Origin of the sequence: Nocardia aurea (assembly GCF_003123685.1) — a bacterium.
Classification (GTDB): Bacteria; Actinomycetota; Actinomycetes; order Mycobacteriales; family Mycobacteriaceae; genus Nocardia; species Nocardia aurea.
The window spans coordinates 115,344-172,259 of record NZ_QCYJ01000115.1; the positions used below are offsets into that span (position 1 = coordinate 115,344).

Genomic DNA, 56,916 nt, shown 5'->3' on the forward strand with positions numbered 1-56,916 from the left:
CGTCGCGCAGGGTCTTCTCGTGCGCTTCCAGGCAGTGCGCGCACCCGTTGATCGAGGAGACCGCGAACGACCACAGCTCGAAATCGGCCTTGTCGACGCCCGGGTTGCCGATGATGTTCATCCGCAGACCGGCACGCAGATCGTCGTACTTTCCGTCGAGGAACGCCTTGCCCCGGTAGAACACATTGTTCATGCCCATGATCGAGGCCGCGCCGAGCGCGCCGTTGTAGGACTCTTCCGACAGGGTGTCGGCGGCTTCCTCGGCGATCTCACGCAGCGTCGTCGCCGACCGGGTCGCGGCCGCCGAGGCGAGCAGGGTGCCCCACAGCTGCTGCTCGTTCAACACGGTGGTGCGTGCGATCGATGACAGATTGAGCTTGAGGTCCTTGGCGTACTCGGGTAGGGAGTTCTTCAGGTTCTCGATGCTCATTCGACATTTCCTCGGATCATCCCCGCGCGTGCGGGCGATTTGTGGCGGATTTCGTTCACTTGCCGGATATTTCGGGAACGCTGATCGCGTGCGACTCAGACGCTCGCGGAGAGCAGCTCGCCCGCGTTGATGGTCGGGTCGCCCTTCTTCCAGTTGCAGGCGCACAGCTCGTCGGACTGCAGGGCGTCGAGCACGCGCAGCACCTCGTCGACGTTGCGGCCCACCGAACCCGCGGTCAGCGAGACGAACTGGATCTCGTTGTTCGGGTCGACGATGAAGGTCGCGCGATCGGCGACACCGTCGGCGTTGAGAACGCCGGTGGCCGAAGCCAGTTCACGCTTGAGGTCGGAAAGGATCGGGAAGGGCAGGGTCTTGAGATCCTCGTGCTGGGCACGCCACTGGAAATGCACGAACTCGTTGTCCACCGAGGCGCCGAGCACCTGCGCGTCACGATCGGCGAATTCCTCGTTCAGCTTGCCGAACGCCGCGATCTCGGTCGGGCACACGAAGGTGAAGTCCTTGGGCCAGAAGAAGACGATCCGCCACTTGCCCGCGTGGTCGTCGCTGGTGATCTGGGTGAAGTAGTCGTCGGGCTGCTGAGCGTCGACCTTGGACAGGTCACCGCCGATGACTGCGGTGAGGTTGTACGCCGGGAATTGGTCGCCGATGGTCAGCAGGGCCATTGCTATCTCCTCGTCCTTGTAAGGGTGGGTGTGCGAAGCATGCGAAGCGTTCGATTGTGATCTTGCCTAAAGACCAGTGAAAGGTAAAGGTGATCAGTCGCACTACACTGATAGGCGTGGCTGATCATATTTATCAACCGACACTGTCACAGCTGCGTGCGTTCGTGGCGATCGCGGAGTACCGGCATTTCGGCACCGCCGCGGCCAGGCTCAACGTGAGCCAGCCCACGTTATCGCAGGCATTGGTCGCCCTCGAAAACGGCCTCGGCTTGCAACTCATCGAGCGCAGCACGCGCCGGGTGCTGGTGACCGCGGCCGGAATGCGGTTGCTGCCCAAGGCGATGGCGACCCTGGAGGCGGCCGACCGTTTCGTCGCCTCGGCGGCCGGTGACGGTCTCGGCGGCACCCTGCGGATGGGCATCATCCCCACCGTGGCCCCGTATGTCCTGCCCTCGTTGCTGCCCGAACTTCGCAAGCGACTACCCGAGCTGCATCCGCAGGTGATCGAGGACCAGACCGCGCGGCTGCTGGACGGTCTGCGCACCGGGGTACTCGACGTCGCGCTGCTCGCGCTGCCGACACAGGCTCCCGGCCTGGTCGAACTTCCGCTCTACGACGAGGAGTTCGTCCTGGTCACCCCGCCGGGGCACGAGCTGGCCGGGCGCACCGACATCGGTCCGGCGGTACTCGACACCCTGCCGCTGCTGCTCCTGGACGAAGGCCACTGTCTGCGCGACCAGGCGCTCGATCTGTGCCGGTCGGTGGACGCGCGCCCCGGCGGCGTCGGAGACACCAGGGCCGCGTCGTTGTCCACGGTCGTGCAATGCGTCGCGGGCGGATTGGGCGTCACGCTGATCCCGAGTATGGCCGTCGCCGCCGAAACCGCGCGTGCCGAACTCGATACCGCCCATTTCGCGGCACCGGCGCCCGGCCGGACCATCGGACTCGTCTACCGCGCCTCCACCGCGCGCGCCGAGGACTACGAATACCTGGCCGCGATCGTCCGGGCCAATCGTCCGCACTGACCGATCCAACGGTGGGTCCGGCGTCTGTCCGCCGAGATCGCCGCGGTCCGGCGATTCGGAACCGTCGCGCGAGGACGGACGACGAGAACGGGGACCGGTGCTCGGGACGCCTCTCAGTGGGTCGATGCTCCTTCGTGGAAGGGAAGCCATGATCCGAACCTCGTTCGAGATGGTGACCCCGATGCCGTACGTCGCGTTGCAGCAGATGATGGACGAGGCCAACGCCTTCGGGGCCAGCAGCTACGAAAAGAACACGCGCATAGTGGAATTCACCGACCGAGTGATCGAGGCCTGCGCCGCGTACGTCCCGCGCAAGAGGTCGCCGATGTCCTCGGCGCTGGTCTACCGCCTCGACGGGGCATACACCGAGGTCGCCGACGACGCCACCGCCTACGGCGGCCCCCGGGTGTCGCACTACCGGTTGTTCATGGTCTGCGGCAGTCCCGACCCGACCGGGATTGACGCGGAAAGGGAATGGGTACGCGACTTCTGGGCGGCACCAGGGCCGCACACCGGACTCGCGGGAGGATATGTCAACGGGCTCACCGAATTCGACGACGCGAAGTTGCGATCGGTCGGGCGAACCGAACCCGACCTTCTCACCGCGACACAAGCCGCCTACGATCCCGACAACGTTTCCACCACAACGCGAATATCGTTCCGGCCGACCGAGGACGAGCGTTGCCCGAAAGTTCCGGGCAAGTGTCCAGTTAACCGTTCGTCCATTGACCTCGCATCGATCGCCCGAGTGGAGGACACTGGTTATGGGCGTCCGGGGGCCGTGTCACCGGACCGACAGCTGAGCGGTGGCACGGAGGCACAGAACATGTTTGCGCGCATCATCCTGATCCTGTTGTTCCCGATCGCCTGGCCCGTCTACTTCGTCATCTGGTGCCACAAGCACCCGGAGGAAGTACGACATTCCATCACCTCGGTGCGAGATCTGATCCGCCGTCACCCCAAACGCACCGCCTGGCTCGGGGTCGTCTTCGGCGGAATCGGCGTGATCGGGCACGTGGTCGACGGCGAATTCCTGGCGATGACGGTCGGTGTAGCGGTCGTCGGATGGTGCGGCTGGCTGCTGCTCAAGTGGAACAGGCAGGAAGCGGGGGCCGCGGGACGTGCCGCCGAGCAAGCGAAACGCGTGAGTGACGCGGCTGCGGCCGAAGATGACGGTGAGGCGGATGCGGGCGGGGATACGGCAGTGTCCGACCGCGATGTCACGGGGCAGGTCCTACCGCCGATCGGCGAGGCGGCCGCACCGGGTGATCGGACGGTGCGGGGTGGAGGTGCTGCGGCGGAACGGAGTTCTCGGGCGTCGAGCGGGGCCGGTGATCGGTCGACCGGGCAGGGAGAGACGGGGGCGGGCGAAGCGCGGCACGGCGGAGCGGCGACGGCGAGGGTGGGTGTGCTGCCAGCCCGTGCGTCCCGGGCCGAGGGCGACCTGTTCGTGTACGGCACCCTGCAATTCCCCGAGGTCCTGGTCGAACTGATCGGGCGCAGTCCCGCCGCCGAACCGGCCGAGATCCCCGGCTGGCGGGTGGCCGCGTTGCCGGGGCGGGTGTATCCGGGGCTCGTCCCCGATCCGGAGGCGGTGGCACGCGGGGTGATCCTGTCCGGGCTCGACGCGGGGGAGTGGGAAGTCCTCGACGCCTTCGAGGACGACGAATACGAGTTGCGCAGCGTCCGTTCCGGGAGCGGGCAGACACTGGCCTACGTCTGGACCGCCGACGTGACCGCCCAGGACTGGCAGGCAACCGAATTCGCCGCCACCCACCTCGCGGCCTTCGTCACCCGGTGCGGCCAGTGGCGTACCGCTTCGTAAACCGTCGAAGCGAGGGTTGCCATTAGTAGACGACCGGTCGTATATTCATCGCATGGCCAGACCGCGGCGCAGTGACGACACCCGGCAGATGCTGGTGGAGGAGGGGTCGGCCGGATTCCTGGCGAACGGCTATCACGGCACCGGGATCAAACAGGTGCTGGACGCGGTCGGAGTGCCGAAGGGGTCGTTCTACAACTATTTCGACAGCAAGGAGAGTTTCGCGCAGGCGGTCATCGACCACTATTCGCTCTGCATCCAACGCAACCTCGCCGACGCGCTCGGCCCGGCAGCCGATCCGATCGAGGGGCTGCGGGTCTTCTTCGACCGCCTCATTGATGATTTCGTGGCCGCCGACTACACCGGCGGCTGCCTGATAGCCAATCTCGGCGGGGAACTCGAGGGTAGTGAGACGCTGCGGGAATCGTTGTCCGGGGCGTTCACGGCCTGGCGCGACGGTGTCGCGGTCGCCCTGCGGGAGGCGCAGGAACAGAAGTTGGTTCGCGACGATATCGACGCCGCCGAACTGGCCGACCTGCTCGTCGAGTCGTGGGAGGGCGCGGTGATCCGGATGAAGATCGAGCGTTCGATCCGCCCGTTGCGCAACTGTCTGCGTCGACTGCTCGACGACTATTTTCTTCCCTGAATCCCGGTCCCGGGGCTCACGTCGTCGACCTGTGCCCATTTCAAGACGACCGGTCGTATCACATCGAATACAAGGAGTCTCATGTCAGCGAAGACGGTCATCGTGACCGGATCATCGAGCGGGATCGGCCGCGATGTCGCGCGCGCGTTCCTCGAACGCGGTGACGCCGTTGTGCTCAACGGACGTGATCCGGACAAACTCGACGCGGTGGTCGCCGAACTCGGCGCGCCGGACCGGGTCGCCTCGGTCGCGGGCGATATCGGTTCGCCCGCAACGGGTTCGGAGTTGGTACGGATCGCCGTGGAGCGGTTCGGCAGGGTCGATGTCCTGGTCAACAATGCCGGGATCTTCGACACGAAACCGTTCGTCGAGGTCACGGCGGCGGATCTGGACCGCTATATCGGCGTCAACCTCGAGGGCACCTACTTCACCACCCAGGAGGTGGTGCGACAGCTGTTGCGACAGGGCGGCGGCGGCAGCATCGTGAATATCGGCACCGTGCTGATCGATCACGCGCTCGCCGGACTGCCCGCTACGGCGCCGCTCGTGTCCAAGGGCGGCGTCCACGCACTGACCACCAGTCTGGCCGCCGAACTCGCGGTCGACGGCATCCGCGTCAACGCCGTCGCCCCCGGCTTCATCCGAACGCCGATCTTCGGCGATGCCGACGTCGACGCCTCCGGGCGGCTCGCGCTGCTCGACCGCGTCGGGGAAGTGGCCGAAACCACGGCCGCGGTGCTCTATCTGGCCGACGCCGAATTCACCACCGGCCACATCCTTCCCGTCGACGGCGGGTTCATCTCCGGAAGGGCAGCGTAATGCCGTACGTCAATATCAAGGTCACCGACGAGGGTGTCACCCGCGAGCAGAAATCCCGGTTGATCCGAGGTGTCACCGACCTGCTGCACGAGGTTCTCGGCAAAGCACCCGACAGCACCTACGTCGTAATCGACGAGGTGGCGCTCACCGACTGGGGGGTGGGTGGGGTGAACGTCGAGGAATGGCGGGCGCGCGAGTCCTGATCGACGGGCGTGATCCGGCGATACGCGAAACGCGTCGGCGCCCACGGCGGAAGGGCCGTGGGCGCCGACGAGTCGGCGTGTGCCGGTTACTGCCGCGCGCGCAGCGCGTAGGGCTCGATCGAACCGCGGACGAGGGCGCGCGCGTCGATCGTCTCGGGCCGGTAGGGCAGGGTGACCAGCCGGTCGGTCATGCCCGGTACCGGATCGCCGACCTTCTCGTTGAGGCCGAACAGGAACGACCACTCGTGCTCGTCGCTGGTGTAGAGCACGACGGTGCCGAACTGCTCGTGGAACCGCTGCCACGACCGCTTCAGGGTCTCGTTGCGCCACATGGTCGCGCATCCGGCCTGTGCGCTCAGCACGCCGCCCGGTGCGAGCAGCTCCCGACATCGTGACAGGAACTCCGACTCGTAGAGGCGGTTGTGCTGCGCGTCCTCGACCCGCTCGTCGGGCAGGTCGATCACGATGACGTCGTAGCGGGTGCCCGACTCCTGCGCGTTCGCCAGGAAATCCCATCCGTCGGCGTAGTGCACCGTGATCGGCCCCTCGCCCTTGACGGCGTCGGCCAGTTCGTTGCTGGTGTAGCCGTAGGGCAGGTGCTCGGCGCACAACTCGACCTCGAGCTGGTCGATGTCGACGTGATCGACACGGATCGCACCCGCCGCGACCGACATCTGACTCGCCACACCCTCACCGGAGCCGATGATCAGCACCCGATCCAGCTTCTCGGCCAGCACGAAGGCGGGAACCATCATCGCCTCGTGGTAGGTCAGCTGGGAGAACTCGGTGGACTGACGGTCGTCGTCGGAGAACAGGCTGATGCCCTGCTCCGTTCGCGCGATCACCATGTGCTGGTACGGGGTGTGCGTGTCGACGATGACCTCGCGCAGATCCCAGGTGCGGGTGAGTCCGTCGCCGACGGGTTCCCGGATCTTCTCCGCTCCGTGTCCGCGCTGCACGACCTGCATGCGAACCTGCTTGGGAGACAACTTGTCTCGCAGTTCGTCGACGGCCTTCGTCGCGCCGGCGCCGATGCTGCCGCAGGTGAAGACGTCGACGAAGATATCGCCGGACTCCGGATAGGTGTGAATCGAGGCGTGGGACTCCGACAACAGCGCGAGGACGGTCACCCCCTGCGGATCGAACTGTTTGTGCACGACATCGCAGATGGTGACGCCCGCCGCGATCAGAGACTCACGCAACGCCGATTCGAGTCGTTCGAGGTCGTTGCACAGGGTCGCGTCGACACCACCGAACTCGGCCAGCACATGCCAGCCTGTGAATTCCGCCGTCATGGCAAACTCACTCTCGCTCAGCGCCCGAGACATGAACGGTCAAGGGCGGAAAACCATTGAAGGACACCGACGAGTAACTCGCGGTATAGGCGCCGGTATGCAGGATCCTGATGGGATCTCCGGCTCGCAACGTGGTCGGTAGCAGGACTCGCGTGCGTTGATACAGTACATCGTCGCCGTCGCAGGTCGGTCCGGCGACCACCGCCTCGTCGACGGGATCGCCGTCGCGGTCGGTGGCGAATCGATAGGCGATGTACTCGTTCTCGGTCTCGGCCATGCCGTTGTAGCGGCCGATGTCGAGATAGACCCAGCGCCGTCCGTCCGGCGCGATACGGATGCCGACGACCTCGGCGTGGATCGTGCCCGCGTTCCCGACCAGGGCGCGGCCCGGCTCGACCACGAGTTCGGTTGCGGTGGGCAGGAATTCGTTCGCCGCGGTGTCGATCACCGAGGCGATCGCCGTGAGGTCGGGGGCGGCGTCGGCGTAGGAGATCGGCAGGCCGCCACCGATATTCACCGAGCGCACGACGATCCCCTTGGCCGTGAGCGCGTCGGTGATCTCGGCGGCCTGTCCGATGCCGATCCGCCAGGCGTCGGGGTCGAGTTGCTGGGAGCCGACGTGGAAATACGGTCCGGCGACGATCAGTCCCAGATCACGGGCGCGCACCAGCAGCCGGAAGGCCTCGGCCGGGGCGCAGCCGAATTTGGCGCCGAAAGGGGTCCGCGATTCGGGCGCGGAGGACAGGAAACGGCATTCGACCTCCGAACCCGGCGCGTGTTCGGCGATGCGCAGCAGGTCGTCCTCGGTGTCGAAGGCGTAGCGGCGCACGCCGAGGGCGTGGGCGCGGGCGATATCGGCGGCCTTCTTGATGGGATTGCCGTAGCAGAGGGTGGCGGGCTCGACGCCCAGATCCAGGCACTGGACGATTTCGCCGATACTGGCGACATCGAATTCGGCGCCCTCGGCGGCGAGCAGGGTGATGAGCTCGTCCACCGGACTTGCTTTGACTGCGTAACGGATGCGTGCCGCGGGCATGGCGGCGGCGAGTGCGCGGTAATTCTCGCGAACTCTTCCAGGGTCGATGACAAGATATGGCGATTCGGGCATAGTTGATCTTTCGCGTCGGCAGCGGGGGAGAGAGTATCAGCGGCCGTTACCCGGAAACGAATCCGACGAAACCACGATTCGCGACAGGGCCGCCCGCGGCGTCGTCCCCCGTGGGCGGACGCCGCTGACCAGGCACTACGGCGGGGAGTCGGGAGGTTGCGGGAGGTTCAGCCCGCGGTGACGGTGATCTCGTCGAAGACGACCTCACCGGCCGCGTCGGATTCGGCGAGATCGACGGTGGCGTCGACCGACCACCCGTGATCGCCTGCCGGATCGTCGAGCACCTGGCGTACCTGCCAGAAACCGGGTCTTCGTTCGATCTGGAACAGCTGCGGTCCGCGTGCGTCCGGGCCGATGCCGATACGCTCGTACTCGGCGAAATAGGGCGCGAGCGCCGTCTCCCAGTCCGGGCCGGTGCCGAGTTCGTCGAGGGTGTGCCAGTGCCGCAGCGACGCGAGTTCGACGCGGCGGAACATGGCATTGCGCACCATCACGCGGAAGGCGCGCTCGTTGGCGGTGATCGGGCGGACGGATTCCGCGCCGAAGGCCACCTGGTCGGTGTCGGTCTCCGCGCCGGGGTTGGTGAGCTGTTCCCATTCGTCGAGCAGACTGGAATCGACCTGTCGGATGAGTTCACCGAGCCATTCGGTGATGTCCTCGAGTTCCTCGGTCCGCGCGGATTCGGGAACGGTGCGCCGCAGCGCGCGGTAGGCGTCGGCCAGGTAGCGCAGCACCACACCCTCCGAACGCGCCAATTCGTAGAACGAGATCAACTCGGCGAAGGTCATCGAGCGTTCGATCATGTCGCGCACGACCGATTTGGGGGAAGGCGCGAATTCCGACACCCACGGATGCCCGCCCCGGTAGGTCTCGAAGGCGGGTTCGATCAGCTCGGCCAGCGGTTTGGGCCAGGTGACGTCCTCGAGCAGTTCCATGCGCTCGTCGTATTCGATGCCGTCGGCCTTCATCTCCTGGATCGCCACACCGCGCGCCTTGTGCTGCTGGGCCATCAGCAGCTGACGCGGATCCTCCAGGGTGGATTCGATGAGCGACACCACATCGAGGGTATAGCTCGTCGCCTCTTTGTCGAGGAGGTCGAACGCGGCCAACGCGAAGGGCGACAGCGGCTGATCGAGGGCGAAATCGCGTTGCAGGTCCACCGTCAGCCGCGCGCGCCTGCCGAGAGCGTCCGGCTCCGGGAGTTGTTGCACCACACCGGCGTCGCGCAACGCCCGGTACAGACGCAGCGCGCGCAGGATATGTTTGCGCTGGGCCGGTCGCGGTTCGTGATTGTCCTCGAGCAGATGGCGCATCGCGTCGAAACAGTTTCCGGGCCGGGCGATCACGTTGAGCAGCATGGCGTTGGTGACCGAGAAACGCGACACCATCGGCTCCGGCTGGGCGTGCACGAGCCGGTCGAAGGTCTCCTCACTCCAGGAGACGAAACCCTCGGGTGGTTTGCGCCGCTGTACCTTGCGCTGTTTCTTGGGATCGTCGCCCGCCTTGGCGATCAGGCGGGTGTTCTCCACCTCGTGGTCGGGCGCCTGCACCACCACCGTGCCCATGGTGTCGAATCCCGCGCGACCCGCGCGCCCGGCGATCTGGTGGAATTCGCGGGCCTTGAGTCTGCGGGTGCGCACCCCGTCGTATTTGGTGAGTCCGGTGAGCAGCACCGTCCGGATCGGCACGTTGATGCCGACGCCGAGGGTGTCGGTGCCGCAGACCACTTTCAGCAGCCCCTCCTGGGCCAGCCGCTCCACCAGTCGCCGGTATTTGGGGAGCATGCCCGCGTGGTGCACGCCGATGCCGTGCCTGATCAGCCTGGACAGGGTCTTGCCGAAACCGGCCGCGAAACGGAATTCGCCGATGGCCGTGGCGATGGCGTCCTTCTCCGCGCGGCTCGCGAAGTTGACGCTGGTCAGCGCCTGGGCCCGTTCCAGCGCGGCGGCCTGGGTGAAATGCACGACGTAGACGGGCGCCTGGTGGGTGGTGACCAGTTCTTCGAGCGTTTCGGTGATGGGCGTGCGCGCGTAGGAGAAGGTCAGCGGCACAGGACGTTCGGTGCCCGAGACGATCGCGGTGGGATTGCCGGTGCGCCGTTCGATATCGGAGGCGAAGAAGTCGACCTCGCCCAGAGTCGCCGACATCAACAGGAATTGGGCGCGCGGGAGCTCCAGCAGCGGGACCTGCCACGCCCAGCCGCGATCGGGATCGGCGTAGAAGTGGAATTCGTCCATCACGACCTGGCCGACATCGGCGGCCGAACCCTCGCGCAGCGCCATGTTCGCCAGGATCTCGGCGGTGGCGCAGATGATCGGGGCATCGGCGTTGACCGCGGCGTCACCGGTGACCATCCCCACCTTGTCGGCGCCGAATACCTCGCACAGGGCGAAGAACTTCTCGCTGACAAGGGCTTTGATCGGGGCGGTGTAGTAGCTGCGCTGACCGCGGGTCAGCGCGAACAGATGCGCGCCGACGGCGACCAAGGATTTCCCCGACCCCGTCGGGGTCGCCAGGATGACGTTGGATCCGGACGCCAGCTCGAGCAGCGCCTCGTCCTGCGCGGGATAGAGCGAGGTGCCACGCTCCGCGGCCCAGGCACCGAAGGATTCGTACAGTGCGTCGGCGTCGGTCCCCGGTATCTCGAGCAGTTCGGTCAGATCCACTCCGACCACCCTACGTGCTCGCGGACGGTGATCCGAGCTGGGCGTTCCCCCGGTCGGGGCGGGATCAGACCTGCGGGCTCGCGTCGCCGTCCCAGCCGCCCTGTTCGGCGAGGAAACGTTCGAATTCGGCGCCGAGCTCGTCGCCGCTGGGGAGTTCGCCGTCACTGGCGAGCAGACTCGACTGCTGCTCCTGGGCCGTGACGAAGCTGTCGTACTGGCGTTCCAGCGCGTTCACCACGGTCTCGACCTCGGAGTTGCCCGCGATGTGCTCGTTGACCTGCTCGCGCACCCGAGCGGCCGATTCACCCAACGCGGCGAGCGGAATCTCCAAACCGGCGTTGTCGGCGACATTTTCGAGCAATGTCTGCGCGGCCTCCGGGTAGGCGGTCTGTGCCAGGTAGTGCGGCACGTGCACCGAGAAACCGACGGATTCGTGTCCGTGCTGGGCCATGCGGTACTCCAGCAGCGACGACGCGCTGCCCGGCACCTGCAATTCGCCCGGCCAGCGCTGGTGGTCGGCGATCAGATCACGGTCCGAGGAATGCGCGGTGACACCGAGCGGACGGGTATGCGGGATGGCCATCGGAATGGCGCTGAGCCCGATGCTGCGGCGCACGCCGAGTTGTTCGGCCAGCAGCCGTACCGCCGTGGTGAATTTCTCCCACCGTAGGTCCGGCTCGATACCCGCCAGCAGCAGGAACGGGGTGCCGCCGGTGTCGCGTAGCGCCCACAGGTTGAGTTCCGGCTCGGCGTAGTCGGAGAAATGGTCGGTCTTGAACGTCATGAGGGGACGCCGCGAGCGGTAGTCGAGCAGCTCGTCGACGGCGAACGAGGCGACCAGTTCGCTTTCGAGGCTCTCGCGCAGGTGCGTGGTGGCCAACCGCACCGCGTGACCGGCGTCGGTGAACCCTTCCAGTCCGTGCACAAGGACCGGACCCGAGCCGTCGGCGGACGACAGCTGCGGAGCGGGGAACTCCAGTTCGTACATTCGCGACTCGTAGTCCATCGCGTACTCCTTCCTGCGCGGTCCGCACCTGCGAGCCGGATGCGGTCCGGGAACTCCGTGCCCCGGCACCCGATGTGCGCCGCGCGCGGGGGGAACCCTGTCCATTGTCCCCCATGCCGGTGACACGCACCGCGCACGGTGCTACACCGACCCATATGTCCAGGCAACAGCCATCGGGTCGTCAGCATTCCCGCGCTGTGCAATTCGCACCGTGCGAGCCTCGAGGACGGCCGTCGGCGTGGCATCGCGGGCGACCCCGGCGAGTTTGGCACAGTGGGCGCTGTGACCGGGCCGGTTTCGACCAAGGGGGCAGTACTCGCGGTGGTGTCGGCGGTCGCGGTGCTGGCGTCGACGACGACCGGTTGCGGATCGGAAACGCCGGGTCGCCCCGTCGCCGCCCAGCAGAGCACGATCACCGAGTACGTGAGCGCTGTTCTCGCGACGCTGCTGCCCGATCCGTCACAATTTCCCGCCCGCTATCCGGCGGTCGTACTGCCGCAGGAGGCCGCGGCGCAGGCGGTGGGCGATCTGACCGGCGTCCCACGTGGCGCGACGGTCCTGCCACGGGATTGCACCCCGCCGCCGCAGGATTTCGGGCCCGATCGGACCGCGGTCGCCGTCGGCACCGACAACGACTCCCGTGCCACGCTGACGGTGGAGTTGACCCGAACCACGGTGCCGCTGTCGGTATCGCGCGAACAACTGGCGCGCTGTGGGCAGATGCGGGTCAGCGCGACCGGCCCGACGACCAGTGTGCGCACCGAACTCCAGGATCCGCCCCCGAACGACGCCGAGGACGCCCTCGCCCTGCGCCGCACCGTCGTTCCCGACGCGGGCCGCACGGGGTTGACCGAGTCCATGTACACGGTGGTCGGTCAGGTCGGCGATGTGCGAATCACCGTGACATACATGACATTCAGTGATGCCGAGCCCGATACGGCGGCCGTGCGCGAGGTCTTCGCCACCACCGTCGAGAAGGTGCGCGCGGCGTAGCGGTTCGGCCGGTCCATCCACAGCCGAAGAGTTATCCCCAGGTTTTTCGAAAGCCCTGGTCGTCGGTCGGTCCGGCGCAGGTGCGCGGAGCAGGCTCTGACCCATGACCACATCGACAGAGCCCCACGATTCCGCCGCCGATCACGCCGCCGGTTCCCTCGCCTCGCCCGGGCTCGCCCCGATGACATCACCGCGTGCCTGCCGTCACGTCGCTCGGCGGGTGGCCGGGCAACGCGGGGCCGCCCACGCCGCGGCTTCCGAACCCCGGACGGCCGAGGTTCCCGAGGGGCGGGCGCTCGACACGGGTGCGTTCGACATCGAGCCGCGCGCGGGCGCGCTCGACGCGCGCACGATATGCGGTGAGAACGGTCCGCGATATCGCAGGAACGATCCGCCGCGCTCGGCGCACGTCGGCGATCCGGGTGAGTTGATCGCGGCGTTACCCGCCCTGGTGGGGTTCGCGCCGCAGCGATCGCTGGTGGTCGCGGTGCTGCGCGCCGGTGTGACCCACGGAGAGCGGCCCGTGATCGAGGCCTTGGCGCGCTTCGATCTCGCTCCGGAGACGAGGCGGCGCGCACGGGTCAGCATGTTCACGGCCTGTATCGCGCAGATCTGCGCGGTGGAGCAGGCAGCCGAGGTGCTCGTGATCGTGGTCGACGACCGACTGTCGGGTCCTTCGGTGGTCGATGCCGATGCTGATGCCGATGCGCTCGTCGCGTCTCTCGACAAGCGGCTGGGGCGGCGCGGTATCGAGATCGGTGGTGGCTGGGCGGTCCGGGGGATCGAGGCGGGTGCGCGCTGGTGGAGTCTGTTCGATCGGGAACAGCGGGGTGAGGTCCCCGATCCGACGGCTTCGCCGGTGACACTCGCCCACGTCCTGGAAGGGCGACCGATCCGCCGGTCACGCGCGGAACTGACCGCGCTCGTCGAGGCGGACACGGTGCGACAGGGGGAGGTCGCCGTCCTGCTTCCCGCCGCCCTCGCCATGGCGCGGGACCGTTTCACCCGGGCCGTGACGCACGGCGACCTCGACGGCTACCGGCGCAACGCGCTCGAGTTCGTGCTCTGGCAGATCGCCCACGTCGAATCCGGCGCCGTTCCCACCGTTCCCGAAATCGCCGAACTCGTCGCCGCGCTGCGGGATCGAGCGGTACGCGACACGATGTTCGCCCTCGCCGTCGGTGACCATGCCGCGGCGGCGGAAAGTCTGTGGCTCACCCTGGTGCGTGCCCTGTCCGGTCCCGACCGCGCCGAGGTCGCCGCGCTGCTCGGCTACAGCGCCTATATCCGCGGCGACGGGCCGTTCGCGGGAATCGCCCTGGACGCGGCGCTGCTGGCCGACCCGTTCCACCCCATGGCGATCCTGCTGGAAACGTCGCTGCGAGCCGGTATGCGGCCCGAAGCGCTGCGCCGACTGGCTCGCAGCGGGTACGACACCGCAGCCTGCCTCGGCATCGAACTCGGCCCGGCGGTCCGATGACGACGAGGCGAGGAGGTGGTGCCCCCACCGCGGGTGCGCCGCAGGGCTACCCGTCTCGGTCCGGTGGTGCGATGACCGCGAGGCGAGGTAGTGGGTGCCTCATCGCGGGTGCGGCGCAGGACTGCCCGTCTCGGTCCGGTGGTGCGATGACCGCGAGGCGAGGAGGTGGGTGCCCCATCGCGGGTGCGGCGCAGGACTACCCGTCTCGGTCCGGCGGTGCGATAACCGCCATGCGAGGTAGTGGTGCCCCATCGCGGATGCGGCGCAGGAGTACCCGTCTCGATCCGGCGGTCCGATGACCACGACGCGCGGCGGTGGCATCCTGTCGGCGGTGCGCCGTCACCGGAACACCCGTGGGTGGTCAGCGTGGACGCAGGGTCACGGGCAGGCCGGATGGCGACAGGACGAAATCGCGGTTGGACGCGCGAACCACGTAGTCCGGATCGGGGGTCGGCCGCCAACGGGCGAGCAGTGCCGCGGAGGCGAGGGCGATCTCGAGCGTGGCGAAATGGTCTCCGAGGCAACGGCGGCGTCCGACACCGAACGAGAGACTGGCCTTCTTGTCGATCTCACCCGCACGTCGCGGCGACCAGCGATCGGGATCGAAGACGTCCGGATTCGCGAAATAACGTCGATCGTGCTGAACCATGTAGGGACTGAACATGACCGCCGAGCCGGGGGGAATGGTGAGCCCGCCGATGGTGACCTCGCCGTCGGCGTTACTCGCGCTGATCCACGGTCCCCAGAAGCGCAGCGTCTCCGCCACCACCTGTTTCAGATACGGCAGGGCGGGCAGATGTGCGGGTCGCACCGGGTCGGATCCGACGACGGCGTCGAGTTCGGCGTAGAGCCGCTCGGCGACGGCGGGGCGAAGCATGATCTCGTGCCACAACCATCCCGCCAGCGACGCCATGGAGCCGACGCCACCGGCGAGCATCAGGATCGCCTCGTCGATGATGTGCTCATCGGACAGGCGTGCGCCGGTCTCGGGGTCGGTGTGCCGGATCAACGCCGAGACCACATCGTTGAAATCCTCGTCGCGACGCCGGTATTCGGCGATGACCTCGCCGATGACACCGCGCAGATGACGTGCCTTCCTGCGCCAGCGCAGATTGGCGATCACCCGAAGTCTGCGCAGCTGCGGCGGCAGAGCCGTGCGCAGGATCACCTGACCGAGCAGCCACGGCACATTGTCGCGGATCGCGCGGCGGGCCTCGGCGCTGAAATCGGCCGTGAACAGCGTCGAGGAGACGGTGTCGAGGATCAGTCCGTGGGCTTCGTCCATCAGATTCACGCGGGTGTCTCCGGGCAGTCCCGCCGACCAGGTTTCGGCGATATCGGCCGCCGCCGCGGTGTATTCGGACAGACGGCTCTGCCGCAGCGCGGGCGCGATCATCCGCCTGCGCAGTTTGTGTTCCGCGCCGCGCAGCACGTTCACCGAACCGCCCGCGACATCCTCGATCGCCTCGCGCAGGTCGTCTCGGTTGAATTCCGCGTCACCGAGACCGATTTCGCGGACGAGATCCGGGGTGGTGAGCAGATAGCCGGTCTTGCGCCCGAAATAGATACGCACGATGGGACCGAGTTCGGACAGCGAGGTGACGAACGCGGGCGCGTCGCGCAACGCACGCAGGCTGTGCCCGACCAGCGGCAGCGCACCGGGCGCGGTCGGCACCTCCGCCAGGGTGCGCGGCACGACGGGCGGATCGGCGGCCGGTGGCGCGGTGGCTTCCCGGTAGACGTCGAGTACCGCGGCGACCTGGCGCGACTGCCGCACCGTGTCACCCCACCCGTCGAGTGCCGCGCGCATCTTCGTCAGCGCGACGGGCTCTGCCACCAGTTCGGCGAGCGTTTCCGATATCGCGACCGCCGACGGACCGTCGGTGAGCCGTCCCGCGCCCTCCGGCACCGATTCGCGCAGGACGGGATCGCAGTGCACGATCGGCAGCCCGACCGCCACCGCCTCCAGCAGCACCATCCCCTGGGTGTCGAAACCGTACGAGGTGAAAAGCAGCGCGTCGGCGGTGGCGGCGGCCGCGAGCCATTCGCGCCGGGTGACGCTGCCGTGCAGGGTGATCCGGTCGGCCAGGCCGTTCTCGGCGATCAGGGCGGCGGCATCGGAACGGAGGTCACCGTCACCGTAGATGTCCAACGTGCACCCCGGCACGCGGCGGACGGCCTCCATGGCCTCGAGCAGCCGCTTCTCCCGGGAGAGCCTGCCGCACCAGACCAGGCGCAGCGGGTCGTGCTCGCCGCGTTCGGAATACGCGGCGGCGCTGTTGCTTTCGACGAGATCGTCGTCGACGCCGTTGGACACCACGTCCAGTGGCTTCGTGAGTCCGTGTGCGAGCAGTTCCGCCGCGAAATGCCGGGTCGGCGCGATCACCCGATCCGCGGCCTGCGCCTGCCCCGCGATGGTCCACCAAGCGTGGCGCGCGGCCCGGCTCTCGGCGCGATGGGGCATGTGCAGGGTGTACGGCACGAAACGGCCGTGCAGCGCGCGCAGGGCGAGTGCCGAGGCGTAGGGCGCGGGGGAGGTGTGCTCGATGAAGGAGTCGTCACGGCTCTGGGCGGTGTGCACGAGCGGGATCCGGTGCCGCCGCGCGGCTTTCATCCCGGCGATGGCGACGCCGTAGGTGGTGTGGGTGTGCACCAGATCGACCGGTCCGCGCGCGGCGAACACCGCGTCGATCAGGGCGTTGTTGCGCGCGGTGGGAACCACCATCGCGAAGCCGTTCACCACGACTCCGGCGAACGGGCGCAGTACCACGAGCTCCCGTGCGGCGAGGTCGTCGGGCGACGTGGCGTCCGCACCGGGCATCGGCGCGACGAACAGGGTGACACGGTGACCCGCGCCCTCGAGTCCACGGCACAGCGAGGCGACGGCGGTCTGGACTCCGCCGAGCGTGTCCGGGTGGTAGTCCATGAACATCGCTATGTGCACACTGTCGAACTGTACTGACACTCGATGTCCGGTGCGGGCGCATTCTTCGACGGATCGACGCTCGGACCTCGGCGCGCGGGCCCGTTCACGTGCGAGAGTGCCAGGGGACACCGAGGAGAACGACAGCACCGAAAGAGGCGCCGTGCGAATTTCGATACCCCTCACCGGAACCAGGGGGGACGTGCAACCGATCGTCGCGCTCGGCCTCGAGCTGCGCAGACGGGGGCACGACGTCCTCGTCGGGGCGCCGCCCAACCTGGTCGACTTCGTCGCGGCGACCGGTCTCGCCGCGCGGGCATGCGGGCCCGACATCCAGCGGCTCTACAGCTCCGACGACGGTCAGCGGGCCTTGGCGGCGGGCAACACCCTGCGGCTGATGCGGATGGTCGGGCATCAGATGGCGGGATACGCCGAGCAGATGAACCGCGAGGTCATCGATGTCTGCGCGGGCGCCGATCTCGTCGTCGCCACCACCGTCACCGAGGACAGAGCGAGTTCGGTCGCCGAGGCGCTGCGGATTCCGCTGGTGAGCCTGCACTACTTCCCGTGTCGAGACAACGCGGCCTACCCGTTTCCGGGTGCGCTTCCGCCGCGATGGAATCCGCCCGCTCCCGTCAACCGGGCCACCTGGCTGATCGCCGAGAACCTGCGTCGTGTGGTGTTCATGCGCTACCTCAACGCCCTGCGCGATACCCTCGGGTTGCCGAAATCGCGGGCGAGCACCGCGGCGGTACTGGCTCGCGCCGGGGTGCCGGAAGTGCAGATCTACGATCCGGCGCTGGTGCCGGGCCTACCCGAACAGTGGGATGCGCGTAGACCGTTCACCGGATTCATGACCCTCGACCGAGCCGCCCGCGAAGCGGTGGGCGAACTGGCGGGTGACCACGAGGCCATCCTCTCCTGGATCGGCGACGGCCCGGCGCCGGTGTTCTTCGGCTTCGGCAGCATGCCGATCCGCGACACCGCGGCGGTACTGGCCATGGTGCGCGACGTGTCGGCGCGGCTGGGGGTACGCGCGCTGGTGAGCGCGGGCTGGAGCGATCTGGACCCGGCCGATACGCGGTGGGAACCGGATCTGGCGGTGGTCGGCCCCTTCGCCCACGACGCGGTGTTCCCCCGGTGCGCCGCGGCGGTCCATCACGGCGGGATCGGGACGCTGTTCGAAAGTCTGCGAGCCGGATTGCCGACGCTGGTGTGTTCGGTGTCGTTCGAACAGCCGATGTGGGGCGGGCAGGTCGAACGACTCGGTGTCGGCGCGCACCTGCCGTTCACACATCTGAACGCGGCCGCGCTCACCGAGGCGGTGGCCGCGCTGCTGACACCCGAACGCCGCGCCGCGGCCGCGGCATTCGCCCCGACCCTGATCACCGAAGGCGCGTGTGCCCACACCGCCGATATCATCGAGGCGCGAGTCGGGTGAGCGCCCATATCGTCGCCGATTCGCTGGTCATGCTGCGTCGCTGCGCCAGACATACCCTGCGCAGTCGCGACACCCTGATCATCTCCCTGCTCATGCCGGTCCTGGTCATGCTGCTGTTCACCTACGTCTTCGGCGGCGCCATCGACGTGGGCGGACCGTATCTCGACTACGTGGTGCCGGGAATCATGCTGCTGTGCACCGGTTTCGGCTCCTCGATCACCGCCACCGCGGTATCCACCGACATGACGCGGGGCAGTATCGACCGGTTCCGGACTTTGCCGATGTACCGCCAGGCGGTGCTGGCCGGGCATGTGGCGGAGGGAGTGCTGCGCAATCTGGCGGCCATCGCCATCGCGGTGGGCGTCGCGGTGGCTCTCGGCTATCGACCGCGGGCGAACCTGTGGGAATGGTCGGCGGCCATCGCGGTGATCACGCTGTTCGTGACCGCGATCTCCTGGATCGCCGTCGCGCTCGGGCTGGTGGCCAAGAATCCGGAAGCGGCGGGTGGACTGACCTACGCGATCATGTTCATCCCGTACATCAGCAGCGCGTTCGTCCAGACCGCCACCATGCCGGGCTGGTTACGCGGCTTCGCCGACTACCAGCCCGCCACCCCCGTCATCGACACCGTGCGCAGTCTGCTCGGCGCCTCGGGATCGGGGGGTGTGGCCGCGCTCGCGGTCGCGTGGTGCCTGGCACTCGGGCTGCTCGGATTCGGCGGTGCGAGCATCGTGTTCGGCAGACTCTCGCACCGCTGAATCATCGGGCGCTGTGCGCGCGGGAACCGAGTGACCGCAGGAAGCTCCACGCGTCGGCGACGATCTCGTCCAGATCGTCGTGGACGGGCTTCCAGCCCAGTTCGGCGACCGCCCGCGCGCTCGACGCGATCAGTACCGCGGGATCGCCGGGGCGGCGAGGCGCGTCCTGGGCGGCGATGGGCAGGCCGGTGACCCGCTCGCAGGCCGAGATGACCTGCCGCACCGAGAACCCGGTACCGCTGCCGAGGTTGTAGACGCGATGGACGCCGGGCTCCGCGGCACCGAGCGCGAGCAGATGCGCCTGCGCCAGATCGCGGATGTGGATGTAGTCACGGACCGCGGTGCCGTCCTCGGTCGGCCAGTCGGTGCCGAAGACCGAGATGGCCTTGCGGTGACCGAGTGCGACCTGGAGCACCAGCGGGATGAGATGGGTTTCCACGACGCGGTTCTCACCGAGACCGCCGTAGGCGCCCGCGACGTTGAAGTAGCGCAGGCTGGTCGCGGCCAGGCCGTGCGCGAGCGCGTAGGAGGTGATGGCGTGATCGATCGCGAGTTTCGACGCGCCGTAGGGGTTGGTCGGGCGCGGCGCCGCGTCCTCGGTGATCGGCACCTGTTCCGGTTCGCCGTAGACGGCCGCGGTGGAGGAGAACACGAGCCGGGGTGTGCCCGCGTGCCGAATCGCCTCCAGGAGTTCGAGCGTTTTCACCACATTGCCGTGCCAGTACTTCTCCGGCTGCTGCACCGATTCGCCGACCAGCGACTGCGCCGCGAAATGAAGGACGCCGTCGAAGGTCTCGGCCCGTAGTAGTGCGGGCGCGGCGTCGGCGATATCGCCCTCGACGAATCGCGCGCCCGAGGGAACGCCCTCGGCGTTACCCGTGCTGAGATCGTCGACGACGACGACCTCGTGACCGTCCTCCAGCAATACCTGCGCGCAGACACCGCCGACGTATCCGGCACCACCCGTGACCAGAAGTTTCACGTCTCAGACCAGCTTCACCTGGATGGCATGCGCCATTTCTTCGGACAATTCGAAATCGTTGTGACCGGGCACGGTGATGATCACCGAACCCGGCTTGTTCTCGACCGTGACGCGCGCGTCGGGCACCACACCCGCCTCACGCAGTCGCCCGATGACCTCGGGATCAGTCTGGATGTGTTCGGCGAGCCTGCGCACCACCACCGCGTGGATCCGGCCCTGTGGCAGTTCCGACAGCCGCATCAGGCCCTCGCTCGCCGCCGACGAGACGGCGATCCCGAGTTCGTCCAGGCCGGGGATCGGGTTGCCGTAGGGGGACGTGGTGGGGTGGTTGAGCACCTCGACGAGACGGCGTTCGACGTCCTCGCTCATCACGTGTTCCCAGCGACAGGCCTCGGCGTGCACGTTCTGCCAATCGAGCCCGATGATGTCGACGAGCAACCGTTCGGCCAGACGATGCTTGCGCATCACCGCGACCGCCATACTTCTGCCCTTGTCGGTGAGCTCCAAGTGACGATCGCCCGCGACCAGCAGAAGTCCGTCGCGCTCCATTCGCGCGACCGTCTGGCTCACCGTCGGACCGCTCTGTTCGAGGCGTTCGGCGATGCGGGCGCGCAGAGGCACCACGCCCTCCTCCTCGAGGTCGTAGATGGTACGGAGGTACATCTCCGTAGTGTCGACCAGATCCTTCACCTGTTACCCCTTCGTTGGCACGAATTCTACCTACGCACCACAGCACTTCCGTTCGGCGCGATCGTCAGCCGTCGCGCGGTCGCCACGCTCGTCGACGACGTCCGCGCTGACGCACCCGCCGTGGGAATTCCGTCGGGGCACAGCAGGCCGGGCGTGTACGTTATAGCTCTATTTCTACTGCATAGGAACGTTCTACGGGGCCGCCAGCTTCCCGCGTACCGTTGCGATCATGGCCACTACACCTCGCGGCGAACATGAGACGCCGCTCCGGGCCGCGCCGACGCCGCGCCCGGAAACATCCGGCCGAGGAAAAGTCGTCTGGACGGACCGTTTCCTGGAGTATGCATGGACCCCGCAGCACCCGATGAAACCGGCGCGGTTGAAGTTCACCATGGCGCTCGCCGAAAGTCTCGGTTTGCTGGAAGGAATCGAGCGGCTGAACCCCGAACCCGCAGGTGTGAGCGATCTGTTACGCGTGCACACGGCCGAATACGTCGAGGCGGTCCGGCATGCCGTCCAGCCGCCCGGTCAACCGCAGGCGCCGCCGTTCGGGCTCGGGTCGGCCGATAATCCGGTCTTCCCGCAGATGCACGCGGCGGCCTCGGTGATCGTGGGCGGGACGCTGGCCGCGGCGCGCGAGATCGCCGAGGGCCGCACCCGGCGCGCGATCAGCATCGGCGGCGGCATGCATCACGCGATGCCGAATTCGGCGGCCGGGTTCTGCGTCTACAACGACGCGGCGGTGGCGATCTCCTGGCTGCTCGATCACGGTTTCGACCGCATCGCCTACCTCGACGTCGATGTCCACCACGGTGACGGGGTGCAGCGGGCGTTCTACGGCGATCCCCGGGTGCTCACCGTGTCCATCCATCAGCATCCGGCCACGCTGTGGCCGAATACCGGCTGGCCGGAGGAAACCGGCGTGGGCGCGGCCGAAGGCACCGCGATCAATCTGGCGGTGCTTCCCGGAACCCGGGATGCGCAGTGGTTGCGTGGATTCCACGCCGTGGTTCCCGGCGCGCTCGAGGCCTTCCGGCCGCAGATCGTGGTGAGCCAGTGCGGGGTCGACACCCACCGCGAGGATCCGCTCGCCGATCTCGAACTGACCGTCGACGGTCAGCGCGCGGCATTCCTGGCCATGCGCGAGCTGGCGGATCGCCACGCCGAGGGGCGCTGGCTCGCGGTCGGTGGTGGCGGATACGGACTGTACCGGGTGGTCCCGCGGGCCTGGACGCACCTGCTCGCCGCCGCGCTCGACCGCGATATCGCCCCCGAGACCCCGGTGCCGCAGGGGTGGATCGATATGATTCGCGCCGAGGCGCCGATGCTGGAACCGCCGCGCACGATGGGCGACGGCGGCGATATCGCCTATCGCCGGTGGGACGGTCCCGGCGGAACCGGCGAGACCGGTGACGCACGGTACGACCGTGCCCAACGCGCCGTCGACACGGCCGTTCTCGCCACGCGCAGAGCGAGCTTCGGACTGCTCGGCCTGGACCCGGAGGATCCCCGTGACTGATTCGCTGCCCGTTCCGGATTCGCCGGACACCCCGGCGGTGCCGCCACCGCCGCCGGTGCACTGGTTCGCCGACGTACTCGCCTCCGACGGCAGGGTGGTCCGGTTGCGCCCCATCACCGCCGAGGACGCGGAGCGGCTCCAGCGATTCCACGCGGCACTGTCCGACCGCACCAGGTACCTGCGCTACTTCGGTCCGTATCCACGCATTTCGGTCAAGGATCTCTATCGGACCACCCACGTCGACTATCACGATCGGGTCGGTCTCGTCGTCGAACTCGGCGAGCAGATCATCGCGGTCGGCCGCTACGAACTGCTCGATCGGCCCGGTCGGCGTGCCGCCGAGGTCGCGTTCGTGGTCGCCGACGAACATCAGGGCCGCGGTCTCGGCTCGATTCTGCTCGAGCATCTGGCGGGTTCGGCGGCCGAGAACAAGATCGAGACCTTCGTCGCCGAGGTACTCGCGGAGAACACCACCATGGTGACGGTGTTCCGGGAGGCCGGCTACCAGGTGGAACGCAGCCGCGACGGTTCGGTGCTGCATCTGGAATTCGCGATCGACCCCACCGAAGCTCTTGTTTCCGTGCGCGATGCGCGCGAGCGGGCCTCCGAGGCGCGCAGTGTGGGCAATCTGCTCGCGCCGGGCTCGGTCGCGGTTATCGGGGCCACCCCGACGCCGGGCCGGGTCGGCGGGGTGGTGCTGGCCAATCTGCTGTCGGGTGTTTTCCAGGGGCCGGTGTACCCGGTGAACCCGAATCGACGTTCGGTGCGCGGGGTCCGGGCCTATCCGACGGTGCGCGATATCCCCGACGAGGTGGATCTCGCCCTGGTCGCCGTGCCCGCCGCCGCCATCGGTTCGGTACTCGACGACTGCATGGCCAAGGGGGTGAAAGGTCTGGTCGTGCTGACAGCCGGTTTCGCCGAGACCGGTCCCGAAGGCTCGGCCGCCGAACGTGATCTCGTCGCGGCCGCGCGGGGACACGGTATGCGGGTGGTGGGTCCGAGCGCGCTCGGCATCGCCAACACCGATCCCGAGGTGTCGTTGAACGCGACGCTGGCCACGATCCTGCCCGCGCGGGGGCGCATCGGATTCTTCTGCCAGTCCGGCCCGCTCGGGGCGGCCATCCTCGGCGAGGCCGCGGCGCGCAATCTGGGGCTGTCGACCTTCGTCTCCGCGGGCAACCGCGCCGACGTCTCCGGTAACGACCTGCTCCAGTACTGGGACACCGCGCCCGATACCGATGTGATCCTGCTCTACCTGGAGAGTTTCGGTAATCCACGAAAGTTCTCCCGGATCGCGCGCCGGGTGGCCCGCACCAAACCGATCGTGGCGGTGAGCAGTGGCCGCCTGGCCGCGCGCGCTCAGCCGACCGGTGACATGGATCGCTCGATCGTGCGAGATCTGTTCGCGCAGGCCGGAATCGTGCAGGTCGATTCGATCTCCGAACTCTTCGACTGCGCGGCGTTGTTGGGCTACCAGCCACTTCCCGCCGGCGGCAGACTCGCGGTGATCAGCAACAGCACGGCGCTGAGCTGGCTGGCGGTCGACGCGGCGCGCGGCGAGGGACTCGCGGTAGGCGACCCGGTGAACCTGGGCCCGCAGGCGACCCCGGGCGCGTTCCTCGACGCTCTGGTGGCCGCCCTGCGCAGTGACGAGACCGATTCCGTCATCGTGGTTTTCGCGCCGCCGGTGCCGCTGCCGATGGCGGGTTTCGCCGACGCGATCCGCGCCGCGATCGCCGCCGTTCCCGACGCGGGCAAACCCGTGCTCACCACGTTCGTGGCCGAACAGGGGATTCCGAATCTGCTGGCCGAGCGCGGCCCCGGCGGTACCGCGGTGCGTGGTTCCATTCCGTCGTATCCGGATCCCGAACGTGCCGCGCGGGCACTGGCCAGGGTGCGCCGATACGCCGAATGGCGCACCAAACCGGTATCCGCGGTGGTGCGGCCCGCGGGGATGGACACCGAAGCCGCCCGCGTCCTGGTGAACGATTGGATGAGGGAGGCGGGCGGGCGCTGGCTGACCGACCTGGAGACGGTGCGGCTGCTCGACTGCTACGGCATCGACGTCGTCACCTTCCGGGAGGTGCGCACCGCGGAGGAGGCGGTCGAGGCCGCCGAGGCACTCGGTTATCCGGTCGCGGCCAAGGCCACCGGCGAGGTCTGGCGGCGTCGCCCCGATCTGAGCGGGGTCCGATTGGATCTGTGGCGACCGGAGGCGGTGCGCCAGGCCTACCGCGATCTGGTCGAGATCTGCGGCGATCCCGTACTGCACATCCAGCAGATGGCGCCGACCGGAGTGGGTTGCATCCTGCGGGTCCAGGACGATCCGTCCTTCGGCTCGGTCATCGAATTCGGGCTGTCCGGGCTGATCATCGAACTGCTCGGGGACCGCGCCTATCGGGCGCTGCCGCTGACCGAGGACGAATCGGTCGCCCTCATCGACGCACCGCGCGCGGCGGCTCTGCTGTCGGGCACTCCCGCAAGCCCCCGGGTGGACAAGGCGGCGTTGGTCGAACTCGCCCAGCGCATATCCGCGCTGTTCGACGATCTGCCCGAATTGCGTGAACTGTCGTGCGAACCGGTTCTGGCGTCACCGACCTCGGCCGCGATCCTGTACGCCCGTGTTCGTATAGGCCCGGAACCCAGCCGATTCGACGTCGGGCCACGCCGACTCGCGTGAACACGCCGAGCTTTCGCGCGATTCGTTAACACCCCATGACGCTTTTCCGATCTTGGGGGACCATCGATGTCCCCCGAGAAAGGCGTCCCCATGAAGAAGTTCGGCCTGATCGCGTTGCCCCTGCTCGCCTGCGCACTCGCGGCGTGTTCGGTCTCCGTAGGTTCCGACCCGAAGATCGAGGAAACCGCGCTGGAGAAATCGGTCAAGCAGACTCTGACCGAGAAGGTCGGCCAAGAGCCGGACTCGATCGACTGCCCCGGAGATCTGGAGGGCACCGTCGGCACCACCATGCGCTGCACCCTGTCCGCGGGCGGCGAGCAGATCGGCCTGACGGTCACGGTCACGACCGTGGAGGACGACACGGTCAACTACAACGTCGAGGTCGATCAGAGCTGATCCACCCCGGCGAAACCCCGCGTCGACAGCGGGGCGCATCGCTGGAGAACAGAGTTCGCCGACCGGTTCGCGCGGGCCCGGAGGGGACGGGACGCGCGTGGGCCGGTCGGCGCTCGACGGTGCCCCTGACGGACTACCGAGTCGAAGGGGGGACGAATCCCCCCCGGAATCAGCTGGCGTAGGCCCGCAGGCGGTCGGCCCGCTCACCCTTGCGCAGCTTGGACATGACCTCGCGCTCGATCTGGCGTACCCGCTCACGCGAGAGCCCGAACAGTTTGCCGATCTGGTCCAGGGTGCGCGGCTGGCCGTCGTCCAAGCCGAAGCGCAGCCGGATGACCTGCTGTTCGCGCTCGTCCAGGGTGGCGAGCACGCTGCGCACGTCGTGGTGCAGCAGCCCCGCGATGACCGCGGATTCGGCCGAGGTGGCCTCGGAATCCTCGATGAAATCGCCGAGCGGCGCCTCTTCGTCGTTGCCGACGGGCATGTCCAGGCTGACCGGGTCGCGGCTGTGGTCGAGCAGATCGGAGATCTTCTCGACCGGAATACCGGATTCGTTGGCCAATTCCTCGTCGGTGGCCTCGCGACCGAGCTGCTGGTGCAACTCGCGCTTGATTCTGGCGAGTTTGTTCACCTGCTCCACGAGATGGACGGGAAGCCGGATGGTGCGGCTCTGATCGGCCATGCCGCGGGTGATGGCCTGACGGATCCACCAGGTGGCGTAGGTCGAGAACTTGAAGCCCTTGGCGTAGTCGAACTTCTCCATCGCGCGGATCAGTCCGAGGTTGCCCTCCTGGATGAGGTCGAGCAGCGGCATACCGCGACCGGTGTACCGCTTGGCGAGGGAGACGACGAGGCGCAGGTTGGCTTCGAGCAGATGCGAGCGGGCGGCCTGGCCCTCACGGACGACGACGGCCAGATCGCGCTTGCGGGTGGCTGACAGCCGTTTGCCGGTTTCCAGCAGGTTCTGCGCGTAGAGGCCCGCCTCGATGCGCTTGGCCAGCTCGACCTCGTCGGCGGCCGTGAGCAGCGCTGTGCGACCTATACCATTGAGGTATACGCGGACAAGGTCGGCGGCGGGGCTCTGGGCGTCGAGGTCCGAATCGCTGGGTCGCACACGAGTGGTGGCGGGGCTTGTCATGACTTGCCTCCTGTCGGTGGTGTCTCACTCCGAATAACGGACCCGACGTAGAGAAAGTTCCCGCTCCAGCCTGTGATAAACCGCTCTGAACTGCGGGTTTCACGGTCATCGTCTGAGAAGTTCCTGAGAACACCACCGCTCGGAACACCCCGTGTTCCCGGCTTCGTCCGTGCTCGCGGTTACACCGGGCGGATCAGACCGTGCCGGACCAGTCCCGCGACCACCGACAGCGCATCGGCGGCGAACTCGGCGCTCACCCCGTCGGATCCGTGGGCGAGTGCCAGTAATTCGATCAACTCGTCCAACGGCAGACCGTCCGGTCGCATTCCCGCGACCAGTGAGATGGTCGACTCGTCCACCTCGTGCTGCCAGCGCGGGCCGTCCCCGCGGTGCAGCCGTGCCACCTGCTGGCTCCACCCCTGGTCGCCGGGGAGGTAGACCCGTTCCAGCGCGGTGGCCGAATCGACCGTGAAACGCGCTGACCAAGCCAGATCATTGTCCGCGGCGACCGAACGCAGCCACGCCGAGCGTTCGAAATACGCGCAGGCCTCCGGGCCGAGCGGGTCGTCGAAGCCGTGCGTGAGGTCCTCGGCGAGCAGTTCGGTGGGCCCGTCGATCGCGCGCAGATACACGAATCCGAAGCCGATGCCCTCGACCCCCGCTGTCGCGAACGCGTCGAGCCACCGGTCGGCGCGCGCCTGGGCCGCCGGATCGCGCGGATCGAGTCCGGCGTCGCGCAGCCAGGTGCCGACGTAGAGCCCCGGATCGGCGACGTCGCGCTGCACGATCCAGGCGTCGACGCCGTGGTCGGGCAACCACGCCGACACCCGCTGCCGCCAGTCCCGGTCGTCGGTGTGCACCCACGCGGCCAGCATCGCGGCCGTGCCGCCGGGGGCGAGCAGATCCGCGGCCCGCGAGATCACCAGTTCGCTCGCGCCGTCCATGGCGAGCCCGGAATCGCGATAGGTGTGCTCGATCCGCGCGGGTCCGACCACGAACGGCGGATTGGCCACCACCTGATCGAAACGCCGACCCTCGACCGGCTCGAACCACGAGCCCTCCAGCAGATCGATATCGAGGTCGTTGAGCGCGGCGGTCGCCTCGGCCAGCCACAGCGCCCTCGGATTCACATCGGTCGCGGTGACCGAACGCGCGTAGGACGCGGCATGGACCGCCTGCACGCCGCAGCCGGTGCCGAGGTCCAGTACCGAGCCGACGGGCCGGGTCGGGGTGGCGCGCAGCAGCGAGAGCGAGGCGTGCCCGACACCGAGCACGTGATCCTCGGTCAGGGTCCGCCTTCGCATCGAATCATCGAGATCGGACAGGATCCACCGATTGCCCGCGCCGATATCCAACGGGCGCAGGTCCAGTGCGGCGCGCACCCTGTCGCCGTCGCGCGCCAGCAGTCCGGCCGCGACCGCGCGGTCGAGATCGAGCGGCGCGAGCGCGGCCGCGACCTCGCGTTCACCGAGATCGTCGCCGAGCAGCAGCAGCCTGATCAGCGTGCCGAGTTCACCAGCGGCGCGGGCGGCCCGCCGCACCGGAACCGGTTCCTGTCGCCCGAGCGCCGCGTGCACGTCCGGCCCGAGTACCTCGAGCAGGGTGTCGGCGTCGTAGCCGACGCGAGTGAGCGCGCTGCGCAGATCCGGGCACAGGGCGGTGAGCAGGGATCCGGTGGTGGTTCGGTGCGAAGACACACCGGTACTCTGCCATCGCGACCGATCCCGGACGCGCACCTGTCCGCCGTGTCACAGCGACGCGGCAGCGGGCCGGTGTGGACGGGCGGGGCTCAGACGCCGTTCGGGTCGCGGGCGGTCGCGCAGTACAGCGCGTCGGCGGGATCGGCGAGCACGATCCAGTGCGAGTGACGCTCCACGATCGTCGCGCCGAGGGATTCGTGCCAGGTCGCGGTGGCCTCGATATCGGAGCACGACAGATCGATATGGGCGGTGGTGGGGCGATCCTCACCCAGTCGTTGCAGCAGGATCTGCACGGGCAGTTTCTCTTTCGCGCGCAGACGGGCGAACTCCGGCAGCCTGCCGGTCCGGTACTCCCAGGTGGTCAGCGATTGCCAGAACAGTGTCTCGCGGTCGTAGTCGCGGGGGCCGATATCCAGGCAGACCTGGTCGACGCGGCTCAGGGCGCCGTCCGGGGCGCGATAGGCGGGCGCGGGCTCGCCGACGGCGCGACCACTCGGTGTGAGACAGAAGATCTGGCCCGACGGCGAGCGCAGCACCGCGTAATCGGGGTGGTTGGCGACGAGGTCGGCGCCGAGATCGAGGGCGACGCGAACCGTGGCGGCGATATCGTCGACATCGAAGTCCAGATGCACACCCCCGAGGCCGGTCACCGACTGCATCTTGACCGAGGCGGCGGCGAAGAGCGCTGGATCGGGTAGCAGCGTGAGGAATTCGTTGTCGGCGCCGCGCCGCTCGGAGGTTTCGGTCCCGGTGACGGTCGACCAGAATTTCGCGCACTCGTCGAAACGTTGTGCGGGACGGTCGAGGAACGCCCAGACCCACCGAATCATCATGTCTCCCGAATGCTGTCGAACCCGCCACGATCCTCGGACACAGTAGGTGTCGTGGTCCCGGCCTGTCGAGCGAATACCGGTTCTCGTCAACCCGCCCGGAACGTCTTGCGGTAGGCCAGAGGTGGGACGCCGAGTTCGCCGCGCATGTGGTGGCGCAACGACGCCGCTGTCCCGATGCCCGAGGCGTGCGCCACCGCGTCCACCGACAGATCCGTCGTCTCGAGCAGACGCTTCGCGTGCCGCAGCCGTTGCCGCAGCAACCACGCGCCGGGAGCCAGTCCCGTCTCGGCCTTGAACCGGCGGGTGAAGGTGCGCACGCTCATCCGCGCGTGCGCGGCCATGGTGTTCAGGTCGAGTTCCCGTTCGAGATGGCGCAGCGCCCACGCGCGGGTGGGCGCCGTGCCGTCGGAACCGGGGTCGGGGACCTGGCGTTCGATGAACTGCGACTGACCGCCCTCGCGCCACGGCGGCACCACGCAGTACCGCGCGGCCCTGTTGGCGATCTCGCTACCGTGGTCGGCCCTGATGATGTGCAGGCAGACGTCTATTCCGGCCGCGAGACCCGCCGCCGTGCAGATGTTCCCGTCTTCGACGAACAGCAGGTTCTCGTCGAGGTGGACCGCGGGGAACATCGCGCGGAAGGTGTCGGCGAAGGCCCAGTGCGTCGTCGCGCGCCTGCCGTCGAGCAGTCCGGCCGCGCCGAGGACGAACGCGCCGGTGCAGATGGACATGATCCTGGCGTCGGGCCGGATGGTCGCCAGGGCGGCGGCCAGTTCCGGCGAGACGATGCCCTCGACCCGCGGACCCGGCGCCCTGGTGCCGGGCACGATCACCGTATCGGCGGTCGCCAGCAGTTCCGGCCCGTGGTCGGTCACGATCGTGTACCCGGCGGTGGAGCGGATCCCGGTGGGATCGAGTCCGCAGACATCCACCCGGTAGCGCGGTGTGCCGTCCTCGGTCAGCGCCGCGCCGAGCACCATCGACGGAATGGTCATGTCGAAGCCGACCACCGGCTCGAGCGCGAGGACCGCGACGCGGTGCGCCGCGGGTTCGTCCGTCGTCGCTGTCATCGCGTCCTCCGGGATCGTCGGCGAGGTATGGCTAGATCTTGACGTATTGTGGCATTCAGGCCACTCGTCCGCGCGCCCGGGATCGGGCAGGCTCAGCGGGTGACCGAACTGCACACCCCGCCCGAGACGCCGGAGACGGTGTCCGACACGGTGACTCACCCCGCGGGCGGCCGCTGGCATCCCGCCTGGTCGGTGGCCGCCGTCGGCTTCGTCGCGCTCCTCGGCGCCGCCGCTTTCCGTTCCGTGCCCGGCGTCCTGATGGATCCGCTGCACGAGGAATTCGGCTGGTCGCACGGCACCATCGGCGCGGCTGTCTCACTCAACCTGCTGCTGTACGGCCTGATCTCGCCGTTCGCCGCGGCGTTGATGGATCGGTTCGGCATCCGCCGGGTCGTGGCCTGCGCGCTGCTGCTCGTCGCGACCGGCAGCGGGCTCACCGTCTTCATGACCCAGGCGTGGCAGTTGGTGCTCACCTGGGGACTGCTGGTGGGTGTCGGCGTCGGGTCGATGTCGATGCCGTTCGTCGCGACCATCACCGGACGCTGGTTCGTGCGTCAGCGCGGGCTCGTCACCGGCGTGCTGACCGCCGCCGGTGCGACCGGGCAGCTGATCTTCCTGCCCCTGGTCTCGGCACTCGCGCACGATCACGGCTGGCGGCTGCCCTCGCTCATCGTGGCCGGTGCGGCACTCGCCGTGGTGCCGCTGGTGCTGCTGTTCATCCGCGACTACCCCAGCGATGTCGGTGTTCTCGCCTACGGCGCGCGACCCGGGAGTTCGGTCGGGGTGCGGACCGCCCCGCTCGGCGGTGCTGGACGCGCCGTGACGGTCCTGGTGCGGGTGGCGCGCACTCCCGGATTCTGGCTGCTCGCCGGAGGTTTCGCGGTCTGCGGCGCGTCGACCAACGGCCTGGTCGGCACCCATTTCGTGAGTGCCGCCCACGATCACGGCATGCCGTCGACCACCGCGGCGGGACTGCTCGCGGTCGTCGGCGTCTTCGACGTCGCCGGCACCATCTTCTCCGGCTGGCTGACCGATCGGGTCGATCCGCGCTATCTGCTGCTGGCCTACTACACGCTGCGCGGCCTGTCGCTGTTGATCCTGCCGTCGCTGTTCGCGCCGGGAACCGAGCCGAGCATGTGGGTGTTCATCATCTTCTACGGCCTGGACTGGATCGCGACCGTGCCGCCGACGGTCGTGCTCTGCCGGGAACTGTTCGGCGACGACGGTCCGGTCGCCTTCGGCTGGGTTTTCGCCTCGCACCAGATCGGTTCGGCGGTCGCGGCCACCGGGGCGGGGGTGATTCGCGATGTGCAGGGCAGTTACGACCTGGCCTGGTACCTGGCGGGCGGTCTGTGCGGTGTGGCCGCGCTGATGTCGATCCTGGTCCGCAGGTCGCGCGCGGCCTCCACCGCGTGAACCGGCTCAGCCGTCGATCGTCTTGTGCCTGCGGGCTTCGAGGGCGATCTGCTCGCGACGCCCGTCCCAGCGACTGGGTTCGTCCTTGCGCCGCGGCGGGCGATCGTTGGCGATGAGAACCGCGATCCACGGCAGCGGAATCGAGACGCCGATGATCAGCAGCGAGATCAGCGCGTTGCTCCACATGCTGTAGGCGACCGCGGCCAGCACCAGGCACGGAATACGGAACGCCATGATGATGGTGTAGCGGCGCACCCGCGCGCGGTGCTGATCCTCCAGCGACGGCGCGGCCTCGGTGATGAGAACGGGATGGTCGTCGTCGTTGCCGGGGAAGTAGCCACGCGAACGGGTGGGGCTATCGGGCCGGTCGACCTCGGGGCGGTCACCACCGCGACGATCACCACCGCGACGATCACCACTGCCGGTGTCGTCGGCGTCGGAGGTGTCGCCGGGCTGCTGCATACCGTCGAGTCTTCCACGGTGGCGTGTCCGCCGCACGTGCCCTGGTCAGCGGGCGGTCGAGGCCGCGCGGGCGACGGTGCGGGTGCGCGTCGGCGCGCCGGATGCGGCATCATGGGAGTCGTGAGTACCGAAACTCTGGTTCGCCCCGAAACGACGACCGACGAGTCGACGGGCGACGACACCCCGAAATTCTTCCACTACGTGAAGAAGAACAAGATCGCCGAGAGCGCCGTCATGGGAACCCATGTCGTGGCCCTGTGCGGCGAGGTGTTCCCGGTGACGCGTTCGGCCAAGCCCGGTTCGCCGGTGTGCCCGGAATGCAAGAAGGTCTACGACGGGCTGAAGAAGGGCGACTGACCGCCCGCCGACCCGCGACCTATGTCGAGCTGCGCAGCGGCGACGAGGTCGCGGGCGGTTCCGTGTCCGTGTTCTCGTCGAAGTTCTTGTCGAACCTCGACGGCTCGCGCGGTGCGGTTCCGTTCTCCCGTGTGGTGCGGGTGCTCGGTATCGCCGGATCCTCCGATCCGTCGTCGTCCCCGTCGTCGTCCCCGTCGCCGCGTACCTGGTTGGACAGCCATTCCTTCATCTGTTCCAGGCGCGTGGCGCGCGCGGGCCAGAACTCCTGGACGGCGGCGTTGAATTCCGCCCCGAGGATGACCGCGAAGGCCAGGAAGTACGTGAACAGCAGGAACGCGATCGGTGTCGCCAGCGCCCCGTAGCTGACGCCGGTCGCGGTGACCCACGACAGGTAGCGGCGCAATCCCTCGCTGGCCGCCATGAAGAACACCCCCGCCACCAGCGCCCCGCCGAAGAGTCGATGCCACGGCAGCGTGCGGTGCAGCGCGAGTTTGTACAGCGTGGTGAGTCCGATGATGAGCAGCAGGCCGACGCCCGGGTAGTAGAAGTTGTCGACCAGTCGCAGTCCCGGTTCGCGCCAGGAATTGGGCAGGATCCAACCGATGATGGCTGGGCCCAGCGCGACGAGCGGCAGGATGAAAACCGCCGCGACCAGGAACAACACGTACAGCAGCAGCGCGAAGATGCGCTGCCAGACCGGATGTCGCGCGTCCTGTTGATCGTGTGCTTCCACGATGGCGTCGACGAAGGTCGCCATGGCCGAGGATCCGGCCCACAGCGAGAGCACGAAACCGACGGAGACGACGGCGCCGCGTCCCCGGCCGAGCACATCGCCGACGGTGGGTTCGATGAGATCGGAGACCACCGAGGGGCTGAACAGGTCCCGGCTGAAGGTGATGATCTTGGACTGGACGATCTCCACGGTATCCGGCCCGAACCAGCCCCCGACATAACCGAGGCTGCCGAGCACGCCGAGCAGCAGCGGCGCCAGCGACAGCGTCTGCCAGAACGCCGCCGCCGCCGATTTGGCGAAGATCGAGTCGTCCCACGCCTTGACCGCGACCCGCGCCGTCAGCCGCCAGACCTGCCTTCGCGCCCGTCGCCCCCAGCGCCGCACCGCGTCCGACCGTCGTGGCGGCACGCCACCGCCACCACCGTGGATCGGCTCGGAGCCGTCGCGTGGTGTGGCGTCGGATAGGGGGCTTTCCTCGTTCATCGTGACTACAGCATCTCGCAAGTGTGCTCACGGCACCGGATTGTCGGGTTGTCGTGTCGGTGCGCGGCACGTGAACAGGGTGTTGCCTCCCGTGCGACTGTGACGCCGATCGCGCCGGACGCGTCGGTTTGGCGACACACCGACGGCGGCAAGTAGGGTCGTCTGCGTGACTGGGTCGGGTGCCGCTGCGGCAGGAGATGGGGCGACACCGGGTCATTCGGGATCGTCGGTGGCCGGAGGCGGCGCGCTGCGCGCCTGGCAGCGGCGCGCGCTGACGAAATACCTCGCGACCAAACCCCGCGATTTCCTCGCGGTGGCGACCCCTGGGGCCGGTAAGACGACCTTCGCGTTGCGCGTGGCCGCCGAGCTGCTCGCAGACCGCACCGTCGACCAGATCACCGTGGTCGCCCCGACCGAACACCTCAAACACCAGTGGGCCGAGGCCGCGGCGCGCAGCGGGATCGCGCTCGACTCCCGGTTCTCCAACGCCACCGGCGGCACCTCCGGTGACTATCACGGTGTCGTGGTCACCTATGCCCAGATCGCCTCGCACCCCACCCGGCACCGGGTCCGCACCGAGAACCGCAGGACGCTGGTCGTCCTCGACGAGATCCATCACGCGGGCGACGCGAAGACCTGGGGTGACGCGACGGCCGAGGCGTTCGGCGACGCCACGCGGCGGCTCGCGCTGACCGGAACGCCCTTCCGCAGCGACGACAGCCAGATCCCCTTCGTCACCTACGAGCCGGGCGAGGGCGGTCTGCCGCAGTCGCGCGCCGATCACACCTACGGTTACGCCGAAGCCCTCGCCGACGGCGTCGTGCGGCCCGTCGTCTTCCTCGCCTACTCCGGTGAGGCGCATTGGCGCGACAGCGCGGGCGAGGAGCACACCGCGCGTCTGGGTGAACCGCTCAACGCCGAGCAGACCGCCCGCGCCTGGCGGACCGCGCTGGATCCGGCGGGCGACTGGATCTCCGCGGTGCTGCGCGCCGCGGACACCAGACTCAGGCAGTTACGCGCCTCCGGGATGCCGGACGCGGGCGGTCTGGTCATCGCCACCGATCAGGAACGCGCCCGCGACTACGCCGAACTGCTGGAACACATCTCGGGGGAGCGACCCGCGCTCGTGCTCTCCGACGATCCGGACTCCTCGAACCGGATCGCCGAATTCGGCAAGAGCGCCCAGCCGTGGATGGTCGCGGTGCGCATGGTGTCCGAGGGGGTCGACGTGCCGCGACTGGCCGTCGGCGTCTACGCGACCAGCGCCTCGACCCCGCTGTATTTCGCCCAGGCCATCGGACGTTTCGTGCGTGCCCGCAGGCCGGGCGAGACCGCGAGCGTCTTCCTGCCCTCGGTGCCGGTGCTGCTCGATCTGGCCGCGCAGCTGGAATTGCAGCGCGACCACATCATCGGCAAACCGCACCGGGAGAAGGACGGACTCGACGACGAACTGCTGACCGACGCGAACAAGCAGAAGGACGAGCCGGGCGAGGAGGAGAAATCCTTCGTCGCACTCGCCGCCGACGCCGAACTGGACCAGGTCATCTACGACGGATCGTCCTTCGGCACCGCGACGTTCTCCGGCAGTGACGAGGAAGCCGACTACCTCGGCATCCCCGGCCTGCTCGACGCCGACCAGATGCGCGCGCTGCTGCGCGAACGCCAGACCAAACAGGTCGCCGAGCGCAGCGAAGCGCGGGTGCCGGAACCGGCCGGTCAGGTCGCCACCGCGTCGGAACGGGTCGCGACCGCGGGCAAACTCGGCGAATTGCGCCGGGAATTGAACAGTCTCGTCGCCATGCACCATCACCGCACCGGCAAACCGCACGGTGTCATCCACGGTGAATTGCGCCGCGAATGCGGCGGCCCGCCCACCGCGTTGGCCAGCGCCGATCAGCTCGGCGAACGGATCGCCGCGCTGCGCCGCAGATAGCGCCGCCGCCTCAGTTCGAGGGCCACGCCCGCATCGCGGTATCGATGGACGCGGTCAGCTCCGTGAGTGTCGCGCCGTCGCGGGCCTGGATCGACAGTCCGTACAGCACGGTCGCGTAGAAGAACGCGAGCGCGGCGGTGTCGGTATCCGGGGGCAGGTCGCCCTCGACGACGCCGCGGTCGAGTCGACGGCGGATGTCGCCGGTGGTCTCGTGTCGGCATTCGACGAGGAAATCGCGAACGGTGGTGCTGCGCGTCGTGTAGGTGGATCCGGCCAGGACCACCATGCATCCGTGCGGTGTGTTCTCCTCGGTGTAGGCCAGCGCGTTGTCGCGCAGCATCGCCTCGATGCCCGCGCGCGCGGTCGGCTCCTCGCGCAGGGCGCGTTCGGTGTGCCCGCCCTCGGTCTGTCCGTACAGTTCGACGGCCGCGCGGAACAGTGCCTCCTTGTCGCCGAACGCGGCGTACAGGCTCGGTGAGTTGATCCCCATGGCGGCCGTCAGGTCGCTCATGGACGTGCCCTCGTAGCCGTGTTCCCAGAACACCTCCATGGCACGACGCAGTGCCACGGACCGATCGAAGGCCCGTGGGCGCCCGCGTACCGCCATCGCACTCCCTTTCTGTGTCGATCGTTAAATATAACGCTTGACGGCTGTCCGCCCTTCGGCTTAGGTATTTATGTACTGATCGACACAGAATTGAGGGAGTGACGATGGCGGAGCTCGAAGGCAAGGTGGCGCTGGTGACCGGCGGCAGTCGGGGGATCGGCGCGGCCATCGCGACGCGGTTGGCGAGCGCGGGAGCCGATGTCGCGGTGACCTACCGCGAGGCCGAGACGCGCGCGGCCGGGGTGATCGCCGAGATCGAGGCGCGCGGCCGTCGTGCCGTCGCGCTGCGCGCCGACAGCGCCGACGCGAGCGCTGTCACCGGCGCGGTGGACAGGACCGCCGAGGAATTGGGCGGCCTCGACATCCTGGTCAACAACGCGGGCATCTTCCCGGCGAAACCCTTCGGAGAGTTCACCGTCGACGAGATCGACTACGCCCTGCACGTGCACGCGCGTGCGGCGTTCGTCGCGGCCCAGCGCGCGGTAGCCCATATGACCGGCGGGGGCCGCATCGTCAATATCGGTACGAACCTGTCCGAGCACGCGCCCTTCGGCGGGCTCACCCTCTACAACCTGAGCAAATCAGCGCTCAACGGTTTCACCAAAGCCCTCGCGCGCGAACTGGGTCCGCGCGACATCACGGTCAATCTCGTGCAGCCCGGCTCCACCGACACCGATATGAATCCCGCCGATGGCGACCACGCCCGCGATCAGGAGCGGTTGACCGCCCTCGGTCGCTTCGGCCGGGCCGACGATATCGCGGCGGCCGTCGCCTTCCTGGCCGGTGAATCCGGTCGAAGTGTCACCGGCGCGTTCCTCACCGTCGACGGCGGCACCAACGCGTGAGCGCCCGGTCGTCGGTCGGTGCCCGCGGGGGATGCGGGGCGTGGCCGTCAGCCAGTGAAGTATCGGCCGGGTGAGACGCCGACGGTGCGCCGGAACGCCGCGACGTAGGCGCTCGGCGTCGCGTAACCGACGCGGGCGGCGATCCGGGCGATCGGCATTCCCTCGGCCAGATGGGGCAGTGACGCCGCGAGGCGGATCTGGGTGCGCCAGTCGCCGAATCCGATTCCCGTCTCCGCCCGGAACAGGCGGGCCAGCGTGCGGGTGCTGGTCGCGGTGGCGGCGGCGAATTCGGCGAGGGTGCGCGGGTCGGCCGGATCGCGCAGCAGCGCCGCGGCGACCTGCCGGGCGCGGGGGTCGGACGGGGGATGCGCGCCGATCGGGATCACCTCGACCGGTTCCAGCAGATCGAAGACGACCGCCTCCGCCCGTGCCGTAGCCGGATCGCCCTCGCCCTGTCGCGTCGACGCGTACGACGGCCGCGCGGCGGCATCGTGTACCGGATCCGAGTACTGGTCGACGCCCGGTCCGGTTGGCGTCGACGTCGGTGTCGGGGGCATGCCGTTGGTCAGATGGTCGAAGAGTTCGTGGAGCAAGCGGGTGACCCGCAGCATCGTCGGCGCGGAGAACGCGATCGGGGTGCGTTCGGGATCGAGGAAGATGCCGCGCATATCGGCGCCGTCGGCGGTGCCCGTGCGGTGCGCGAGGCCGCCCGGAATCCACAGTGCCCTGGTCGGCGGAAGCACCCAGTGACCGTGCGCGGTCTCCACGGCGATGACTCCCCGTGCGGCCCAGGCGATCTGGTGTTGCGGATGACGGTGGGTGTCGAACCAGTGCCCGGCGGGCAGCGTGCCCGCGCCGAAGATCATCGCGGTGGGTCCCCGCGGGGGTGACAGCATCGGGATGTGGCCGTTCTGCGACACAATCTGTCACCGTAGCCTGTCGTGGCGGCGGCGTCGGCTTCCTACCGTTGAGTCCATGCCGATGAACATCCTGCACCGCGTGCTCTGCCGTTCCACTGTCTGGGAGCGGATCAGCGCCACCAAGATCGTGCCGTGGGCGTTGTCCGATATCGATCTCGGCGGCCGTGCCCTCGAGATCGGTCCCGGTTACGGCGCCAATATTCGCAGTCTGCTCGACCGGGCAGGCTCGCTGACCGGGCTCGAGATCGAACCCGCGCTCGCCGAGCGGTTACGGACCCGGCACGGCGCCGAGATGACCGTGATCGAGGGCGACGGCGCTCGAATGCCGTTGTCCGCGTCGGAATTCGACTCCGTGGTCTGCTTCACCATGTTGCATCACGTGCCATCGGTGTCCGAACAGGACGCGCTGTTCGCCGAGGCGTTGCGCGTGCTGCGACCCGGCGGGGTCTTCGCGGGCAGCGACGGACTCGACAGCAGGGGTTTTCGGCTCCTCCATCTCGGCGACACCTGCCTGCCGGTGCCGCCGGAGACCGCCGTCGAACGATTGACCCGCGCCGGATTCGTCGACGTCGAGATCGACACGGGCGGCGGCAGTTTCCGCTTCCGGGCGCACAGGCCGGAGTGAATCCCGCTCACGCGAGGTCGAAATAGTCCGCCGGGTCGAGCGCGTCGATCGGCGTCCAGCGCGGCGCCTCGACCTCGACCGAATCGCGCGCGGCGTCCGATACCCCGAAGTAGCCCTGGATTTCGAGGGCGAGCCGAGGGTTCTCGTCGACGCGTCGGGCCGTGTCGTAGATCGTCGACAACACGTGCACACAGCGTGCGGTGCGCGCCGAGCAGGAGCAGTCCGTCGCGGCGAGTACCGGTACGGGTGGGATTCCCGCGGCCACGAGCGCCCGGTGCATGTCGTCGGTGAGAACAGTGGGGTCGGGGATGACGGCGGTGATGGCCGTGATCGACGCGCGGCTGAGCGGCGCGACCTCGAGATGGGTCACCGAGGCCTGCCCGCCGCGATGGATCGCGGCGCGGATGACCCGGCCCTGGACGGTCGTCGCCACACCGCCGTTGCGGGCGATGCTGCGCGCCCGGGGCAACAGCGGGTCGGGCCTGGTCTGACGTAGCGGTTCGGCCAGCCGGACCCAGTCCATTCCCCACGGGGTGTAACCGAATTCGTTGTCCGCCATCAGTTCTCCCTCTTGCGACGCAGGACCTGCACGAGTTGTTCGTCGTCGAGGCGGGCCAGCGCCGCGATTCCGGTGGTGTCGGACAGGTCGGTCAGCGCGGATTTGCGATCGTGCATACCCGCGATGTGCTCCTCCACCGTCGTGGCGGAGGTCAGGGTGGTGATGGTGACGGTGCGGGTCTGGCCGATGCGGTGCGCCCGATCCGAGGCCTGGGCCTCCACCGCCGGATTCCACCACCGGTCGAAGTGGATGACGTCGGCCGCCCTGGTGAGAGTCAGACCGGTACCCGCCGCGCGCAGGCTGAGCACGAGTACCGGTGGGCCGTCCGGCGCTCGGAAATCGGTGACGATCGAGGCGCGCCGCGCCCGGTCGAGTCCGCCGTGGAAGAACGGCGCGGTGATGCCGAACTGTGCGGACAGGTGGCGGACCAGCAGTTCCCCGGTCTGTCGGTACTGGGTGAACACCAGGGTGGGGGCGTCGTTGTCGAGGTTGGTCGCCACGATATCGGTGCACAGATCGAGTTTCCCCGACCGCCCGGACAGTTCGTCCAGCTCGCCGGTGACCAGGCCGGGATGGTTGCAGACCTGTTTGAGGGCGGTCAGCGCGGCGAGCACCAGGGTCCGCCGTCGCGCGCCCACGCCGAATCCGTCGTCGATCGCGCGATCGAGCAGCTGATCGTAGAGCTTCTCCTGTTCCGCGCTGAGGTCACACAGCAGATCGCTGTGGATCTTCGCCGGAAGCGACGCCGCGACTTCGGATTTCCGCCGGGCCAGCAGTACCGGTTCGACGGTGTCGCGCAGGCGGGCGGCCGCGGTGGTCGACCCCTCGGCGATCGGCCGGACGAACCGGCGACGGAATTGGGTGCGGTGCGCGAACAGTCGCGGCGTGACCAGGTTCAGCAGGGCCCACAACTCCTCGAGATGGTTTTCCACCGGGGTGCCGGTCAGCGCCACCGTCGCCGACGCGCGCAGGGCGCGCGCGGCCTTGGAGACCTGGGTGCGCGGATTCTTCAGCGCCTGCGCCTCGTCGAAGATCGCCGTCGCCCAGTGCTGTTCGGCGAGCAGGTGACCGTGCGGGCGCAACGTCGGATATCCCGTGATCACCACCGCGCCCTCGATGTCCGCGACGGCGGGCGCGTCCCCGCCGCGCCAGATCACCGGCCGCAGCCCCGGGGCGAAACGAGTGATCTCGTGCGCCCAGTTGCCGACCAGTGACGTCGGGCAGACGACCAGTTGCGGCCCTGCCCCGGCCCGCCCGAGCAGGAATCCGATGGTCTGCACGGTCTTTCCCAGACCCATCTCGTCGGCCAGCACCGCGCCGCCGAAGGCGTCGGTGGTCTCGCGTAGCCACGCCACTCCGCGCACCTGGTAGGGCCGCAGTTCCGCGCGCAGCACCGCCGCCAATTCGACCTCCACCGATCGGGTCTCGCGCACGATCCGCAGCGCGCGATCGGCGGCGACGACCGAGGTGCCGACGGCGTCGGGTACCGCGTGCGCCGCGATCGGCAGCCGGGAGATCCGCTCGTCCCCGGCCAGCACCTCTCGCCAGAGCAGGAGTGAGGGCCCCGGTTCGACGACCGCGCCCGGGTTCTCGGAAATGTCCTCGGCGTCGGTCGTACGCGTCGTGCTCGCGCCGGGGGCCACGTCGAGTTTCACGAACTCGTCGGGTGCGACCAGCGCGCAGTCGACTTCGGCGACCTCGACGACACCGTGCGGGCCCGTCGGGATCGCGAGCGTGAGGGTTTCGCGGGCGCCGATGCCCGCCGGGGCTCGGCCCGCGATGTGGCCGGTCCAGGTCCAGAGGGCGAACATGTGTCGGTCGGGCAGATAGGTGGCGTGTGTTGTTGGCAGGGCCGACCCCGATCGTCGTATAGTGTACGAAGTATCAACATACACCGTACCGAATTCATTCCCGAGGGGTTCCGTGGTCGAGGACACCGGCGCGCACGAAGCCGAACAGCTGATGCTGCTGCTGTGGCGCCACGCCGTACCCGCCCGCACGGGCGGTCGCGGGCCCAAACAGAAGGTCAGCGTCGACGCGGTGGTGGCCGCGGCGGTCACCCTCGCGGACCGGGACGGATACGACCGGGTCTCCATCCGGTCGGTGGCCGCGGAACTGGGCCTGCGGCCGATGAGCCTGTACACCTACGTGCCGAGCAAGGAGGCGCTCGCCGTGCTCATGGTCGACGCCGTCGCCGACCGGGACGTGCCGATCCCCGCCGCGGACCCGCCGCGCCGCCGCATGGGCGCGATCGCCGGGCAGATCCGCGACGAGTTGCTCGCCCACCCCTGGCTGCTCGAGGTCTCACCGTGGCGGCTGGTGCTCGGTCCGGGCCGGATGCGTCGATACGAGCGGCAGCTCGCCGCGATCGATGGCATCGGGCTGTCGGATCTGGATATGGACCGGGTGATCGCGGTGCTGTCGGAATTCGCGACCGGAAACGCCAGGATGGCGATCGCGGCGCGGCGTAGCGCCGCGGTGCTCAGTGACGCGCGATGGTGGGCCGAACACGGTCCGCTGCTGGATCGACTGATGCCCGCCGCGGAATTTCCGCTGGCCTCGCGGGTGGGCGCCGCGGTCGGCGAGCGCTATCAGGCGCCCGCGGATCCGGACGACGCGTTCGAATTCGGCCTGGAGCGCTTGCTCGACGGGATATTCGCCGAGGTGGAAGCGCGGCGAACCCGGCCTACGTCGTCATAGCCGATGGCTCTGGGTCCGTGAACGCCGACAGCGGGCGACATAGTCGCCCGCTGTCGGGGAATACGATGTTCTGTTTTTCGATGCTGTTGTGTCGGGACGCGAATACCACCGGTTCAGACTGTGGGAGCAGACTCCGTGTCGATTACGGCTTCGAGCTCACGCAATCGATCCATGTGTTCGTTCGCGTGGTGCTGGCAGAAGAGCAACTCTCCACCTGCGGGCAGCGTGGCACGCACGCGTGCCGCCGCACCGCAACGGTCGCAACGATCGACCGCGGTCAGTGGGGTGCTTGTCAGGGTTCCTGGCATGACTCCTCCGTCCTGGCTCCCGGCACTACAGTCCGTTCACCTGGTGTGGGGCCCCGTGGTCACTCCGCGGGGCTCGCAACCGCTACTTCCCAGCAGTGGTATGACTACTCTGTCAGACGTTCGGGACGGGGGCTTTGTTCCCGCGAATGATTCAGTGTGTTTTGCCTAACATGACCTGCGATTTTCGCTACCGGCGAACATCTCACGTCGACTCCGACCACACATCCTCGTTCACGCCTCGATCCGGCCGATCCAGTTGTCTACCGGGAGATTACCCGTGATCTATGACACTCACACGCTCGTTCACATTTGTACCCGTGACGAATGGCTGGCCGCCCGCCCGATCGGGCAGTACCGGCCGTCGTCGTTCGACGAGATCGGCTTCGTCCACCTGTCGGCTCCGGCGCAGGCGCATCTGCCCGCCAACAGACTCTTCGCCGGACGTCGCGACCTGGTCCTGCTGCGTATCGATCCCGCCAGGGTCGGCTCGCCCGTCGTCTGGGAGCCCGGGGTGCCGACCGATCCGGAGTCGATGCTGTTCCCGCACCTCTACGGTCCGCTGCCGGTGGACGCCGTCACCGACGTGGTCGAGTTCCTTCCCGAACCGGACGGCACCTTCGCCCCGCTCGCCGTCGCCCCCGAGTGAGCGGCCGCGATCCCCGGGGCGTACCAGCCGAAATGTCGAGCCTCGAGGCCGATCCCGACGGGCTGTCGAAGGCCCTGGCGCGCACCTGGAGGGCAGTTCGGCACAGGGGGCATAGTGAGAGTTAGGGTGGAGTGGTGAACGTCGATGTCACCGCACTGCCCGGTATCGGGGTACGCAAGGATTTCCAGGCGCGCTCCGGTCGCCGCATCGGTGTGGTCGACCACCGCGACGGCGGAATAGATCTGATCGTCTCCAAACTGGACGATCCCGATGCCTGCGCCGCCCAGATTCCGCTCAGCACCGACGAGGCCGCCGTGCTGGCCAATCTGCTCGGCGCGCCCCAGTTGGTGGCGAAGCTGAACGAGGATCATCGGGACATGCCCGGGATCACCACGCGTCAGATGCCGATCGGCGAGGATTCCCCCTACGAGGGGCGCACCCTCGGCGAGACCGGAATGCGTACCCGCACCAAGGCATCCATCGTCGCGGTGATGCGCGCGGGTCAGCTGCATCCGTCGCCCGGTCCGGACTTCACCTTCACGCGCGACGATGTGCTCGTTGTCGTCGGCACTCCCGACGGACTCGACGCCGCCGGGAAGATCCTGTCGCACGGGTGAGCCATGACCGCCACCGCGCTCGCGTTGCTCGAGCTCGGTGCGGTTCTGTTCGTTCTCGGCATGCTCGGCCGGGTGGCGGATCGATTCGGTATGTCGCCCATCCCGCTCTACCTGCTCGGTGGGCTGGCCTTCGGTCAGGGTGGGTTCGTCGCACTCGGCGCCGCGGGCGAATTCAGTCATCTGGCAAGCGAAATCGGCGTCGTACTGCTGCTCCTGCTGCTCGGGCTGGAATACACCGCCGCCGAACTGGTCACGGGTCTGCGCCGATCCTGGGCGGCGGGTCTGCTCGACATCGTCGCCAACGCGACCCCGGGCGCCGTGGTCGCGCTGCTGCTGGGCTGGGGTTTCGCCGGCGCGCTCACGATGGCCGGGGTCACCTATATCTCGTCGTCGGGGATCGTCGCCAAGGTGCTCGACGACCTCGGCAGGCTCGGTAACCGCGAAACCCCGGTCATCCTGTCCATTCTCGTGTTCGAGGATCTCGCGATGGCGGTCTACCTGCCGATCCTGACCACCGTGCTGGCCGGGCTGAGCCTGTTCGCCGGAATGAAGGCGCTCGGTCTCGCGCTGCTGACGGTGACCGTGGTGCTGGTCGTGGCCCTGCGCTACGGACGTCTCGTCTCGGCGCTGGTCGACAGCTCCGACAACGAGGTCTTCCTGCTCAAACTCCTCGGCGCCGCCCTGCTCGTCGCGGGTGCGGCCTCGGCGCTGAACATCTCGGCGGCGGTCGGCGCGTTCCTGCTCGGCATCGCGATCTCCGGATCCACCGCGCAGGAGGCGGTGAAACTGCTGGAACCGCTGCGGGATCTGTTCGCCGCGATCTTCTTCGTCGCGTTCGGACTGGCGACCGATCTCCAGGCGATACCGCCGGTTCTCGGCTGGGCGATCATCCTCGCGATCGTCACCCTGCTCACCAAGGTCGGCACCGGCTGGTGGGCGGCGAGCCGTCAGGGCATCGCGGCGATGGGCCGGGCACGCACCGGCGCCGCGCTGGTGGCGCGCGGTGAATTCTCCATCGTCATCGCGGGTCTCGCCGTGGCGACGGGCGCGGTCGACGGTGAACTGGCCGCCTTCGCCTCGGCCTACGTGCTGCTGATGGCGATCCTGGGACCGACCGCCGCCCGACTCGTCGAACCCGTCGTCACCCGGTTCCGGCGCGCCGATCCCGCGCCGAGCGGCTGATCCCGCACCGGTCAGCTCCCCGCCTCTGTCGAAATGCCGGTGTCACGGGTGGTATTTCGCGCCCGAACCCGTTCGACCCGCCGCCACAACGTCGAGGCGACGACACCGACGACCACGCCGATCACGGCGGCGCACAGGTGGCCGTAATCGGTGAAGGTCGGCCCCACCCACAGGGCCGCGGCCGCCGCGGTGACCACCACGCACGCCCATGTCCAGCGCACCGCGCCGCGGAAGCGGAACGCCATCGCCGCGAGTACCGCGGTGAAGCCGTAACTGGTGCCGACGTCGGCGGCCATCGCGACGCGCCCCGGTATCAGGCCGCGGTCGATGGCGTGGTCGATGCCGGTGACGGTGAGCAGCGTCGCCCCGATATGGCCGGTGGCGAACAACGCGATCCAACGGGCGGTGCCGAGCCAACGTTCCGCCGCCGCCATCACGAGCAGGAATCCGGCGATGGTGAGCCAGGGAAAACCGCCCTCGGTCCAGAACGCCGAGGCGACGAGCACCTGAACCGGATTGTGCCGCATGTTGTACAGATTCGTCGACGCCGACAGGATCAGCCTTCGTTCCACCGTCTCGCCGACTCCGCGCAGAGTCCACCAGGTGACGAAGAGGGTGAAGGCGTAGGCGGTACTGGCGGGAGCGGCCGCCAGATGCGCGCGCAGCGCGGGCAGCACCCGGCGGACGGCGTGCGGCGCGCGTACCGATACCGAGGTCGCCCGCAGCACCGTCCGCAGTTCGACGGTGTCGGTCCAGGGCGGACCGGTCCGCCGCGCCGCCGAAGTATCCACGCTGACGAGTGTGCCGTGGGCGCGGAGGCGTCGCCGTCCGACGCGCCTGCCCGTGGTGTGCGAGGTGTCACCGACCCGGGCCGGTGACCGTAACCTCGTTTCACCTGCGGGCAATATTCGCTCCCAACAATTGGTCCATTGTCCGAATCGGCCAGGAGTGCGGATCACCATGACGATCGACGACGCGACATCGACCCCGGAAGCCGCCGGGGACGACTATCTGGCCAAACGCACACTGCGCTCGGGGACCGCGGGCTGGGTGCTGCTTGCCGGACTCGGCATCAGCTACGTCATCTCCGGCGACTTCTCCGGCTGGAACTTCGGGATCGCCGAAGGCGGATTCGGCGGTCTGCTCATCGCTTTCGTGGTGATCGCCGCGATGTACCTGGCGATGGTTCTCGGCATGGCCGAACTGTCGGCCGCGCTGCCCGCGGCCGGTGGCGGCTACACCTTCGCCAGGCGCGCGCTCGGCCCGTGGGGCGGTTTCGCGACCGGCACCGCAGTCCTGCTGGAATACGCGATCGCGCCCGCGGCGATCGCCACCTTCATCGGCGCCTATGTCGAATCGCTGAACCTGTTCGGCATCACCGACGGCTGGTGGGTCTACCTCGCCGCGTACGCGCTGTTCATCGGTGTGCACCTGGCGGGCGCGGGCGAGGCGCTCAAGGTCATGTTCGTGATCACCGCCATCGCGCTGGTCGGCCTGCTGATCTTCGTCGTCGCCGCCATCGGCCTGTTCGACTCGGCCGATCTCACCGATATCGCCGCCGATCCCGACGCGTTCGGCAGTTCGGATTTCCTGCCCTTCGGCCTGGTCGGGATCTGGTCCGCGGTGCCGTTCGCCATCTGGTTCTTCCTGGCGGTGGAAGGGGTACCGCTGGCCGCGGAGGAAGCGCGCGAACCGGAGAAGAATGTGCCCAAGGGCATCATCATCAGCATGCTGGTGTTGATCGTCACCGGTGCGGCGGTACTCGTGCTGGCGACGGGAGCGCTGGGCGCACAGGGTATTTCGGCGTCGGGTAATCCGCTCGTCGAAGCACTCGGCGACGGGGCGGCGGCCAAGACCGTCAACTACATCGGTTTGGCGGGTCTGGTCGCCAGCTTCTTCTCCATCGTCTACGCCTACTCGCGCCAGACCTTCGCGCTGTCGCGTGCGGGCTATCTGCCCACACGTCTGTCGGTGACCAACGCGCGCAAGGCGCCGGTGCTGGCGCTGATCGTGCCGGGCGTGATCGGATTCGCGCTCTCGCTCACCGGGAAAGGCGCGATGCTGCTGAACATGGCGGTTTTCGGAGCCGCCGTGAGCTATGTGCTGATGATGATCAGCCATATCGTGCTTCGGGTGCGCGAACCGGGCATGCCACGGCCCTACCGCACCCCGGGCGGTATCGTCACGACCTCGTTCGCGCTGGTCATCGCCTGCGCGGCCGTGATCGCGACCTTCCTGGTCGACCCCGTCGCCGCGGGCTGGACACTCGCGGTGTTCTGCGCCTTCATGCTGTATTTCGCGCTCTACAGCAGGCATCGACTCGTCGCCTCCTCCCCGGACGAGGAATTCGCGGTACTCGCGCGCGCCGAGGAGGAATTGGAATGAGGCCGGTCGGCGGGAGGTACTCCCGATGACCCGCTACACCCGACATCTGGGCGGTGTCGCCTACACCTTCGACGGACTGGTCGAACTGCTCGCCAAGGCCACCCCGCTGCGCAGCGGCGACGAACTCGCCGGGTGCGCGGCCGAGACCGACGCCGAACGCGCCGCAGCCCAGTGGGCACTGGCCGAGGTGTCGCTGACCGAATTCCTCCGCGACCCGGTGGTGCCCTACGAAACCGACGAGATCACCCGGCTCATCATCGATACCCACGATCGCGTTGCCTTCCAACCGATTTCGCATCTGACCGTGGGCGGGCTGAGGGATTGGCTGCTGGCCGTCGCGGCGGGCGAACACGGCACGAGCCCCGCGCACACGCTGCGTGCCGTCGCACCGGGGCTCACGCCGGAGATGGTCGCCGCCGTCAGCAAGATCATGCGCAATCAGGACCTGATCGCCGTCGCCCGCGCGGCCGAGGTGAGCGCGGCGTTCCGCAGCACCATCGGCCTGCCGGGCAGATTGGGCACCAGGTTGCAACCCAACCATCCCACCGACGACCCGCGCGGAATCGCCGCCGCCGTGCTGGACGGGCTGTTGCTCGGCTGCGGTGACGCCGTGATCGGCATCAATCCGGCGACCGATTCGCCGCGAGCGACGGCGGAACTGCTGCGGCTGCTCGACGAGGTCCGTGAGCGCTTCGACATCCCGACCCAATCGTGTGTGCTGTCGCATGTCACCACCACCATCGGTTTGATCGAGTCGGGTGCGCCGGTGGATCTGGTCTTCCAGTCCGTCGCGGGCACCGAGGGCGCGAATTCCGGTTTCGGGGTGAATCTCTCGCTGCTGCGCGAGGGGAACGAAGCGGGCCGCTCGCTGCGCCGGGGCACCGTCGGCGACAACGTGATGTACCTGGAGACCGGACAGGGTTCGGCGCTCTCGGCGGGCGCGCATCTCGGCACCGGCTCGCGGCCGGTCGACCAGCAGACGCTGGAAGCGCGCGCCTACGCGGTCTGTCGCGAACTCGACCCGCTGCTGGTCAACACGGTCGTCGGATTCATCGGGCCCGAATACCTCTACGACGGCAAACAGATCATCCGCGCCGGGCTAGAGGACCATTTCTGCGGCAAACTGCTCGGCCTGCCCATGGGTGTCGATGTCTGCTACACCAATCACGCCGAAGCGGACCAGGACGATATGGACACCCTGCTCACACTGCTCGGCACGGCGGGGGTCGCCTTCGTCATCGCGGTTCCCGGCGCGGACGATGTCATGCTCGGCTACCAGAGCCTGAGTTTCCACGACGCGCTCTACGCCCGCCGCGTGCTCGGTCTGCGGCCCGCCCCCGAATTCGAGTCCTGGCTGGCGGGTCTGGGCATGCTCGACGCCTCGGGTCGCATCCTGCCGGTACGGCCGACGGCGTCCCCGCTGCGCGCCCTGGCCGGTGCCTGATGGACGACACGCCCGAGGCCGTCTCGGCGCTCACCGCACCGGAGGATCTCGCCGAATACGGTTTCTGGCGAGAATTGCGCCGCACCACACAGGCGCGTATCGGACTCGGCCGCAGCGGCGACGCGCTGCCGACGGCGCGGGTACTGGAATTGCGCGCGGCCCACGCCGCGGCGCGCGACGCCGTGCACAGTCCGCTCGACACAGCGGATCTCGTGCGCCGCGTGGACGAATGCGGGCTCGGCGTCGCGGTCGAGGTGCCGAGCCGGGCCGCCGATCGCGCGGAATATCTGCGCCGACCGGATCTCGGGCGACTACCCGCGCCCGGTTCGCTGGCCGAGATCTCGCGCGGCGCGGCCGATATCGGATTCGTCCTCGCCGACGGGCTGTCCCCTCGCGCGCTGACCGATCACGGACCGTCGATGCTGGCCGCCCTCATCCGCGAACTGGCACAGCGCTATTCGATCGCCGCGCCGGTGATCGCCACCCAGGCCAGGGTCGCGCTCGGCGACCACATCGCCGAGGCCATGGGGGTGAGTACCGTCGTCGTGCTGATCGGGGAGCGCCCAGGGCTGTCGGTGGCCGACTCCCTGGGTATCTACCTCACCCATCTACCGCGACCCGGCCGCACCGACGCCGATCGCAACTGCGTCTCCAATATCCATCCGCCCGAAGGCCTCGACTACGTCCGGGCCGCGCGGGTGGTGGCGGCGCTGATCTCCGGCGCGCGGACACTCGGACGATCGGGCGTCGATCTCAAGGACACCTCGGGCACCGATCTTCCCGCCGCTATGGCGGGAGCGGAGGCCGAACCACTCGGGTGAGCGGCCTGCCGCATCGCAGGGTTCAGTGGTTGCGCGGCATCGGGCGGCTCGGCCAGTACTGGGTCACGGGCTCGTCGGCGACCGGCGCGTGCTCGGCGCGACGGGGGGTGTTCCACGGATCGTCGTCCGCATGTTGTTGCGCCAGTGGGTATCTCATCGGAGGCGGGGCGACGTCGTCACCGGCCGGGCGCACCGTCGCCGGGCGCACCGGCGGCAGCTCCAGATCGCGTTCGATCGAGGTGAGGCTGACGCTGATGAGCAGCAGCATGGTGACGATGGCGATGCCGACGATCAGCGGGGCGAGCAGTTGCAGCGCGTCGGTGCCCTCCGGAGTGCCGTGCTCGTGGCCGCCGTGGGCCCGCATCGCCGCCATGCCGGTGTAGTGCATACCGCAGACCGCGACGGCCATGATCAACGACGCGCCGACCGCGGCGAGCTGCCCGCGCACATTCACGGTGAACCACAGCGCCGCCGTCGCCGCGACCACGGCGATCACCAGCGAGAGCACGACCAGGGGTGTGTCGTAACTGATGTCGGCGTTCGAATTCATCGCGTGCATGCCGGTGTAGTGCATACCCGCGACGCCGAGACCGGTGATGAGTCCACCGGTCAGCAGTGCCCACAGCCTCGGCTGCGGAGTGACGACGAGAACCAATCCGATGCCCACCACCACGATCGCGGTGGCGGCGCTGAACAGAGTCAACGGCACATCGAAACGGATGGTCGAGCCCTGGATCGAAAAGCCCAGGATCGCGATGAAATGCATGACCCAGATGCCCGTGCCGCCGATCGACACGGCGGCCAGTGACAGCCACAGCAGCCGCTTCTCGCCCGCTCTCGCGCGGGCGGCGCACTGTAGTCCCAGGAACGATCCGGTGAAGGACAGAACGTAGGCGAGGATGGGCGTCAACCATCCGTAGCTGAAGTGGTAAATGTCTAGCACCGCGAACCCCACTGCCGGCGGAATCCATCCGGCTGACCAAGAATGATGTGGCGGCTCAGACGATACGCAAGATCATGCGTGCCCGAGCGGGTAAGAGGCTACCAGAACGGTGGCGTCGGTCACTTTCGGTTTGAACCGGCAACCGAATGGTCACCGGTGGCGTTCACCCGCGGTCGCGGGTGACCGTGAAAGTCGTACACCCCTGGCCGTTCACCGTGCCGGCGAGACGAACCGGGGAAACCTCGACGGCGACGAGATCGACCATCGAATAGGTGGTCGGTCGGGTGATCCAGCGACGCTGGGTGAAGGTGAGCACGTCGTGGACGTACCCGACGCCCATCGCGAAGGAACCGTGCGGCACCGCGGGATTGACGGGGGAGGGCCCGAAGTCGAAGACCGCGGACGCGATGGTCCCGTCGGGCGGGTCGATGGTCAACGTCAGTGCCGTCTCGCCCTGACCGCAGCGATAGGCGCCGGTCCAGCGACCTGCCAGCACCCGCAACGACACCTGGTCGGACCCCGCTCCGGTGGTAGGCGGTGCGGTCGTACCGACCGCGACCGAGTCCGCCGGAGCGGGGTGTCCCGAAACCACCTGCCCGCATCCGCCGAGCAACGCCGAGACGGCGAACAGCGCGACGAACGCGGGCCCCCGAGACATAACGGCGAAATCAGTCCAGGTAGTCGCGCAGGACCTGCGAGCGGCTGGGGTGGCGCAGCTTGCTCATGGTCTTGGACTCGATCTGGCGGATGCGCTCACGGGTGACCCCGTATACCTGGCCGATCTCGTCGAGGGTGCGCGGCTGACCGTCGGTGAGACCGAAACGCAGCCGGACCACGCCGGCCTCACGCTCGGACAGCGTCTCGAGCACCGACTGCAACTGGTCCTGCAGCAGCGTGAAGCTCACCGCGTCCACCGCGACGACGGCTTCGGAATCCTCGATGAAATCGCCGAGCTGGCTGTCGCCCTCGTCGCCGATGGTCTGGTCCAGCGAGATCGGCTCACGCGCGTACTGCTGGATCTCCAGCACCTTCTCCGGCGTGATGTCCATTTCCTTGGCGAGTTCCTCCGGGGTGGGCTCGCGGCCCAGATCCTGGAGCAGTTCGCGCTGGATACGGCCGAGCTTGTTGATGACCTCGACCATGTGCACCGGGATACGGATGGTGCGGGCCTGGTCGGCCATGGCGCGGGTGATGGCCTGCCGGATCCACCAGGTGGCGTACGTGGAGAACTTGTAGCCCTTGGTGTAGTCGAATTTCTCGACGGCGCGGATCAGACCGAGGTTGCCCTCCTGGATCAGATCCAGGAACGCCATGCCGCGACCGGTGTAGCGCTTGGCCAGCGACACAACCAGTCGCAGGTTGGCCTCGAGCAGGTGGTTCTTGGCCCGGTTGCCGTCGCGCACGATCCAGTTGAAGTCACGGCGTGTCGCCACGGGCAGTTTCTCGCCCGCCTCGGCCCATTCCCGCACCTTCTCCGCCGCGTAGAGGCCCGCCTCGATCCGCTTGGCGAGTTCGACCTCCTCCTCGGCGTTCAGCAGCGCGACCTTGCCGATCTGCTTGAGGTAGGCGCGCACCGAATCGGCGGAGGCGGTGAGTTCGGCATCCTTGCGCGCTTGACGCAGCGCCTCGGATTCCTCTTCGTCCCAGACGAAATCACCGGACGCCTTGTCGGCGGCGGTCGGCTCGGCGGTCTCCTCGTCGGCCGCCTCGGCCGTGTCCTCGACGACCTCCTCGGTGAGTTCGTCCTCGGAGATCTCGAGATCTTCCAGATCCTCGATATCCTCGATCGACTCGTCCTCGACCGCCTCGCCCGATTCCGGCGCGCCGTCGGGACCCACCTTCTTGGTGGCGGCCTTCTTCGCCGGCGCCTTCTTGGCGGCGGCTTTCTTGGCCGGGGCCGCCTTCTTGGCGACCGCCTTCTTCGCGGGGGCCTTCTTGGCGGCAGCCTTGCGGACCGGCCGTGCTTCGGTTACATCTGCGGAGTCGGCGTCGGCCGATTCGGCGGTCTGACGGGTCGTGGCTACCACGTACGCCCTTTCGTGACGGTCTCGTGCGGCGTCACGCCAGAGTGGTGATCCGGCGGAGCGGTCTGTCGGGTTTCACCGGCGGAGGGCCGGTCGGGTTTCTCCGGCTCACCGCCGGGCATGCTCCATTGTAACGATCCAACCAGCCTACTCATGGCCACCTCGGGTATTGCGGTGCTTCGCGGTCCGCATATCCGGTGCGTACGGGGCTCGGCGGGTCCCCGGTGTGTCGGGGGTGTCCGGCCCGCGCGGTGACCTTCGAGCGGGCCCGCGACACCGCGCGGTGGCCTCACGGAAGCAGGCCGGAATCGATCGCCATCGCCGCGCCGACGATCCCCGCGGTATTGCGCAGATGCGCGGGCAGCACCGGAGTTCGGTTGGTGAGCAACGGGATCCACTGATCCGCGTCGCGGCTGATCCCGCCGCCCGCGACGATGATGTCGGGCCAGAACAGATTCTCCAGACCGATCAGCACGGTGCTGACCTCCGCCGCCCACTGGGGATAGCTGAGTCCGTCCCTGTCCTTGATCGACGCGGCGGCGCGGTGTTCGGTCTCGATTCCGCCGATTTCCAGATGGCCGAGTTCGGTGTTGGGCACCAGCGTGCCGTGGTACAGCAAGGCCGAGCCGATTCCGGTGCCGAAGGTCAGCAGCAGCACCAGGCCGTCGAAATCCTTTGCCGCGCCATACCGGTCCTCGGCGAGTCCGGCCGCGTCCGCGTCGTTGAGGACGGTGACCGCACGGCCGCCGAGCGCCTCGGAGAACAGCGCCCTGGTGTCGGTGCCGATCCAGTCCTTGTCGATATTGGCCGCGGTGCGCGCGACGCCGCCGAGAACGACGGCGGGCAGCGTGACGCCGACCGGGCCGTCCCATCCGGCCTCGGCGACGAGTTCGGCGACCGCGGCGGCGACCGCGGCCGGTGTGGACGGCTGCGGTGTCGCGATCTTGACCCGCTCGTGGACGAGTTCACCGGTGGCCAGGTCGACCGCGGCGCCCTTGACGCCGCTACCACCGATATCGATTCCGAATGCTTGCCCCCGAGCGGACATGGCTAACCCCTCGTTCCGTGTGCGTGGTGCGGACCTGCTGTCCGTCCGAGCGCCCTGCTGGCCGGTGTGATGACGGCGCCGTCGCACCGGCTCCCACGCGCCCGCTCGGCGGGATGCGAAGGATGCCCGACGACGGCGCTGTGTCGTGCACGACAAGAGTAATGCGAGTTCGGTACTGCGCCCGCCCGAGGATGTGTGATGCGATGGGGGGCGTGCCCGAATCCTCCTCGTCAGTCGCTGCCGCATCCGTCGATCTGCCACCGGAAGAGGTGGCCGAACTCCGCCGTCTCGCCGTCGATCTCGCCGAATCCGCCGCCGCCCACGTGCGCACCCGCCGTCCGGAGGTCTTCGGCGCCACCGGCGCTCGCGCCGACGACGCCGTCCGGAGCAAGGCCCACCCGACCGATCCGGTCACCGTGGTCGACACCGAGACCGAGGAGTTGATCCGCGCGCGGCTGGCCGACCTGCGCCCCGGTGATCCGATCCTCGGCGAGGAGGGCGGCGGAAGCCTCGTCGGCGCCGACGACGCCGTGCACTGGGTGCTCGACCCGATCGACGGCACCGTCAACTTCCTCTACGGCATCCCCGGCTACGCGGTATCGGTGGCGGCGATGCGCGGTGGCCGTTCGATCGCGGGCGCGGTGGTCGACGTCGAGCGCGCGGTGACCTACAGCGCCGGCCTCGGACTCGGGGCGATCAGCGTCGACGCGGACGGCGTCGTCGACCACCTGCGCTGCGCCACGGTCGACTCGGTGTCGATGTCGCTGGTCGCCACCGGCTTCGCCTACGGCCAGTACCGGCGCACCAGGCAGGCGGCGCTGATCGCGCACGTGCTGCCGCACGTGCGCGATATCCGCCGCTTCGGCGCCGCCGCCCTCGATCTGTGCCACGTCGCGGCGGGCCGGGTCGACGCGTACTTCGAGCACGGACTCAACGCGTGGGACTGGGGCGCGGGCGCGCTGATCGCCGCCGAGGCGGGCGCGGTGCTGACGCTGCCGCCCGCGGACGCCCCCGGCACCGACGGCGATCTGGTGATCGCCGCCGCCCCGGGTGTCGCCGCCGAACTCGCGGCGCTGCTCGACAGTGTCGGCGCGACCGAACCGATCCCGGACCGCTAGAGACGGCGAACGCCGGAACCACGGTGTGGTTCCGGCGTCCGATGGACCGATCGCGGTGGCGGCGCGCTCAGCAGCGCGCCTCGCGGGCGGCCTCGAGCAGATCCAGATCGATGGACCCGCCGGGGGCCGGATTCTTCAGCGACCGCAGAACTTCCTCGGCGTCGTTGGTCGGCCGGATCTCCCGGAACAGCGATCCGAGCACCAGATCGACCGAATCGTCCTCGCGCTGATCCTCGATCAGTTCCGCGCACGGCGCGACCAACTGGACCGAGGCGGCGGCCGTGCGACCGTTCACGCCGAAGCGGATCTGGCCCGCGCATTCGAGGTCGCCGTTGACGTATATCGAATCGTTGCCGTACTGGGTGCCCTGCGCACTCGCGAAGCCGAGGTCCCCGAGTTGGGACGCGATGTGCGCGGCCTGCCCACGCTGGTTGTTCGCGTTCAGCACCCTGACCCTGCTTTCGGACAGGGCGGCCGGTTCCAGATCCTCCAGTCGCGAGGAGCCGACGCGCTGGCCGAGTTTCGGCTGTGGCTCCGCCCCGGGATCGGTGGCGGCGCTCGGCGAGTTGCAGGCCATCGCCGACGTGCCGGTGTCCTCGGTCGTCAATGCCTTGAACCACACGATCGTGCAGATCAGCAGCATGATGCCGAGGAAGATGAGCCAGGGCCGAGGCCGCCGACGGATGTGGGGTCGCCCCTGGGGATCCGTCGCGCTGCCTTCGGTGATCAGTGAAACCACGTGCACACTCTACGAAAAGGTTCGGCCTTCGGTGCGCAAGGTCTCGGTGAGTTCGACGTCGGGTGTCGATTACCCGTCGGTTTCGACTCGTCTGTGTTTTGATTGCGACTTTTGCCGCAGGGTCCGCTATTGTCTGGCGGCCCAGATCGAATCACCAGCGGCGAAATCGGTGGTCGGTCGCGGGAACAAGTAGGGCATGTCCTGCGTTTACCGAGCGCTGTCCGGAGTGGATTCATCTGACCACACCTGATAGGAGAGCGGTGCACGTGTGATGTGTGCCACCGGCGGGGCGGAGCGGGGCACCCCGATTCCTCGAAGGAATCGGGCGTGGCGCGAGCCGGTCCGGGATATACGGAGTAAGGACGAGGGGAAGACGACATGGCAACCGACTATGACGCACCGAGGCGTACAGAAACCGACGATGTGTCGGAAGATTCGCTCGAGGAGCTGAAGGCTCGTCGCAACGAGGCACAGTCCGCCGTCGTGGATATCGACGAATCCGATACCGCGGAGTCGTTCGAGCTTCCCGGCGCGGATCTGTCCGATGAAGTGCTGAGCGTTCGGGTGATTCCGAAGCAGGCCGACGAGTTCACCTGTTCGAGCTGTTTCCTGGTACATCACCGGAGCAGGCTGGCCAGTGAGGCCGGCGGGCAGCTGATCTGCATGGATTGCGGCGCCTGAGTTCGCACGAGATCGACGAAAACCGCGACCGTCGGGTTTGCGCCCCGATCCGGCCGCACGCGTTCTGTCAGCCCGCGCTCGGCAGCCCGAGCGCGGCGAGAACCCTCTCCGGATGGCGAGTACTGATCAGCCAGTAGGGCGTCGGGTCATCCGGGTCATCGAGGACGAGCAGCACCATGGGCCCGATCCAGGGACGGTGCTGGACATAAGCGGCCGGGTCGAGCTGTCTGCCCATGGCCGCGCTCTTGGCCGTCGGCGCGACGACGGCCGCGCGTGAGACGAAGTTCACCGGCAGGTGAGCTCGGTCGGCGTGCAATTCGGGTGTTCCCGACGCGTCGCCGTGGACCCGGACACGGTGCCGGCTCAGCCACAGCAGTACCCAGACCGGCACCGGGAACAGCAGCGCGTAGGGCAGCCACGCGCGCACGCCCGGCGCGCCCATGTGGATCTCGGCGGCCAGCAAACCCGCGATGGCGAAGGCGATGGGCCACCACCACAGTGGTACCCAGAGGCGCTCGCCGTAGGGATCGGCGGCGCGCTTCTCGTTGTCCATCACGGCGTGGTTGGGCTGGTCCGACACGACTCAACACTAAGTCACGGGGCCCGCGGCCGTACGCGTAGGCTCGTCATCCGTGAGCGCACTTTCACCCATACCTCTGCTGCGGCTGGATCCCGGCATCCCGATGCCCGCGCGCGCCCATGACGGCGACGCGGGTGTCGACCTGTGCACCACGGAAGATGTCATCCTGGAGCCGGGGGAGCGGGTGCTCGTCGGCACGGGCGTCGCCGTCGCGCTACCGATCGGCACGGTCGGTCTGATCCATCCGCGCTCGGGTCTGGCGGCGAAGACGGGGTTGTCGGTGGTGAACACGCCCGGAACCGTCGACGCGGGGTATCGCGGTGAGATCAAGGTGTGCCTGATCAATCACGATCCGCGCACCCCGATCGAATTGCGCCGGGGCGACCGGATCGCACAGCTGCTCGTGCAGCGGGTGGAACTGGTGGATTTCGTGG

Annotated in this window: 54 protein-coding genes (2 of these 54 running past the window's edge); 27 read left to right on the plus strand and 27 right to left on the minus strand. The window is 68.4% G+C overall.

All coding sequences use genetic code 11. From position 1 onward, the window contains the following. Positions 1-430 carry the 5' portion of a carboxymuconolactone decarboxylase family protein gene (locus tag DAT37_RS26645; protein WP_109527600.1) on the minus strand. Its footprint begins 110 nt before the window's first position, so 430 of the gene's 540 nt are visible here — the first part of the coding sequence; its start codon is at positions 428-430; its stop codon lies off the left edge, out of view. Positions 431-525: 95 nt separating this feature from the next. After that, positions 526-1,113 carry a peroxiredoxin gene (locus DAT37_RS26650; RefSeq protein ID WP_109527601.1) on the minus strand — a complete coding sequence of 196 codons (588 nt, stop codon included), beginning with the start codon at positions 1,111-1,113 and terminating at the stop codon, positions 526-528. A 116-nt stretch (positions 1,114-1,229) separates the two neighbouring features. Here DAT37_RS26650 and DAT37_RS26655 point away from each other — a divergent pair, with 116 nt between their 5' ends. The 5 genes from DAT37_RS26655 to DAT37_RS26675 all read left to right on the plus strand — a co-directional run bounded on the left by DAT37_RS26655 (position 1,230) and on the right by DAT37_RS26675 (position 5,628). After that, positions 1,230-2,138, plus strand: a complete 909-nt coding sequence (locus DAT37_RS26655; protein WP_109527752.1) for a hydrogen peroxide-inducible genes activator — start codon at positions 1,230-1,232, stop codon at positions 2,136-2,138. A 148-nt stretch (positions 2,139-2,286) separates the two neighbouring features. After that, complete coding sequence (locus DAT37_RS45005) at positions 2,287-3,963, plus strand: gamma-glutamylcyclotransferase family protein (protein ID WP_198654442.1); 1,677 nt, start codon at positions 2,287-2,289, stop codon at positions 3,961-3,963. Positions 3,964-4,015: 52 nt separating this feature from the next. After that, positions 4,016-4,606, plus strand: coding sequence for a TetR/AcrR family transcriptional regulator (locus DAT37_RS26665; RefSeq protein WP_109527602.1), 591 nt, complete (start codon positions 4,016-4,018; stop codon positions 4,604-4,606). 81 nt (positions 4,607-4,687) lie between these two features. Continuing rightward, complete coding sequence (locus DAT37_RS26670; RefSeq protein ID WP_109527603.1) at positions 4,688-5,425, plus strand: SDR family NAD(P)-dependent oxidoreductase; 738 nt, start codon at positions 4,688-4,690, stop codon at positions 5,423-5,425. Continuing rightward, positions 5,425-5,628, plus strand: coding sequence for a tautomerase family protein (locus DAT37_RS26675; RefSeq protein ID WP_109527604.1), 204 nt, complete (start codon positions 5,425-5,427; stop codon positions 5,626-5,628). The genes DAT37_RS26670 and DAT37_RS26675 overlap by 1 nt, the downstream gene beginning before the upstream one ends. Before the next feature lie 86 nt (positions 5,629-5,714). On the opposite strand, the gene speD is transcribed toward DAT37_RS26675, so the two are convergent. From speD to DAT37_RS26695, 4 genes are all read right to left on the minus strand, one after another. After that, positions 5,715-6,923 (minus strand): adenosylmethionine decarboxylase, encoded by a 1,209-nt coding sequence (gene speD / locus DAT37_RS26680; protein WP_109527605.1) that lies wholly within the window; start codon positions 6,921-6,923, stop codon positions 5,715-5,717. Between the two features lie 7 nt (positions 6,924-6,930). Further along, positions 6,931-8,031, minus strand: a complete 1,101-nt coding sequence (locus tag DAT37_RS26685) for a type III PLP-dependent enzyme (protein ID WP_109527606.1) — start codon at positions 8,029-8,031, stop codon at positions 6,931-6,933. 167 nt (positions 8,032-8,198) lie between these two features. After that, entirely contained in the window at positions 8,199-10,673 is a 2,475-nt protein-coding gene (locus tag DAT37_RS26690) for a DEAD/DEAH box helicase (protein ID WP_408637444.1), read from the minus strand. An 88-nt stretch (positions 10,674-10,761) separates the two neighbouring features. After that, a complete protein-coding gene (locus DAT37_RS26695) occupies positions 10,762-11,703 on the minus strand; it encodes a proteasome assembly chaperone family protein (RefSeq protein ID WP_109527608.1) in 942 nt (313 codons plus the stop codon). A 282-nt stretch (positions 11,704-11,985) separates the two neighbouring features. On the opposite strand from DAT37_RS26695, the gene DAT37_RS26700 reads away from it, so the two are divergent. Then, complete coding sequence (locus DAT37_RS26700; protein WP_232840008.1) at positions 11,986-12,696, plus strand: sensor domain-containing protein; 711 nt, start codon at positions 11,986-11,988, stop codon at positions 12,694-12,696. Between the two features lie 103 nt (positions 12,697-12,799). Continuing rightward, positions 12,800-14,176 (plus strand): DUF4192 domain-containing protein, encoded by a 1,377-nt coding sequence (locus DAT37_RS26705; protein ID WP_232840009.1) that lies wholly within the window; start codon positions 12,800-12,802, stop codon positions 14,174-14,176. A 361-nt stretch (positions 14,177-14,537) separates the two neighbouring features. On the opposite strand, the gene DAT37_RS26710 is transcribed toward DAT37_RS26705, so the two are convergent. Continuing rightward, positions 14,538-17,120: a cytochrome P450 gene (locus DAT37_RS26710; RefSeq protein ID WP_109527755.1), complete on the minus strand. Its 2,583-nt coding sequence runs from the start codon at positions 17,118-17,120 to the stop codon at positions 14,538-14,540. Positions 17,121-17,262: 142 nt separating this feature from the next. Here DAT37_RS26710 and DAT37_RS26715 point away from each other — a divergent pair, with 142 nt between their 5' ends. Together DAT37_RS26715 and DAT37_RS26720 are read left to right on the plus strand one after the other, a co-directional pair. After that, positions 17,263-18,540 carry a glycosyltransferase gene (locus DAT37_RS26715; protein WP_109527610.1) on the plus strand — a complete coding sequence of 426 codons (1,278 nt, stop codon included), beginning with the start codon at positions 17,263-17,265 and terminating at the stop codon, positions 18,538-18,540. After that, complete coding sequence (locus DAT37_RS26720; protein WP_109527611.1) at positions 18,537-19,298, plus strand: ABC transporter permease; 762 nt, start codon at positions 18,537-18,539, stop codon at positions 19,296-19,298. The genes DAT37_RS26715 and DAT37_RS26720 overlap by 4 nt, the downstream gene beginning before the upstream one ends. A gap of 1 nt (position 19,299) precedes the next feature. On the opposite strand, the gene galE is transcribed toward DAT37_RS26720, so the two are convergent. Both galE and DAT37_RS26730 read right to left on the minus strand, forming a co-directional pair. Beyond that, the gene (gene galE / locus DAT37_RS26725) at positions 19,300-20,280 is read right to left on the minus strand and encodes a UDP-glucose 4-epimerase GalE (RefSeq protein ID WP_109527612.1); all 981 of its coding nucleotides are present in this window, start codon (positions 20,278-20,280) and stop codon (positions 19,300-19,302) included. 3 nt (positions 20,281-20,283) lie between these two features. Continuing rightward, complete coding sequence (locus DAT37_RS26730) at positions 20,284-20,970, minus strand: metal-dependent transcriptional regulator (RefSeq protein WP_109527613.1); 687 nt, start codon at positions 20,968-20,970, stop codon at positions 20,284-20,286. A 229-nt stretch (positions 20,971-21,199) separates the two neighbouring features. Between DAT37_RS26730 and DAT37_RS26735 the strand changes: the two genes are divergently transcribed. From DAT37_RS26735 to DAT37_RS26745, 3 genes are all read left to right on the plus strand, one after another. After that, on the plus strand, positions 21,200-22,489 hold the full coding sequence (locus tag DAT37_RS26735; RefSeq protein ID WP_109527614.1) for an acetoin utilization protein AcuC: 1,290 nt from the start codon (positions 21,200-21,202) through the stop codon (positions 22,487-22,489). Continuing rightward, complete coding sequence (locus DAT37_RS26740; protein ID WP_109527615.1) at positions 22,482-25,169, plus strand: bifunctional acetate--CoA ligase family protein/GNAT family N-acetyltransferase; 2,688 nt, start codon at positions 22,482-22,484, stop codon at positions 25,167-25,169. The genes DAT37_RS26735 and DAT37_RS26740 overlap by 8 nt, the downstream gene beginning before the upstream one ends. Before the next feature lie 90 nt (positions 25,170-25,259). Continuing rightward, entirely contained in the window at positions 25,260-25,565 is a 306-nt protein-coding gene (locus DAT37_RS26745) for a DUF4333 domain-containing protein (protein WP_157978711.1), read from the plus strand. 169 nt (positions 25,566-25,734) lie between these two features. Here DAT37_RS26745 and DAT37_RS26750 read toward each other — a convergent pair whose 3' ends face one another. From DAT37_RS26750 to DAT37_RS26765, 4 genes are all read right to left on the minus strand, one after another. Further along, complete coding sequence (locus DAT37_RS26750) at positions 25,735-26,703, minus strand: sigma-70 family RNA polymerase sigma factor (RefSeq protein ID WP_109527617.1); 969 nt, start codon at positions 26,701-26,703, stop codon at positions 25,735-25,737. Positions 26,704-26,882: 179 nt separating this feature from the next. Continuing rightward, the gene (locus tag DAT37_RS26755; protein ID WP_109527618.1) at positions 26,883-28,400 is read right to left on the minus strand and encodes a DUF7782 domain-containing protein; all 1,518 of its coding nucleotides are present in this window, start codon (positions 28,398-28,400) and stop codon (positions 26,883-26,885) included. A gap of 92 nt (positions 28,401-28,492) precedes the next feature. Continuing rightward, positions 28,493-29,236, minus strand: coding sequence for a VOC family protein (locus DAT37_RS26760; protein WP_232840010.1), 744 nt, complete (start codon positions 29,234-29,236; stop codon positions 28,493-28,495). Between the two features lie 86 nt (positions 29,237-29,322). Next, positions 29,323-30,306: a GlxA family transcriptional regulator gene (locus DAT37_RS26765; RefSeq protein WP_109527619.1), complete on the minus strand. Its 984-nt coding sequence runs from the start codon at positions 30,304-30,306 to the stop codon at positions 29,323-29,325. Positions 30,307-30,444: 138 nt separating this feature from the next. Here DAT37_RS26765 and DAT37_RS26770 point away from each other — a divergent pair, with 138 nt between their 5' ends. Beyond that, positions 30,445-31,722, plus strand: coding sequence for an MFS transporter (locus DAT37_RS26770; protein WP_232840035.1), 1,278 nt, complete (start codon positions 30,445-30,447; stop codon positions 31,720-31,722). A 6-nt stretch (positions 31,723-31,728) separates the two neighbouring features. Here DAT37_RS26770 and DAT37_RS46490 read toward each other — a convergent pair whose 3' ends face one another. Continuing rightward, positions 31,729-32,022 carry a DUF3099 domain-containing protein gene (locus DAT37_RS46490; RefSeq protein ID WP_408637445.1) on the minus strand — a complete coding sequence of 98 codons (294 nt, stop codon included), beginning with the start codon at positions 32,020-32,022 and terminating at the stop codon, positions 31,729-31,731. Positions 32,023-32,304: 282 nt separating this feature from the next. Here DAT37_RS46490 and DAT37_RS26780 point away from each other — a divergent pair, with 282 nt between their 5' ends. Continuing rightward, positions 32,305-32,541 carry a DUF3039 domain-containing protein gene (locus tag DAT37_RS26780; RefSeq protein WP_198654443.1) on the plus strand — a complete coding sequence of 79 codons (237 nt, stop codon included), beginning with the start codon at positions 32,305-32,307 and terminating at the stop codon, positions 32,539-32,541. Between the two features lie 19 nt (positions 32,542-32,560). On the opposite strand, the gene DAT37_RS26785 is transcribed toward DAT37_RS26780, so the two are convergent. Continuing rightward, positions 32,561-33,757: a YihY/virulence factor BrkB family protein gene (locus DAT37_RS26785; protein WP_109527623.1), complete on the minus strand. Its 1,197-nt coding sequence runs from the start codon at positions 33,755-33,757 to the stop codon at positions 32,561-32,563. A 229-nt stretch (positions 33,758-33,986) separates the two neighbouring features. Between DAT37_RS26785 and DAT37_RS26790 the strand changes: the two genes are divergently transcribed. Next, on the plus strand, positions 33,987-35,690 hold the full coding sequence (locus DAT37_RS26790; protein WP_109527624.1) for a DEAD/DEAH box helicase: 1,704 nt from the start codon (positions 33,987-33,989) through the stop codon (positions 35,688-35,690). Positions 35,691-35,700: 10 nt separating this feature from the next. Here the strand turns inward: DAT37_RS26790 and DAT37_RS26795 are convergent, their stop codons facing one another. Then, entirely contained in the window at positions 35,701-36,258 is a 558-nt protein-coding gene (locus DAT37_RS26795; RefSeq protein ID WP_232840011.1) for a TetR/AcrR family transcriptional regulator, read from the minus strand. Positions 36,259-36,401: 143 nt separating this feature from the next. Between DAT37_RS26795 and DAT37_RS26800 the strand changes: the two genes are divergently transcribed. Beyond that, on the plus strand, positions 36,402-37,142 hold the full coding sequence (locus DAT37_RS26800; RefSeq protein WP_109527757.1) for an SDR family NAD(P)-dependent oxidoreductase: 741 nt from the start codon (positions 36,402-36,404) through the stop codon (positions 37,140-37,142). Between the two features lie 47 nt (positions 37,143-37,189). Here the strand turns inward: DAT37_RS26800 and DAT37_RS26805 are convergent, their stop codons facing one another. After that, positions 37,190-38,062 carry an AraC family transcriptional regulator gene (locus DAT37_RS26805; RefSeq protein WP_232840012.1) on the minus strand — a complete coding sequence of 291 codons (873 nt, stop codon included), beginning with the start codon at positions 38,060-38,062 and terminating at the stop codon, positions 37,190-37,192. Between the two features lie 55 nt (positions 38,063-38,117). Here DAT37_RS26805 and DAT37_RS26810 point away from each other — a divergent pair, with 55 nt between their 5' ends. Continuing rightward, positions 38,118-38,687, plus strand: a complete 570-nt coding sequence (locus tag DAT37_RS26810; protein ID WP_109527626.1) for a class I SAM-dependent methyltransferase — start codon at positions 38,118-38,120, stop codon at positions 38,685-38,687. A gap of 7 nt (positions 38,688-38,694) precedes the next feature. Here the strand turns inward: DAT37_RS26810 and DAT37_RS26815 are convergent, their stop codons facing one another. Together DAT37_RS26815 and DAT37_RS26820 are read right to left on the minus strand one after the other, a co-directional pair. After that, the gene (locus DAT37_RS26815) at positions 38,695-39,246 is read right to left on the minus strand and encodes a hypothetical protein (protein WP_109527627.1); all 552 of its coding nucleotides are present in this window, start codon (positions 39,244-39,246) and stop codon (positions 38,695-38,697) included. Next, entirely contained in the window at positions 39,246-41,057 is a 1,812-nt protein-coding gene (locus tag DAT37_RS26820; RefSeq protein ID WP_109527628.1) for a DEAD/DEAH box helicase, read from the minus strand. Before DAT37_RS26820 ends, DAT37_RS26815 begins: the two co-directional genes overlap by 1 nt. A 151-nt stretch (positions 41,058-41,208) precedes the next feature. On the opposite strand from DAT37_RS26820, the gene DAT37_RS26825 reads away from it, so the two are divergent. Further along, complete coding sequence (locus DAT37_RS26825; RefSeq protein ID WP_109527759.1) at positions 41,209-41,946, plus strand: TetR/AcrR family transcriptional regulator; 738 nt, start codon at positions 41,209-41,211, stop codon at positions 41,944-41,946. Positions 41,947-42,059: 113 nt separating this feature from the next. Here DAT37_RS26825 and DAT37_RS45700 read toward each other — a convergent pair whose 3' ends face one another. Further along, entirely contained in the window at positions 42,060-42,254 is a 195-nt protein-coding gene (locus DAT37_RS45700) for a DUF7455 domain-containing protein (RefSeq protein ID WP_109527629.1), read from the minus strand. Positions 42,255-42,531: 277 nt separating this feature from the next. On the opposite strand from DAT37_RS45700, the gene DAT37_RS26835 reads away from it, so the two are divergent. From DAT37_RS26835 to DAT37_RS26845, 3 genes are all read left to right on the plus strand, one after another. Further along, a complete protein-coding gene (locus tag DAT37_RS26835; protein WP_109527630.1) occupies positions 42,532-42,900 on the plus strand; it encodes a DUF952 domain-containing protein in 369 nt (122 codons plus the stop codon). Between the two features lie 134 nt (positions 42,901-43,034). Next, a complete protein-coding gene (locus DAT37_RS26840) occupies positions 43,035-43,517 on the plus strand; it encodes a cation:proton antiporter regulatory subunit (protein ID WP_109527760.1) in 483 nt (160 codons plus the stop codon). Positions 43,518-43,520: 3 nt separating this feature from the next. Next, positions 43,521-44,699 (plus strand): cation:proton antiporter, encoded by a 1,179-nt coding sequence (locus tag DAT37_RS26845; RefSeq protein WP_109527631.1) that lies wholly within the window; start codon positions 43,521-43,523, stop codon positions 44,697-44,699. Positions 44,700-44,710: 11 nt separating this feature from the next. On the opposite strand, the gene DAT37_RS26850 is transcribed toward DAT37_RS26845, so the two are convergent. Beyond that, positions 44,711-45,490, minus strand: coding sequence for a rhomboid-like protein (locus tag DAT37_RS26850; protein ID WP_109527632.1), 780 nt, complete (start codon positions 45,488-45,490; stop codon positions 44,711-44,713). Between the two features lie 169 nt (positions 45,491-45,659). Between DAT37_RS26850 and eat the strand changes: the two genes are divergently transcribed. Genes eat through eutC form a run of 3 tightly spaced genes read left to right on the plus strand, consistent with a single transcriptional unit; the run spans position 45,660 to position 49,349 of the window. Beyond that, positions 45,660-47,084, plus strand: coding sequence for an ethanolamine permease (gene eat, locus DAT37_RS26855; RefSeq protein WP_109527761.1), 1,425 nt, complete (start codon positions 45,660-45,662; stop codon positions 47,082-47,084). 25 nt (positions 47,085-47,109) lie between these two features. After that, on the plus strand, positions 47,110-48,528 hold the full coding sequence (locus tag DAT37_RS26860) for an ethanolamine ammonia-lyase subunit EutB (protein WP_109527633.1): 1,419 nt from the start codon (positions 47,110-47,112) through the stop codon (positions 48,526-48,528). Continuing rightward, positions 48,528-49,349, plus strand: a complete 822-nt coding sequence (gene eutC / locus DAT37_RS26865; protein ID WP_109527634.1) for an ethanolamine ammonia-lyase subunit EutC — start codon at positions 48,528-48,530, stop codon at positions 49,347-49,349. Before DAT37_RS26860 ends, eutC begins: the two co-directional genes overlap by 1 nt. A 22-nt stretch (positions 49,350-49,371) precedes the next feature. Here eutC and DAT37_RS26870 read toward each other — a convergent pair whose 3' ends face one another. The 4 genes from DAT37_RS26870 to ppgK form a co-directional block, all read right to left on the minus strand. Next, the gene (locus DAT37_RS26870) at positions 49,372-50,292 is read right to left on the minus strand and encodes an MHYT domain-containing protein (protein ID WP_109527762.1); all 921 of its coding nucleotides are present in this window, start codon (positions 50,290-50,292) and stop codon (positions 49,372-49,374) included. A 163-nt stretch (positions 50,293-50,455) separates the two neighbouring features. Further along, on the minus strand, positions 50,456-50,950 hold the full coding sequence (locus DAT37_RS26875) for a hypothetical protein (RefSeq protein WP_109527635.1): 495 nt from the start codon (positions 50,948-50,950) through the stop codon (positions 50,456-50,458). A gap of 10 nt (positions 50,951-50,960) precedes the next feature. Then, positions 50,961-52,319 (minus strand): RNA polymerase sigma factor, encoded by a 1,359-nt coding sequence (locus tag DAT37_RS26880; protein ID WP_109527636.1) that lies wholly within the window; start codon positions 52,317-52,319, stop codon positions 50,961-50,963. Positions 52,320-52,605: 286 nt separating this feature from the next. Next, positions 52,606-53,364: a polyphosphate--glucose phosphotransferase gene (gene ppgK, locus DAT37_RS26885; RefSeq protein WP_109527637.1), complete on the minus strand. Its 759-nt coding sequence runs from the start codon at positions 53,362-53,364 to the stop codon at positions 52,606-52,608. Positions 53,365-53,567: 203 nt separating this feature from the next. Between ppgK and DAT37_RS26890 the strand changes: the two genes are divergently transcribed. Next, positions 53,568-54,482, plus strand: coding sequence for an inositol monophosphatase family protein (locus tag DAT37_RS26890; protein WP_232840013.1), 915 nt, complete (start codon positions 53,568-53,570; stop codon positions 54,480-54,482). Between the two features lie 67 nt (positions 54,483-54,549). On the opposite strand, the gene cei is transcribed toward DAT37_RS26890, so the two are convergent. Next, positions 54,550-55,221 carry an envelope integrity protein Cei gene (gene cei / locus DAT37_RS26895; protein ID WP_109527763.1) on the minus strand — a complete coding sequence of 224 codons (672 nt, stop codon included), beginning with the start codon at positions 55,219-55,221 and terminating at the stop codon, positions 54,550-54,552. A gap of 378 nt (positions 55,222-55,599) precedes the next feature. Between cei and DAT37_RS26900 the strand changes: the two genes are divergently transcribed. After that, on the plus strand, positions 55,600-55,902 hold the full coding sequence (locus tag DAT37_RS26900) for a DUF4193 domain-containing protein (RefSeq protein WP_109527639.1): 303 nt from the start codon (positions 55,600-55,602) through the stop codon (positions 55,900-55,902). A gap of 67 nt (positions 55,903-55,969) precedes the next feature. Here the strand turns inward: DAT37_RS26900 and DAT37_RS26905 are convergent, their stop codons facing one another. Then, the gene (locus DAT37_RS26905) at positions 55,970-56,455 is read right to left on the minus strand and encodes a DUF3093 domain-containing protein (protein ID WP_109527640.1); all 486 of its coding nucleotides are present in this window, start codon (positions 56,453-56,455) and stop codon (positions 55,970-55,972) included. A gap of 79 nt (positions 56,456-56,534) precedes the next feature. On the opposite strand from DAT37_RS26905, the gene dut reads away from it, so the two are divergent. Continuing rightward, a protein-coding gene (gene dut, locus DAT37_RS26910) for a dUTP diphosphatase (RefSeq protein ID WP_109527641.1) crosses the window boundary here: on the plus strand, positions 56,535-56,916 show its 5' portion. Its footprint extends 95 nt past the window's final position; only the first 382 of its 477 coding nucleotides appear in the window; its start codon is at positions 56,535-56,537; the stop codon falls past the right edge of the window.

Excerpts from the sequence above, each read along its gene's own strand:
- DAT37_RS26815 (WP_109527627.1), bottom strand. The coding sequence starts at position 39,246 with ATGGCGGACAACGAATTCGGTTACACCCCGTGGGGAATGGACTGGGTC.
- DAT37_RS26735 (WP_109527614.1), top strand. The coding sequence starts at position 21,200 with ATGGCCACTACACCTCGCGGCGAACATGAGACGCCGCTCCGGGCCGCG.
- DAT37_RS26670 (WP_109527603.1), top strand. The coding sequence starts at position 4,688 with ATGTCAGCGAAGACGGTCATCGTGACCGGATCATCGAGCGGGATCGGC.
- DAT37_RS26825 (WP_109527759.1), top strand. The coding sequence starts at position 41,209 with ATGCTGCTGCTGTGGCGCCACGCCGTACCCGCCCGCACGGGCGGTCGC.
- DAT37_RS26675 (WP_109527604.1), top strand. The coding sequence starts at position 5,425 with ATGCCGTACGTCAATATCAAGGTCACCGACGAGGGTGTCACCCGCGAG.
- speD (WP_109527605.1), bottom strand. The coding sequence starts at position 6,923 with ATGACGGCGGAATTCACAGGCTGGCATGTGCTGGCCGAGTTCGGTGGT.
- DAT37_RS26650 (WP_109527601.1), bottom strand. The coding sequence starts at position 1,113 with ATGGCCCTGCTGACCATCGGCGACCAATTCCCGGCGTACAACCTCACC.
- eutC (WP_109527634.1), top strand. The coding sequence starts at position 48,528 with ATGGACGACACGCCCGAGGCCGTCTCGGCGCTCACCGCACCGGAGGAT.
- DAT37_RS26845 (WP_109527631.1), top strand. The coding sequence starts at position 43,521 with ATGACCGCCACCGCGCTCGCGTTGCTCGAGCTCGGTGCGGTTCTGTTC.
- DAT37_RS26875 (WP_109527635.1), bottom strand. The coding sequence starts at position 50,950 with ATGTCTCGGGGGCCCGCGTTCGTCGCGCTGTTCGCCGTCTCGGCGTTG.
- DAT37_RS26750 (WP_109527617.1), bottom strand. The coding sequence starts at position 26,703 with ATGACAAGCCCCGCCACCACTCGTGTGCGACCCAGCGATTCGGACCTC.
- DAT37_RS26760 (WP_232840010.1), bottom strand. The coding sequence starts at position 29,236 with ATGATGATTCGGTGGGTCTGGGCGTTCCTCGACCGTCCCGCACAACGT.
- DAT37_RS26745 (WP_157978711.1), top strand. The coding sequence starts at position 25,260 with ATGAAGAAGTTCGGCCTGATCGCGTTGCCCCTGCTCGCCTGCGCACTC.
- DAT37_RS26820 (WP_109527628.1), bottom strand. The coding sequence starts at position 41,057 with ATGTTCGCCCTCTGGACCTGGACCGGCCACATCGCGGGCCGAGCCCCG.
- DAT37_RS26785 (WP_109527623.1), bottom strand. The coding sequence starts at position 33,757 with ATGAACGAGGAAAGCCCCCTATCCGACGCCACACCACGCGACGGCTCC.
- DAT37_RS26905 (WP_109527640.1), bottom strand. The coding sequence starts at position 56,455 with ATGGACAACGAGAAGCGCGCCGCCGATCCCTACGGCGAGCGCCTCTGG.
- DAT37_RS26890 (WP_232840013.1), top strand. The coding sequence starts at position 53,568 with ATGGGGGGCGTGCCCGAATCCTCCTCGTCAGTCGCTGCCGCATCCGTC.
- DAT37_RS26900 (WP_109527639.1), top strand. The coding sequence starts at position 55,600 with ATGGCAACCGACTATGACGCACCGAGGCGTACAGAAACCGACGATGTG.
- DAT37_RS26800 (WP_109527757.1), top strand. The coding sequence starts at position 36,402 with ATGGCGGAGCTCGAAGGCAAGGTGGCGCTGGTGACCGGCGGCAGTCGG.
- DAT37_RS26765 (WP_109527619.1), bottom strand. The coding sequence starts at position 30,306 with ATGACAGCGACGACGGACGAACCCGCGGCGCACCGCGTCGCGGTCCTC.
- DAT37_RS45700 (WP_109527629.1), bottom strand. The coding sequence starts at position 42,254 with ATGCCAGGAACCCTGACAAGCACCCCACTGACCGCGGTCGATCGTTGC.
- DAT37_RS26695 (WP_109527608.1), bottom strand. The coding sequence starts at position 11,703 with ATGGACTACGAGTCGCGAATGTACGAACTGGAGTTCCCCGCTCCGCAG.
- ppgK (WP_109527637.1), bottom strand. The coding sequence starts at position 53,364 with ATGTCCGCTCGGGGGCAAGCATTCGGAATCGATATCGGTGGTAGCGGC.
- DAT37_RS26685 (WP_109527606.1), bottom strand. The coding sequence starts at position 8,031 with ATGCCCGAATCGCCATATCTTGTCATCGACCCTGGAAGAGTTCGCGAG.
- eat (WP_109527761.1), top strand. The coding sequence starts at position 45,660 with ATGACGATCGACGACGCGACATCGACCCCGGAAGCCGCCGGGGACGAC.
- DAT37_RS26810 (WP_109527626.1), top strand. The coding sequence starts at position 38,118 with ATGCCGATGAACATCCTGCACCGCGTGCTCTGCCGTTCCACTGTCTGG.
- DAT37_RS26665 (WP_109527602.1), top strand. The coding sequence starts at position 4,016 with ATGGCCAGACCGCGGCGCAGTGACGACACCCGGCAGATGCTGGTGGAG.
- DAT37_RS26705 (WP_232840009.1), top strand. The coding sequence starts at position 12,800 with ATGACCACATCGACAGAGCCCCACGATTCCGCCGCCGATCACGCCGCC.
- DAT37_RS26860 (WP_109527633.1), top strand. The coding sequence starts at position 47,110 with ATGACCCGCTACACCCGACATCTGGGCGGTGTCGCCTACACCTTCGAC.
- DAT37_RS45005 (WP_198654442.1), top strand. The coding sequence starts at position 2,287 with ATGATCCGAACCTCGTTCGAGATGGTGACCCCGATGCCGTACGTCGCG.